General features: G+C 68.0%; 56 protein-coding genes, 1 tRNA gene, 2 pseudogenes and 2 riboswitches. Of the genes and pseudogenes, 33 read left to right on the top strand and 26 right to left on the bottom strand.

Annotated elements, in window-relative coordinates; all coding sequences use genetic code 11:
* The first annotated feature begins 31 nt into the window (after positions 1-31).
* The 3 genes and pseudogenes from MMF96_RS12165 (at position 32) to MMF96_RS12160 (ending at position 4,621) form a co-directional block, all read left to right on the top strand.
* Entirely contained in the window at positions 32-3,469 is a 3,438-nt protein-coding gene (locus MMF96_RS12165; protein ID WP_256883682.1) for a DEAD/DEAH box helicase, read from the top strand.
* A gap of 161 nt (positions 3,470-3,630) precedes the next feature.
* Positions 3,631-3,780, top strand: a pseudogene (locus tag MMF96_RS19890) (type IV toxin-antitoxin system AbiEi family antitoxin domain-containing protein); the annotation flags it as partial.
* Positions 3,781-4,117: 337 nt separating this feature from the next.
* Entirely contained in the window at positions 4,118-4,621 is a 504-nt protein-coding gene (locus MMF96_RS12160) for a hypothetical protein (protein WP_256883681.1), read from the top strand.
* A 62-nt stretch (positions 4,622-4,683) separates the two neighbouring features.
* Here MMF96_RS12160 and MMF96_RS12155 read toward each other — a convergent pair whose 3' ends face one another.
* The 4 genes from MMF96_RS12155 to dnaK form a co-directional block, all read right to left on the bottom strand.
* Complete coding sequence (locus MMF96_RS12155) at positions 4,684-5,124, bottom strand: heat shock protein transcriptional repressor HspR (protein WP_176616712.1); 441 nt, start codon at positions 5,122-5,124, stop codon at positions 4,684-4,686.
* 69 nt (positions 5,125-5,193) lie between these two features.
* On the bottom strand, positions 5,194-6,174 hold the full coding sequence (locus tag MMF96_RS12150; RefSeq protein ID WP_176616713.1) for a DnaJ C-terminal domain-containing protein: 981 nt from the start codon (positions 6,172-6,174) through the stop codon (positions 5,194-5,196).
* 69 nt (positions 6,175-6,243) lie between these two features.
* On the bottom strand, positions 6,244-6,834 hold the full coding sequence (locus tag MMF96_RS12145; RefSeq protein WP_176616714.1) for a nucleotide exchange factor GrpE: 591 nt from the start codon (positions 6,832-6,834) through the stop codon (positions 6,244-6,246).
* 2 nt (positions 6,835-6,836) lie between these two features.
* Complete coding sequence (dnaK, locus tag MMF96_RS12140) at positions 6,837-8,705, bottom strand: molecular chaperone DnaK (protein WP_176616715.1); 1,869 nt, start codon at positions 8,703-8,705, stop codon at positions 6,837-6,839.
* Between the two features lie 240 nt (positions 8,706-8,945).
* On the opposite strand from dnaK, the gene MMF96_RS12135 reads away from it, so the two are divergent.
* Positions 8,946-9,770, top strand: a complete 825-nt coding sequence (locus tag MMF96_RS12135; protein WP_256883680.1) for a class I SAM-dependent methyltransferase — start codon at positions 8,946-8,948, stop codon at positions 9,768-9,770.
* Between the two features lie 26 nt (positions 9,771-9,796).
* Positions 9,797-10,381, top strand: a complete 585-nt coding sequence (locus MMF96_RS12130) for a TMEM175 family protein (RefSeq protein WP_256883679.1) — start codon at positions 9,797-9,799, stop codon at positions 10,379-10,381.
* On the opposite strand, the gene MMF96_RS12125 is transcribed toward MMF96_RS12130, so the two are convergent.
* Genes MMF96_RS12125 through arsB form a run of 4 tightly spaced genes read right to left on the bottom strand, consistent with a single transcriptional unit; the run spans position 10,378 to position 12,766 of the window.
* A complete protein-coding gene (locus MMF96_RS12125) occupies positions 10,378-10,905 on the bottom strand; it encodes a DinB family protein (protein WP_176616718.1) in 528 nt (175 codons plus the stop codon). The genes MMF96_RS12130 and MMF96_RS12125 overlap by 4 nt on opposite strands.
* A gap of 8 nt (positions 10,906-10,913) precedes the next feature.
* Entirely contained in the window at positions 10,914-11,243 is a 330-nt protein-coding gene (locus MMF96_RS12120) for a hypothetical protein (RefSeq protein WP_176616719.1), read from the bottom strand.
* Between the two features lie 27 nt (positions 11,244-11,270).
* Complete coding sequence (locus tag MMF96_RS12115) at positions 11,271-11,678, bottom strand: arsenate reductase ArsC (RefSeq protein ID WP_176616720.1); 408 nt, start codon at positions 11,676-11,678, stop codon at positions 11,271-11,273.
* 8 nt (positions 11,679-11,686) lie between these two features.
* The gene (gene arsB, locus MMF96_RS12110) at positions 11,687-12,766 is read right to left on the bottom strand and encodes an ACR3 family arsenite efflux transporter (RefSeq protein ID WP_256883678.1); all 1,080 of its coding nucleotides are present in this window, start codon (positions 12,764-12,766) and stop codon (positions 11,687-11,689) included.
* Positions 12,767-12,878: 112 nt separating this feature from the next.
* On the opposite strand from arsB, the gene MMF96_RS12105 reads away from it, so the two are divergent.
* The 8 genes from MMF96_RS12105 to pabB all read left to right on the top strand — a co-directional run bounded on the left by MMF96_RS12105 (position 12,879) and on the right by pabB (position 19,177).
* Positions 12,879-13,229 carry a helix-turn-helix transcriptional regulator gene (locus MMF96_RS12105; RefSeq protein WP_176616722.1) on the top strand — a complete coding sequence of 117 codons (351 nt, stop codon included), beginning with the start codon at positions 12,879-12,881 and terminating at the stop codon, positions 13,227-13,229.
* Positions 13,229-13,723: a GNAT family N-acetyltransferase gene (locus MMF96_RS12100; protein WP_256883702.1), complete on the top strand. Its 495-nt coding sequence runs from the start codon at positions 13,229-13,231 to the stop codon at positions 13,721-13,723. Before MMF96_RS12105 ends, MMF96_RS12100 begins: the two co-directional genes overlap by 1 nt.
* Positions 13,724-13,748: 25 nt before the next feature.
* A complete protein-coding gene (locus MMF96_RS12095) occupies positions 13,749-14,369 on the top strand; it encodes a LysE family transporter (protein ID WP_176616723.1) in 621 nt (206 codons plus the stop codon).
* A 94-nt stretch (positions 14,370-14,463) separates the two neighbouring features.
* A complete protein-coding gene (locus tag MMF96_RS12090) occupies positions 14,464-15,471 on the top strand; it encodes a WXG100 family type VII secretion target (RefSeq protein WP_256883677.1) in 1,008 nt (335 codons plus the stop codon).
* A 45-nt stretch (positions 15,472-15,516) separates the two neighbouring features.
* Positions 15,517-16,191 carry a hypothetical protein gene (locus MMF96_RS12085; RefSeq protein ID WP_176616725.1) on the top strand — a complete coding sequence of 225 codons (675 nt, stop codon included), beginning with the start codon at positions 15,517-15,519 and terminating at the stop codon, positions 16,189-16,191.
* Positions 16,188-16,520: a hypothetical protein gene (locus MMF96_RS12080; RefSeq protein WP_176616726.1), complete on the top strand. Its 333-nt coding sequence runs from the start codon at positions 16,188-16,190 to the stop codon at positions 16,518-16,520. The genes MMF96_RS12085 and MMF96_RS12080 overlap by 4 nt, the downstream gene beginning before the upstream one ends.
* Before the next feature lie 43 nt (positions 16,521-16,563).
* Entirely contained in the window at positions 16,564-17,067 is a 504-nt protein-coding gene (locus MMF96_RS12075; protein WP_176616727.1) for a low molecular weight protein-tyrosine-phosphatase, read from the top strand.
* The gene (gene pabB / locus MMF96_RS12070) at positions 17,060-19,177 is read left to right on the top strand and encodes an aminodeoxychorismate synthase component I (RefSeq protein ID WP_256883676.1); all 2,118 of its coding nucleotides are present in this window, start codon (positions 17,060-17,062) and stop codon (positions 19,175-19,177) included. Before MMF96_RS12075 ends, pabB begins: the two co-directional genes overlap by 8 nt.
* Positions 19,178-19,679: 502 nt before the next feature.
* On the opposite strand, the gene cls is transcribed toward pabB, so the two are convergent.
* Complete coding sequence (cls, locus tag MMF96_RS12065) at positions 19,680-21,101, bottom strand: cardiolipin synthase (RefSeq protein ID WP_176616762.1); 1,422 nt, start codon at positions 21,099-21,101, stop codon at positions 19,680-19,682.
* Between the two features lie 167 nt (positions 21,102-21,268).
* Between cls and MMF96_RS12060 the strand changes: the two genes are divergently transcribed.
* The 4 genes from MMF96_RS12060 (at position 21,269) to MMF96_RS12045 (ending at position 24,395) form a co-directional block, all read left to right on the top strand.
* Entirely contained in the window at positions 21,269-22,186 is a 918-nt protein-coding gene (locus MMF96_RS12060; protein WP_256883675.1) for an aminodeoxychorismate lyase, read from the top strand.
* Between the two features lie 89 nt (positions 22,187-22,275).
* Positions 22,276-22,397: riboswitch (SAM riboswitch) on the top strand.
* 83 nt (positions 22,398-22,480) lie between these two features.
* Entirely contained in the window at positions 22,481-22,741 is a 261-nt protein-coding gene (locus MMF96_RS12055) for a DUF1737 domain-containing protein (RefSeq protein WP_176616730.1), read from the top strand.
* Complete coding sequence (locus tag MMF96_RS12050; RefSeq protein ID WP_176616731.1) at positions 22,738-23,130, top strand: rhodanese-like domain-containing protein; 393 nt, start codon at positions 22,738-22,740, stop codon at positions 23,128-23,130. The genes MMF96_RS12055 and MMF96_RS12050 overlap by 4 nt, the downstream gene beginning before the upstream one ends.
* A 53-nt stretch (positions 23,131-23,183) precedes the next feature.
* Positions 23,184-24,395, top strand: coding sequence for an O-succinylhomoserine sulfhydrylase (locus MMF96_RS12045; RefSeq protein WP_256883674.1), 1,212 nt, complete (start codon positions 23,184-23,186; stop codon positions 24,393-24,395).
* Positions 24,396-24,420: 25 nt separating this feature from the next.
* On the opposite strand, the gene MMF96_RS12040 is transcribed toward MMF96_RS12045, so the two are convergent.
* The 5 genes from MMF96_RS12040 to MMF96_RS12020 all read right to left on the bottom strand — a co-directional run bounded on the left by MMF96_RS12040 (position 24,421) and on the right by MMF96_RS12020 (position 30,389).
* Positions 24,421-25,953, bottom strand: a complete 1,533-nt coding sequence (locus tag MMF96_RS12040) for a UDP-N-acetylglucosamine 1-carboxyvinyltransferase (protein ID WP_176616733.1) — start codon at positions 25,951-25,953, stop codon at positions 24,421-24,423.
* A gap of 136 nt (positions 25,954-26,089) precedes the next feature.
* Positions 26,090-26,887 carry an energy-coupling factor transporter transmembrane protein EcfT gene (locus MMF96_RS12035; RefSeq protein ID WP_256883673.1) on the bottom strand — a complete coding sequence of 266 codons (798 nt, stop codon included), beginning with the start codon at positions 26,885-26,887 and terminating at the stop codon, positions 26,090-26,092.
* Positions 26,884-28,524 carry an ATP-binding cassette domain-containing protein gene (locus tag MMF96_RS12030; RefSeq protein WP_256883672.1) on the bottom strand — a complete coding sequence of 547 codons (1,641 nt, stop codon included), beginning with the start codon at positions 28,522-28,524 and terminating at the stop codon, positions 26,884-26,886. The genes MMF96_RS12035 and MMF96_RS12030 overlap by 4 nt, the downstream gene beginning before the upstream one ends.
* A 2-nt stretch (positions 28,525-28,526) precedes the next feature.
* The gene (locus MMF96_RS12025; RefSeq protein ID WP_176616736.1) at positions 28,527-29,153 is read right to left on the bottom strand and encodes an ECF transporter S component; all 627 of its coding nucleotides are present in this window, start codon (positions 29,151-29,153) and stop codon (positions 28,527-28,529) included.
* A gap of 44 nt (positions 29,154-29,197) precedes the next feature.
* Positions 29,198-29,319, bottom strand: a riboswitch (TPP riboswitch).
* 122 nt (positions 29,320-29,441) lie between these two features.
* A complete protein-coding gene (locus tag MMF96_RS12020; protein ID WP_256883671.1) occupies positions 29,442-30,389 on the bottom strand; it encodes a plastocyanin/azurin family copper-binding protein in 948 nt (315 codons plus the stop codon).
* A gap of 436 nt (positions 30,390-30,825) precedes the next feature.
* Between MMF96_RS12020 and MMF96_RS12015 the strand changes: the two genes are divergently transcribed.
* On the top strand, positions 30,826-31,086 hold the full coding sequence (locus tag MMF96_RS12015) for a DUF4235 domain-containing protein (protein WP_176616738.1): 261 nt from the start codon (positions 30,826-30,828) through the stop codon (positions 31,084-31,086).
* A gap of 24 nt (positions 31,087-31,110) precedes the next feature.
* Here MMF96_RS12015 and mnhG read toward each other — a convergent pair whose 3' ends face one another.
* Genes mnhG through MMF96_RS11985 form a run of 6 tightly spaced genes read right to left on the bottom strand, consistent with a single transcriptional unit; the run spans position 31,111 to position 37,480 of the window.
* Positions 31,111-31,470 (bottom strand): monovalent cation/H(+) antiporter subunit G, encoded by a 360-nt coding sequence (mnhG, locus tag MMF96_RS12010; RefSeq protein WP_375141431.1) that lies wholly within the window; start codon positions 31,468-31,470, stop codon positions 31,111-31,113.
* A complete protein-coding gene (locus MMF96_RS12005; protein ID WP_176616764.1) occupies positions 31,467-31,733 on the bottom strand; it encodes a monovalent cation/H+ antiporter complex subunit F in 267 nt (88 codons plus the stop codon). The genes mnhG and MMF96_RS12005 overlap by 4 nt, the downstream gene beginning before the upstream one ends.
* Positions 31,734-31,738: 5 nt before the next feature.
* A complete protein-coding gene (locus MMF96_RS12000) occupies positions 31,739-32,341 on the bottom strand; it encodes a Na+/H+ antiporter subunit E (protein ID WP_176616739.1) in 603 nt (200 codons plus the stop codon).
* Positions 32,338-33,966 carry a Na+/H+ antiporter subunit D gene (locus MMF96_RS11995; protein WP_176616740.1) on the bottom strand — a complete coding sequence of 543 codons (1,629 nt, stop codon included), beginning with the start codon at positions 33,964-33,966 and terminating at the stop codon, positions 32,338-32,340. Before MMF96_RS11995 ends, MMF96_RS12000 begins: the two co-directional genes overlap by 4 nt.
* The gene (locus MMF96_RS11990; protein WP_256883670.1) at positions 33,963-34,502 is read right to left on the bottom strand and encodes a Na(+)/H(+) antiporter subunit C; all 540 of its coding nucleotides are present in this window, start codon (positions 34,500-34,502) and stop codon (positions 33,963-33,965) included. The genes MMF96_RS11995 and MMF96_RS11990 overlap by 4 nt, the downstream gene beginning before the upstream one ends.
* Entirely contained in the window at positions 34,499-37,480 is a 2,982-nt protein-coding gene (locus tag MMF96_RS11985) for a Na+/H+ antiporter subunit A (RefSeq protein ID WP_256883669.1), read from the bottom strand. Before MMF96_RS11985 ends, MMF96_RS11990 begins: the two co-directional genes overlap by 4 nt.
* A 199-nt stretch (positions 37,481-37,679) precedes the next feature.
* Between MMF96_RS11985 and MMF96_RS11980 the strand changes: the two genes are divergently transcribed.
* Positions 37,680-39,008, top strand: coding sequence for an MFS transporter (locus tag MMF96_RS11980; protein ID WP_256883668.1), 1,329 nt, complete (start codon positions 37,680-37,682; stop codon positions 39,006-39,008).
* On the opposite strand, the gene dcd is transcribed toward MMF96_RS11980, so the two are convergent.
* Positions 39,005-39,580 (bottom strand): dCTP deaminase, encoded by a 576-nt coding sequence (gene dcd / locus MMF96_RS11975; RefSeq protein ID WP_176616744.1) that lies wholly within the window; start codon positions 39,578-39,580, stop codon positions 39,005-39,007. The genes MMF96_RS11980 and dcd overlap by 4 nt on opposite strands.
* A gap of 112 nt (positions 39,581-39,692) precedes the next feature.
* Here dcd and MMF96_RS11970 point away from each other — a divergent pair, with 112 nt between their 5' ends.
* The 5 genes from MMF96_RS11970 to MMF96_RS11950 all read left to right on the top strand — a co-directional run bounded on the left by MMF96_RS11970 (position 39,693) and on the right by MMF96_RS11950 (position 43,084).
* Complete coding sequence (locus tag MMF96_RS11970; RefSeq protein ID WP_176616745.1) at positions 39,693-40,178, top strand: cation:proton antiporter regulatory subunit; 486 nt, start codon at positions 39,693-39,695, stop codon at positions 40,176-40,178.
* A 7-nt stretch (positions 40,179-40,185) separates the two neighbouring features.
* Positions 40,186-41,376, top strand: coding sequence for a cation:proton antiporter (locus MMF96_RS11965; protein ID WP_176616746.1), 1,191 nt, complete (start codon positions 40,186-40,188; stop codon positions 41,374-41,376).
* Between the two features lie 152 nt (positions 41,377-41,528).
* A tRNA-Gly gene (locus MMF96_RS11960) sits at positions 41,529-41,599 on the top strand.
* 175 nt (positions 41,600-41,774) lie between these two features.
* Complete coding sequence (locus MMF96_RS11955) at positions 41,775-41,909, top strand: hypothetical protein (protein ID WP_256127856.1); 135 nt, start codon at positions 41,775-41,777, stop codon at positions 41,907-41,909.
* Positions 41,906-43,084, top strand: a complete 1,179-nt coding sequence (locus tag MMF96_RS11950; protein ID WP_256883667.1) for a N(5)-(carboxyethyl)ornithine synthase — start codon at positions 41,906-41,908, stop codon at positions 43,082-43,084. Before MMF96_RS11955 ends, MMF96_RS11950 begins: the two co-directional genes overlap by 4 nt.
* Before the next feature lie 7 nt (positions 43,085-43,091).
* On the opposite strand, the gene MMF96_RS11945 is transcribed toward MMF96_RS11950, so the two are convergent.
* Positions 43,092-43,529: a VOC family protein gene (locus MMF96_RS11945; protein WP_256883666.1), complete on the bottom strand. Its 438-nt coding sequence runs from the start codon at positions 43,527-43,529 to the stop codon at positions 43,092-43,094.
* A gap of 31 nt (positions 43,530-43,560) precedes the next feature.
* Entirely contained in the window at positions 43,561-43,686 is a 126-nt protein-coding gene (locus MMF96_RS11940) for a ribbon-helix-helix protein, CopG family (RefSeq protein ID WP_256883665.1), read from the bottom strand.
* Between the two features lie 80 nt (positions 43,687-43,766).
* Between MMF96_RS11940 and MMF96_RS11935 the strand changes: the two genes are divergently transcribed.
* A complete protein-coding gene (locus MMF96_RS11935; RefSeq protein WP_306295863.1) occupies positions 43,767-44,360 on the top strand; it encodes a very short patch repair endonuclease in 594 nt (197 codons plus the stop codon).
* Positions 44,361-44,523: 163 nt separating this feature from the next.
* Here MMF96_RS11935 and MMF96_RS11930 read toward each other — a convergent pair whose 3' ends face one another.
* Both MMF96_RS11930 and MMF96_RS11925 read right to left on the bottom strand, forming a co-directional pair.
* Positions 44,524-45,570 carry an acyl-CoA desaturase gene (locus MMF96_RS11930; protein ID WP_256883664.1) on the bottom strand — a complete coding sequence of 349 codons (1,047 nt, stop codon included), beginning with the start codon at positions 45,568-45,570 and terminating at the stop codon, positions 44,524-44,526.
* A 97-nt stretch (positions 45,571-45,667) separates the two neighbouring features.
* Complete coding sequence (locus MMF96_RS11925; protein WP_256883663.1) at positions 45,668-47,017, bottom strand: MFS transporter; 1,350 nt, start codon at positions 47,015-47,017, stop codon at positions 45,668-45,670.
* Between the two features lie 130 nt (positions 47,018-47,147).
* On the opposite strand from MMF96_RS11925, the gene MMF96_RS11920 reads away from it, so the two are divergent.
* Together MMF96_RS11920 and panD are read left to right on the top strand one after the other, a co-directional pair.
* Complete coding sequence (locus tag MMF96_RS11920) at positions 47,148-48,023, top strand: LysR substrate-binding domain-containing protein (RefSeq protein WP_176616753.1); 876 nt, start codon at positions 47,148-47,150, stop codon at positions 48,021-48,023.
* A gap of 57 nt (positions 48,024-48,080) precedes the next feature.
* On the top strand, positions 48,081-48,491 hold the full coding sequence (gene panD, locus MMF96_RS11915) for an aspartate 1-decarboxylase (RefSeq protein ID WP_176616754.1): 411 nt from the start codon (positions 48,081-48,083) through the stop codon (positions 48,489-48,491).
* Positions 48,492-48,612: 121 nt separating this feature from the next.
* On the opposite strand, the gene MMF96_RS11910 is transcribed toward panD, so the two are convergent.
* Positions 48,613-49,479 carry an NAD(P)-dependent oxidoreductase gene (locus tag MMF96_RS11910; protein WP_176616755.1) on the bottom strand — a complete coding sequence of 289 codons (867 nt, stop codon included), beginning with the start codon at positions 49,477-49,479 and terminating at the stop codon, positions 48,613-48,615.
* 96 nt (positions 49,480-49,575) lie between these two features.
* Here MMF96_RS11910 and MMF96_RS11905 point away from each other — a divergent pair, with 96 nt between their 5' ends.
* From MMF96_RS11905 to MMF96_RS11880, 6 genes and pseudogenes are all read left to right on the top strand, one after another.
* The gene (locus MMF96_RS11905) at positions 49,576-50,502 is read left to right on the top strand and encodes an AEC family transporter (RefSeq protein WP_256883662.1); all 927 of its coding nucleotides are present in this window, start codon (positions 49,576-49,578) and stop codon (positions 50,500-50,502) included.
* 97 nt (positions 50,503-50,599) lie between these two features.
* Positions 50,600-52,180, top strand: coding sequence for a helicase HerA-like domain-containing protein (locus MMF96_RS11900; RefSeq protein ID WP_256883661.1), 1,581 nt, complete (start codon positions 50,600-50,602; stop codon positions 52,178-52,180).
* A gap of 89 nt (positions 52,181-52,269) precedes the next feature.
* A complete protein-coding gene (locus MMF96_RS11895) occupies positions 52,270-53,256 on the top strand; it encodes a hypothetical protein (RefSeq protein WP_256883660.1) in 987 nt (328 codons plus the stop codon).
* Between the two features lie 98 nt (positions 53,257-53,354).
* Positions 53,355-54,125, top strand: coding sequence for an EfeM/EfeO family lipoprotein (locus MMF96_RS11890; protein WP_256883659.1), 771 nt, complete (start codon positions 53,355-53,357; stop codon positions 54,123-54,125).
* Positions 54,118-55,416, top strand: coding sequence for a Dyp-type peroxidase (locus tag MMF96_RS11885; RefSeq protein ID WP_256883658.1), 1,299 nt, complete (start codon positions 54,118-54,120; stop codon positions 55,414-55,416). The genes MMF96_RS11890 and MMF96_RS11885 overlap by 8 nt, the downstream gene beginning before the upstream one ends.
* A 224-nt stretch (positions 55,417-55,640) precedes the next feature.
* A pseudogene (locus tag MMF96_RS11880) lies at positions 55,641-55,885 on the top strand (hypothetical protein); the annotation flags it as partial.

The following is a 55,885-nucleotide window of genomic DNA, read 5'->3' as shown; positions in this document are numbered from 1 at the left end:
GCCGCGCAAATCCGCCAGGAAGACTCCATACGTGTCGTATCCCACCGCCGGCTCGCGCCTGTTGACGCGGATCGCCGAGTTTACCGAAAATTCCATTGCGGCCGGCCGCGCCTACGCCGCGGACGGCCGGGTCCAGGACATCACGCTGGAACCGGCGACGGGCCTGCTGTCCGGGAAGGTCATGGGCACGGCGCCCTACCGTTCAACGGCCAAGCTGGTCCGGGAGCACGACGGCGTGGTGGCCTGCCGGGTGGGCATCTGCAACTGCCCCGTCCGGCAGAACTGCAAGCACGTGGTGGCGCTGATTGCGGCCGCCGAGTCCGACCCCAATTTCCAGGACTTTTTTGTCCCCGAGGAAACCGTCCACGAACCGACCTACCTGGAAACGCTGCTCGCCAACGCCAAGGGCGGCAAGGCCGGGGCTGCCGGGAAGGCCCCCGGCGCGGCAGGTGCGCAAACAGCCGACTGGGAAGCCTCGCTGGCGGAGCTGCTGCCGCCGGCCGTGCACGCACCGTCATCCGACACCCCCGCACTGGGGCTGCAGTTTGAGCTGCAGCTGCCGCCCCCGCGCTTCTCCTACCGCGGCCACGGCGGCAAGGTGGCCGCGGCGCCCATCCTCAATGTCCGGCCCGTGGTGATGGGCAGCCGGGGCAAATGGGTCAAGACGGGCGTCAGCTGGAACACGCTGGGCTACCTGAGCTACGGCCGCCAGCACGATCCCTCCCAGCTGGAGTGGCTCAGCGAGTTTCTCGCCGCCCACAGCCCGCGGCAGTACAGCCACAGCAACGCCTCCTCCTGGCTGGCCGTCAATGACTTTGCCGGCCGCAACCTGTGGCAGCTGCTGGCCGAGGCCCCCAAGCACGGCGTGGCCCTGGTCCAGTCCGGCACCGGGGACCCCGTGCGGATTTCCTCCGACGAGGCTACCGTCCAGCTGGACGTTTCCCGCGCCGAATCAGGCGGGCTGGACGTGGGCCCGCTGATCGAGGTGGGCGGCACCCCCGTCAACGAGGACGTTGTGGGCACCATCGGAAACCCTGTCCACGGCCTGTTTTTCAGCGAGCAGACGGACACCCTGCCCAACGTGGCCAGCGGCACCTCGGGGAGAAACGCCGTCGTACGTGGCACCATCACGCTGGCGCCGCTGGCGGCGGGGACGCCCGCGCAGATGCTCGAGTTCGCCCTGCGCAGGCAGGCCGTGCATGTGCCGGAGGACGGCGAGGAAAAGTTCCTCACGCAGTTTTACCCCCAGTTGAAGCAGTCGGCGGCGGTGGTCTCCGCGGACCAGTCGGTGGAGCTGCCCGAATATGTGGAGCCGGAGCTGTCGCTGCTGGCCGCCTATGGCGACGACCACACACTGCGGCTGCACTGGGAATGGCACTACCGGGTGGGCAACCGGGTGAATTCGCGCCCGCTGTGGCCCGAACCGGGGGAATCGGCCGTGCGTGACGCCGGCGCCGAGGAACGCATCGTCAAGAGTGTGGGCCAGCCGTGGCTGGAGGTCCCCGCGATGGGGGTGGCCGCGAACAGTGCCTGGGGCGAGCCGAAGCTGGCCGGCTCGGCCACGCTGACGGGCCTGGACACCATGGCGTTCACCGAGACCGTGCTGCCGCGGCTGCGCGAACTGCCCGGAGTCACGGTGGAAACCAGCGGCGACATTGCCAGCTACCGCGAGGTCACCGAGGCGCCGATCGTGAAGATCTCCACGCATGCCACGGATGAGCGCGACTGGTTCGACCTGGGCATCGTGATCACGGTGGAGGGACAATTCGTCTCCTTCGCCGCCGTATTCTCCGCCCTGGCCGCGGGGCAAAGCCGGATGCTGCTGCCCAGCGGCGCCTACTTCTCGTTGGACCGCCCGGAATTGCACGAGCTGCGCGCCCTCATCGACGAAGCCCGCGGGCTGAACGACCTCAAGGACGGCGAACTGCGGATCAGCCGCTTCCAGGCAGGGCTGTGGGATGAGCTGGCCCAGCTGGGGATTGTGGACGAGCAGGCGGAGGCGTGGCGGAAGTCGGTGTCCGGGCTGCTCGACGGCGGCCCGGCGGAACCGCTGCCCACTCCCCCCGCGCTGAACGCCACCCTGCGGCCGTACCAGGGCGAGGGCTTCAACTGGCTGAACTTCCTGTACACGCATGGGCTGGGCGGAGTGCTGGCCGACGACATGGGCCTGGGCAAGACCGTGCAAACCCTGGCGCTGGTCACACAGGTCAGGGCCTCCGGTTCGAACGGGCTGCCGTTCCTGGTGGTGGCGCCGACGTCCGTGGTGGGCAACTGGGCCAGTGAAAGCGAGAAGTTTGCGCCGGGGCTGAAGGTGGCGACGGTCTCGGAGACGTTTGCCAAGAGCGGGCTCGACTCCGCCGCGTTCTTCGCGGGTGCTGACATTGTCATCACCTCCTACGCGCTGTTCCGGATCGACTTTGCCGAATACGGCAGGCAGGACTTTGCCGGGCTGATCCTGGACGAGGCCCAGTTCGTCAAGAACCACCAGTCGAAGGCCTACCAGTGCGCCCGCAAGCTCAAGGCGCCGTTCAAGCTGGCCGTGACCGGCACGCCGCTGGAAAACAACCTGATGGAGCTGTGGACGCTGCTGTCCATCGTGGCCCCCGGCCTGTTCCCGAGCCCCAAACGCTTCGCCGAGTTCTATCAGCGCCCCATTGAGCGCAACGGGAACGCCAAGCTGCTGGCCAGGCTGCGCACGCGCGTGAAGCCGCTGATGCTCCGGCGCACCAAGGAACAGGTCATCAAGGACCTGCCGGCCAAGCAGGAGCAGATCCTGGAGGTGGAGCTCAACGCCCGGCACCAGAAGGTCTACCAGACGCACCTGCAAAGGGAGCGGGCGAAGATCCTGGGCCTCTTGGAGGATGTCAACAAGAACCGTTTCACCATCTTCCAGTCGCTGACCCTGCTGCGCCAGCTCAGCCTTGACGTCTCCCTCGTGGACGAGGGCCAGGCGGGCGTACGTTCCTCCAAGCTCGACGTGCTGTTTGAGCAGCTGGAGGACGTGGTGAAGGAAGGCCACCGGGCGCTGATCTTCAGCCAGTTCACGGGCTTCCTGGGCAAGGTGCGCGACAGGCTGGTGGCGGAGGGCATCGACTTCACCTACCTTGACGGCTCCACCCGGAACCGGGCCGCCGTCGTCGAGGAGTTCAAGAACGGCACGGCGCCGCTGTTCCTGATCAGCCTCAAGGCCGGCGGCTTCGGCCTGAACCTGACCGAGGCGGACTACGTGTTCATCCTGGACCCCTGGTGGAACCCGGCCTCCGAGGCGCAGGCCGTGGACCGCACGCACCGCATTGGGCAAAAGAAGAACGTGATGGTGTACCGGCTCGTGGCCAAGGACACCATCGAGGAAAAGGTCATGGCGCTCAAGGCCAAGAAGTCCCAGCTGTTCTCCGACGTCATGAGCGGGGATGCCCTCTCCGGCGGGGCCCTCACGGCCACGGACCTGGCGGGGCTGTTCAGCGAATAGCAGCGGTTCCCCGCCGACGGCGTGCCAGGCTGCCGGGGGCGTGGTAAATTTCACACGCCCCGGACAGCTTGGCACGCCGCCGGTTTTACGGCCCCCGGGCCTTATCCACAATCCGGGCGGCGGCCGTTGAAGTCGGCCCCGCGCGCGGCAAGGCTTGGGGCATGGAAACATCGGAATTGGCCGCAAAGATTGCCCGGGACTGGCCCGCCGGAACTGAAATCGGCACCACGGCAGATCTGGGACGGGCAGGCCTCGGCCCACGGCTGCTGACCTCGGCCGTGCGGCACGGGCTCCTGGTACGGGTCCGGCACGGCGCGTACGTCAGGATGGCCGTGTGGCAAGGCAAACATCCGTCGGAAAAGGACATGCTTCGAATCACGGCACACTTGCGGGCCACCCGCGGCCGTGCCCTCTACAGCCATGTGAGCGCTGCGCGGCTTCTTGGACTGTACATCTGGAATGCGGGGCCGGCCGTACACGTCACCACGCCGTCGTCGGTGTCCGCAAAAAGTGCCGTGCCGGGGGTCAAGGTGCACCGCCGCAGCCTGCCTGCCTCAGCGCAAACGCGGATCAGCCACCGCTGGCTTGGCCCGGTCAGGACCACCACCCTGGAGCAAACCATCCTTGACTGTGCGCGAACGGAGCCGTTTGTCACGGCCGTCATCATCGGCCGACGCCGGCCTGCACCGGGGTGCCAGCCTGCCGGCGCTGGGCGAACTCCTCGAGGCCATCCCGGGCAGGCGCGGGGTGTGCGCCGCCCGCCGCGTCATCGATTCCCTCAACAAAAGTTCAGAATCCGCCGGCGAGACCCGGCTGCGGCTCATGGTCGGCGACATGGACATCCCGCAGCCGGAATACCAGGTACCCCTGCACGCTGCGGGCAACAACTACCGGGTGGACGGTGCCTGGCGGGACATCAAGCTGGCCCTGGAATTCGATGGAAAGTCCAAGTACTTCGCGTACAAGCGCACCGACGAGGCGATCTACGAGGAACGCCGGCGGGAACGCGAGCTCATGGAGGACGGCCGGAGCTTCATTCGAATTGAGTGGAAGGACCTGGGCAATCCGGCACTGTTGCAGCGGCGGATCGTGGCGGCCATGCAGGCTGCGCGCAGGCGCACGGCGGCACTCCCGCCGAACCCCAGGCAGTGACGACGTGCCAAGCCGGCGGCGGCGTAGCAAATTTCACACGTCACCGGCAGCCTGGCACGCCGTCAGCGCTGGGGGCGCCAGACGACGACGGCCTGGCTACGGGCGCGGGGACGCTGGCCGCGCGCCAGGGCCACAATGTCCCCGCCGGAGAGGCCCGCGGCAAAGACGCGGCCCGTGGGACGTGCCGGGCGCGAGTCCACTTCCGCGGCAGCGGCTGCAAGCTGCGTGCCCAGCTCCTGGACCTGGGCCCGCAGTGCCTCCACCTGCTGTTCCAACTGCATGATCCGCCGGATTCCCTCCAGGGACACGCCTTCCTGGGACAGCCGCTGCACCTCGCGGAGCATGTCGACGTCGTGCGGGGAGTACCGCCGCGACCGGCCCGGGGCCCTGCTGGGCTTCACGATGCCCAGGCGGTCATACTGGCGCAGGGTCTGTGGGTGCATGTCCGCGAGTTCGGCCGCCACGGAGATCACAAAGATGGGAGCGTAGGGGTCAAGATTCATGGTGATCTCCTTTCATGCGGTGGCCGGCTTTGTCGGAATCCCGGATCCAGTCTGTCTGGATGGCCGGGGTCAGAGTTTGGCCTTGTCCTTCAAGGTTGCGCGGGGATCGCCGTCGGCGGTGGCGTCGGCGAAGGCCTGCACGGCCTCCTGGGCCTCCTTGCTCAGCTTTTGCGGGACGGAGACATCGATGGTGACCAGCAGGTCGCCGGTGGCCTTGGACGTCTTGACGCCGGCACCCTTCACGCGCAGGGTGCGTCCGGACGGGGTTCCGGCCGGGACACGCACGCGCACGGACTCGCCACTCAGGGTCGGGACGCTGATGTTCGCCCCCAGCGCGGCTTCCGGGAAGGTCACGGGCACGTGGACGCGGATGTTGTTGCCGTCGCGGTGGAAAAATTCGTGCGGCTTGACGTGGACGGTGACCATGAGGTCGCCCGGTCCGGCCGCGCCTGACTGGCCCTTGCCCTTGACCCGGACCTTCTGGCCGTCCTTGATGCCGGCCGGGATGCGCACGTCGATGACGTCGCCGTTGGGCTCGCGCAGGCCGATCTTGGTGCCGTGGATGGAGCCCCCAAAGGAAATGCTGGTCGACGCCGTCCGGTCCGCACCCTTGGTGGGTGTGGGCTGGAAGCCGCCAAACCCGCCGTTGCCGAAGAGGTCGGCGAACTCGGGCGGAAGGCCGGAAGCGCCGCCGAATCCAGGCGATCCGCGGCGCGCGCCGCCACGGGCGCCGCCGAACAGGTCGCCGAACACGTCCTCAAATCCGGCGGGGCCGCCCTGGCCGCCGGCTCCGCCGGCACTGAACCGGGCGCCGCCGCCCATGGCCCGGATGGCGTCATATTGTTCGCGGTCTTCCTTGTCGGAGAGCACGGAATACGCTTCGGAGACGTCCTTGAAAGTCTTTTCCGCCTTGGCATCACCGGGATTGGTGTCCGGGTGGTACTTGCGTGCCAGCTTGCGGTAGGCCTTCTTGATGTCAGCGTCCGACGCATCCTTGGCGACACCAAGAATCTTGTAGAAGTCCTTTTCGACCCAGTCTTGACTTGCCAAGACGCCTCCTTCTTTACGCTTAGTTGTGTTTCATGTGGTGGTTTCGGCAAGCTCAACCGCCGGATGCGGTTATTCAGGTACGGAAACAACCACCTGGGCGGCGCGCAGCACGCGTTCGCCGGACCTGTAGCCGTTGCGCAGCACCTGGCTGACGGTGTCAACTTCAACATCGCTGCCCGGCTGCTGGATGAGCGCCTCATGGACGGTCGGGTCAAACGGGACGCCGGTGGCGTCGATCCGTTCCAGCCCGTACGTCTGGAGCGCGGCTTCCAGCTTGCCCGCGATCGCGGCAAACGGCCCGTCCACGATGTCGCCGTGGGCCCGGCCCGCGTCGATGTCGTCAAGCACCGGAAGCAGCGAGTTCAGCACGCCGATGACCGCCATCTGGCCGGCCACCGCCCGGTCGCGCTCGACGCGCTTGCGGTAGTTGACGTACTCGGCCTGGAGGCGAAGGAGGTCATTCTTCAACTCCGCGGCCTCCGCCTTGTCGGTGCCCTGCGCCACGGAGCCCTCGGCCGGGACCTCAACGTCGTTGAGGATATCCTCGGCCTGGGAGAGCGCGTCGCCGTGGGTCTCGACAGGCCCGACCTCCGGAGTGGCACGCTCAACCGACGGATCGTTCTCCGGCTTGCCCTCTTCGGGGTTTACGGATTCAGACATGGCTACTTCTTCTCGTCTGCTTCTTCGTCAACGATTTCGGCGTCAACGATGTCCTCGTCGGCGGAACCGTCCGATGCGGCACCCTCGGATGCACCGGCGTCGGACGCGGCACCCTCCTTGGAAGCGTTGGCGTAGATGGCCTCGCCGAGCTTGGACTGGGAAGCCTGCAGCTTCTCAAACGCGGTCTTGACGGCGTCGTCGTCCTCGCCGGCCAGGGCCGTCTTGAGCGCCTCGACGTCGGCCTTGACCTCGGTCTTGACCTCTTCGGGCAGCTTGTCGTCGTTGTCGGCCAGGATCTTGTCCACCGAGTAGTGCAGCTGCTCGGCGGAGTTGCGGAGGTCGGCTGCCTCGCGGCGGGCCTTGTCCTCGGCAGCGTGCTCCTCGGCCTCGTGGACCATGCGCTCGATGTCTTCCTTGGACAGCGCCGTGCCGCCGGTGATGGTCATCGACTGCTCGGTGCCGGTGCCCTTGTCCTTGGCGGAAACGTGCACGATGCCGTTGGCGTCGATGTCGAAGGTGACCTCAACCTGCGGGACGCCGCGCGGGGCCGGGGCGATGCCGGTCAGCTCGAACGTGCCCAGCGGCTTGTTGTCGCGGGTGAACTGACGCTCGCCCTGGAAGACCTGGATGGCCACGGACGGCTGGTTGTCGTCGGCCGTGGTGAAGGTCTCCGAACGCTTGGTCGGGATGGCCGTGTTGCGCTCGATCAGGTTGGTCATGACACCGCCCTTGGTTTCAATGCCCAGGGACAGCGGGGTGACGTCGATGAGCAGGACGTCCTTGCGCTCGCCCTTCAGCACGCCGGCCTGGAGTGCGGCACCAACGGCCACGACCTCGTCCGGGTTGACACCCTTGTTCGGTTCCTTGCCGCCGGCCAGTTCCTTGACCAGGTCAACCACGGCGGGCATGCGGGTGGAACCGCCAACCAGCACGATGTGGTCGATGTCGGAAACCTTGATGTTGGCTTCCTTGATGACGTCGTGGAACGGCTTCTTGGTGCGCTCGAGCAGGTCCTTGGTCAGGTCCTGGAACTTGGCGCGGGTCAGCTGCTCGTCCAGGTGCACCGGGCCGTCGGGGGTGACGGAGAGGTACTGCAGGGAGATGTTGGTGCTGGTCGAGGAGGAGAGTTCCTTCTTGGCCTGCTCGGCAGCTTCCTTCAGGCGCTGGAGGGCGATCTTGTCCTTGGAGAGGTCGATCCCCTTGACCTTGAGCTGGTTCAGCAGCCAGTCAACAACGCGCTGGTCCCAGTCGTCGCCGCCGAGGCGGTTGTCACCGTAGGTGGCGCGGACCTGGATGGTGGAGAACTCGTCCTCGTCCTTGCCAACTTCGAGCAGGGAGACGTCAAACGTTCCGCCGCCGAGGTCGAAGACCAGGATGAGCTCGTCTTCCTTGCCCTTGTCCAGGCCGTAGGCGAGGGCGGCGGCGGTGGGCTCGTTGACAATGCGCAGCACGTTCAGGCCGGCAATTTCGCCGGCTTCCTTCGTGGCCTGGCGCTCGGCGTCGTTGAAGTAGGCCGGGACGGTCACAACGGCGTCGGTGACCTTCTCGCCCAGGTACGCTTCGGCGTCGTTCTTGAGCTTCATCAGGATGCGGGCCGAGATTTCCTGCGGCGTGTACTTCTTGTCGTCGATCGACTTGGTCCAGTCGGTGCCCATGTGGCGCTTGACGGAGGCGATGGTGCGGTCGATGTTGTTGACGGCCTGGCGCTTGGCGATCTCGCCGACCAGGACGTCGCCGTTCTTGGCGAAGGCAACAACGGACGGGGTGGTGCGGCCGCCCTCGGCGTTCGCGATGACGGTGGGCTCGCCGCCTTCGAGCACGGAGACGACAGAGTTGGTGGTTCCGAGGTCAATACCTACGGCACGTGACATAAGTGATTCCTTTCATGGACCGCTGCCTGAACAAGTCGGCCACCGTGGCGGTGTCCGGGTCGCCCAACCAGCGGGTATTGAGCGTTCTGGACTCAACTTTACTCAGCCTCGCTTCCATGTCAAATGAAGTTGAGTGTAGTTGACTCAACTTTCACTCAGGGCGTACCGGCACGACGCCGGCCGGGTCCGCGCTCCGGGCAGCTCTGGCCTGTGGGGCCCAGCGGGCGTAGGCTCCCGACCATGAACGCTCAAAACGCCGGCGGTTCCGGCGACGTCTACACGCACGGCCACCACGAAAGCGTGCTGCGCTCGCATGCCTCCCGGACGGCGGCAAATTCGGCCGCCTACCTGATTCCGCACCTGACCCATGGCCTCCGCGTCCTGGACGTGGGGTCCGGGCCGGGCACCATCACGGCCGACTTTGCCCTGCTGGTGGCCCCCGGGGAGGTGCTGGGCCTGGACCGCTCCCCCGAGGTGGTGGCGGCCGCCACGGCCCTGGCCGCCGAGCGGCGCCTGGCGAACCTGACCTTTGACACGGGGGACGTCTACAGCCTCGACTTCCCCGATGACACCTTCGACGTGGTGCACGCCCACCAGGTCCTCCAACACCTGACCGACCCGGTGGAGGCGCTGCGTGAGATGCGCCGGGTGGCTAAGCCAGGGGGGATCGTGGCGGTGCGCGACGCCGATTTCCACGGCATGTCCTGGTACCCGCAGCTGCCGGAACTGGACGAGTGGATGGACGTATACCAGCGGGTGGCGCGGCACAACAATGCCGAGCCCGACGCCGGGCGGCGCCTGGTCCACTGGGCCCGGGCCGCGGGGCTGGCCGACATTGCCCCGTCGTCGGCCAACTGGCTCTACGCCACCGACGACCAGCGCGCCTGGCTGTCCGGGGTGTGGGCGGACCGGGTGGAAAAGTCCGCGTTTGCCGACCAGGCCCTCGCGTACGGGATGGCCGACGCCGCCGGGCTGGCACGGCTCGCCGCCGGCTGGCGCCGCTGGGGTGCCGCCCCGGACGGCTGGTTCCTCATGCCCAACGGCGAGATCATCGCCCGCGCCTGACAGCCCGACCAAACATCGGGGCCCGCATGGAGAAGAACCGGCTCGAGGCGCTCAGCGACGGCGTTCTGGCGATCATCATCACCATCATGGTGCTGGAGTTCAAGACCCCGGGGACGGCCGACTGGGCGGGGCTGGCCAGCATCCTGCCGTCGCTGCTGAGCTACCTGCTGAGCTTCATTTACATCGGCATCTACTGGAACAACCACCACCACATGATCAAGCTGGCGGACGGGGTGAGCGGCGGCATCCTGTGGGCGAACCTGCACCTGCTGTTTTGGCTGTCCCTGGTGCCGTTCATGACGCGCTGGATGGATGAGTCCGGGTTTGCCGTGGTGCCGGTCTTCATTTACGGCGTCAACCTGCTGCTGGCGGCCGTCGCCTACGCCATCCTGCAGGCGGGCTTCATCCGCCAGCAGGGCCCGGGCGGGCGCCTGGCCGGTGCCCTGGGGCGGAACGTCAAGGCGCGCATCTCCCCCGCCATCTACATTGCGGGGTGCGCCCTGTCCTTCGTTTCGCCCGCCTTCGGGCTGGCCGCCTACGCCGTGGTGGCGGCCATTTGGCTGGTGCCGGACCGGGGGATGGAGCGCATGCTGCAAAGCGGCGGGGACTAGCCGTCCGCGCCCAGGGACAGCTGCTTCGCGTGGAAGTCGAAGTGCAGTGTCGGGTAGGCGTACACGTCCGCCAGGGTCATGGACGGCCGGAAGAAGGGGTCCCAGCGGCCGGGGAAGTCCATGGTCCTGGCCAATGACGCCGGCGACTCACGTTCCAGCGCGGCCGCCAGGTGGCGCGTGGTGGCGTGCATCTTCCGTGCCATCCGCCGGCGGTTGAACACGAGTGCGGCGGCGCGCGAGCCCCAAAAATTGACCGTGTCAAAGGGCCCCGTGGAGGCGTCCAGGGCGCGGGCGAACGCCCTGCCCCAGGGCCGCGGGAGGCGGCTGACGGCCTTGACGAGCGGCACCAGCGTCCGCACCACCAGGTACCCGAAGACCATGTGAAACAGCAGTTCCTCATTGCTCCAGCGGGTCCCGGCACTGCGCGCCTTCAATTGGGCGGGGGTTGCCCCGGCCAGGTAGGCGTCCAGTTCGCGGCAGGCGCGCCGGTAATCCGCAGTGGTCCGCTCCCCCCGCACGTCCATGGGATGCCTTAGCCTGCGCTGCCGGCGGATCCAGCCACCGCGGCGCGGATGGCGCCGCGCAGCGTTTCCAGCCCGGGCTGCCCCGCCAGGCCGTCCGGGGTTGCGTAAACGCGGCACGTCACGGCCGGCTCGGTGTCCACCGGGAAAAGGTCCTTCCCGTCAATGGTGAACGTCGGCGAGCCGTGGAAGCGGAGGGCGGCGGCGTCCTCGTCGGTGTCAATCTCGCGTACGGCCGGCGCTGCCGGGCCCAGGCCTTCCAGCGTCAGGGCGTCGGCAAACAGCACGCGGGCGGAGGCGCCGTGCGGGCAACCGGGGATGGCGCGCACTTCAAATTCCATGTTTTCATTGTCCCGCTTAAACGCCGCTTAAGGCAGCAATTCGGCAACCAGGGCCTGGATGCGGGACTTGATGTCGTCGCGGATGGGCCGGACGGCGTCCACGCCCTGCCCGGCTGGGTCCGGCAGGTCCCAGTCCTCGTAGCGTTTGCCGGGGAACACGGGGCAGGTGTCGCCGCAGCCCATGGTGATGACGACGTCGGACGCCTTCACGGCATCGGCGGTCAGCACCTTGGGGGTCCCGGCGGACAGGTCGATGCCGTCCTCGGCCATGGCAGCCACGGCGGCCGGGTTGACCGAACCAGCGGGTTCCGAACCGGCCGAGCGGACCTCAATGGCGCCGCCGGAGAGGGCGGTGAGGTAGGCGGCGGCCATCTGGGAACGCCCGGCGTTGTGCACGCAGACGAACAGGACGGAGGGTTTCTTGGCGGTGTCCATGGTTCTCCTTAGTGGGTGAAGAAGCGCTTGCGGGCCCACAGGGCGGCGTAGACCAGTGCGACCAGGGCCGGCACCTCGATCAGGGGGCCGACGACGCCGGCCAGGGCCTGCCCGGAGGTGACGCCGAAGGTGCCTATCGCGACGGCGATGGCGAGCTCGAAGTTGTTCCCGGCTGCCGTAAACGCGAGGGTGGTGGTCTTGGCGTAGCCCAGCTTCAGGGCCCGGCCGGCAACCATGCCGGCGCCAAAAACCACCGCGAAGTAGACCAGCAGCGGCAGCGCGATCCGGGCGACGTCCAGCGGCCGGGAGGTGATGGCGCCGCCCTGGAGGGCAAAGAGCAGCACAATCGTGAACAGCAGCCCGTACAGCGCCCATGGGCCCAGTTTCGGCAGGAACGTCCCCTCGTACCAGTCGCGGCCCCGGACCTTTTCGCCAATGGTGCGGGTCAGAAAACCTGCCAACAGCGGAATTCCGAGGAAGACCAGCACCGAGGCCGTGATGGCCAGGAAGGAAAAGTCGGCGGCCGTCGTCGGAAGCCCCAACCAGGCGGGCAGCACCTGCAGGTAGAACCAGCCCAGGGTGCCGAAGGCGGCGACCTGGAAGACGGAGTTGATGAGCACCAGCACGGTGGCGGCCTCCCGGTCCCCGCAGGCGAGGTCGTTCCAGACCATGACCATGGCGATGCACCGGGCCAGGCCCACAATGACCAGGCCCGTGCGGTACTCGGGCAGGTCGGGGAGGAAGATCCAGGCCAGGGCGAACATGAACGCCGGCGCCAGCACCCAATTCAGCACCAAGGAGGTGGCCATCAGCCGGCGGTCCGCCGCCACCCGCCCGGTCTCGTTGTAGCGGACCTTCGCCAGCACCGGATACATCATGACCAGCAGGCCCACGGCGATCGGCAGGGACACCGACCCGAGCTTGGCCGCATCCAGGACGGCTCCCAGGCCCGGAAAGAACCTGCCCAGCAGCAGCCCCGCGGCCATGGCCGCCACGATCCAGGCCGGCAGCAGCCTGTCCAGGGTGGAGAGCCTGCCTGCGACGGCGGAGCCGCCGTCGGGCGGGCGGGTGGCGGTTGGTATGGTCACGGGTCTCCTGGTGCCGGCACTGCACTTCCCTGCACTGCACTCATTGATGGTTGTCGATACACAGTATCGGCCGCCATATCGACAACTGTCAATGTAGCGGCATAATGGACGCATGAACACTGCGCCCCTGTCGGCCCCCGCCACGGACTCCCACTGTTGTGTGCCGAGCGGCCGGCCCGCCCTCGACGCAGCGGAAGCGCAGCGTCGCGCCCGGGTCCTGAAGGCATTGTCCGATCCCGGCCGGCTGCGACTGCTCTCGATTGTCAAGGCGGCCGACGGCGGCGGGGCCTGCGTCTGCGACCTCACCGAGCCGCTGGAGCTGGGCCAGCCCACCGTGTCCCACCACCTGAAGGTCCTGCTGGACGCCGGGCTGCTGCACCGCGAGAAGCGCGGCACGTGGGCCTACTACTCCCTGGTGCCCGGAGCCCTCGAGGCAGCGTCCGAAAGCATCACGGGCCTGTGATCACCGCACTTCGGGACATGGCGGCGGGCGACTGGGACGCCGTCGAACGCATCTACGCTGCGGGGATCGCCGGCGGCAGCGCCACCTTTGCCGAGTCCCCGCCGCCGTGGGAGGAGTTCCTGGCCACCCGGATCCCCGGACTCAGCCTGGTCGCGGTGGACGGCAGCGGTGCGGTGCTGGGCTGGGCCGCGGCGACGCCCACGTCGACGCGGGACGTCTACCGGGGCGTCATTGAGCATTCCGTCTACGTCGATCCCGCCGCGGCCGGACGGGGCGTGGGCGGGGCGTTGCTGCGGGGCCTCGCCGGGCGGGCCCGCGCGCTGGGATATTGGACCATCCAGTCATCCATCCTGGCCGAAAACCCGGCCAGCCTGGCCCTGCACGGGAAGGCAGGGTTCCGCACAGTGGGCCGCCGCGAGCGCATCGGCCTTATGAGCTACGGGCCGTACGCGGGTTCGTGGCGGGACACGATCCTGGTGGAGCTGCGGCTGTAGGCGCCGCAGACCGTAGGATTGGCTGGTGCAATTCTCCTTGTGGCTGGCCCTTGCCGGTGCCGGCGCCATGATCAGCCTGACGCCCGGCGCGGGCGCCATCAACACCATGTCCAACGCCCTGGTCTCGGGATTCCGCCGGTCCTTCTGGGGCATCCTGGGCCAGCAGCTGGCACTCGTGGTCCACGTGGTCATCGTCGCCGCCGGGGTGGGCCTGATAGTCTCCAACTCGCCGTTCCTGTTCCACCTGATCCGGTATGCGGGCGCCGCCTACCTGGTCTATTTGGGTGTGCGGAAGATTCTGGCCAAGGCGGAGCAGCCGCAGGCCGGCGGCGCACCGGCCATTTTCGAGCCCGGGTTCTCGATGTTCCGCCGCGGGCTGTGGGTCAACCTGCTCAACCCCAAGGCCATTGTGTTCTTCCTGGCGTTCATGCCCCAGTTCATCCGGCCGGACCGGGCGCTGCTGCCGCAGTACGTGATCCTCACCGCAACCGTGGTGGCCATTGACATCATCGTCATGTGGTTCATTTTCGCGGCGGGCGCCAAACAGCTCAAACACCTGACCACCAGCGAACGCGGGCAGTTGACCTTGAACCGGATCTTTGGCGTCCTGTTCATCGGCGTCGGCGTGCTGCTGGCGTTGGTGTAGCCGCGATGGGCAGTGCTGCCCATTGGCTCCCGCAGCCGGACATGCTTGGCTGGAAGCCGACACGACAGACACACAGGCAGGGAAGGCGCCTTCGGTGAACGACACGATGCTCGGTGCAGACCCGCAACAACTGCGCGACCTGGCCAAGGACTTTTCCCGCGCCGCCCAACAGCTCACGTTGCTCAGCACCTCGCTGACCCAGCGCGTCAACCGGCCCGGCGGCTGGAACGGCCCCGACGCGGACCGCTTCCGCAACGAGTGGAACACCAGCCTCCGCCAGAAGATCATGGCCGCGAACAAGTGCTTCGACGCCACGGCGGCGGCCCTGTTGCGCAACGCCACGGAGCAGGACCAGGCCAGCGCCGTGGACGGCCCCGGCGGCATGCCAGGCATCCCCGGCCTGCCGGGCCTGCCGGGCCTCCCCGGCCTGCCGGGCTTCCCCGGCGGCACCACTCCACCGGGCCTGCTGGAGGCGCTGCTGACGAACGGGGTGCTGGGCCAAGGCGAAACGCTGGCCACCTGGTACACGGCACTGGCCGGCGGCACCAATGCACTGAACCTGGCCGGCAGCCTCCGGCTGGCCGGCAGTTTCGACTCCCTCGAGCAGGCCATGAAGGTTTCCCGCATGGCCGGGGCCTTCGCCACCTTGGACGACTTTGCGGCCGGCAGCAACTGGGGCGCGCTGACGCAGCGGGCCAGCCAGCTGATGGGCGACAGCGCCCTGGCCGGAAAGGTCGGTTCCCTGGCCGCCCCGCTCGAAACGGTCGGCAAGGCCCTGGGTCCTGCCGGTGCAGTCCTGGGCGTACTGACCGTCGGCACGGACATCGCCAACGGCGACTACGGCCGCGCCGGCTATGACAGCGTGGTGACCGGCCTGGGCATCGCGGCGCTGTGCACGCCGCCGCCCGCCGACCTTGCCCTGGGGGCCGCGGCCGGCGCCATGGCCGTGGGGCAGCTGGCCTACGACCACATCCCCTTCGTGCACGACGCCGTTGACACCACCGTGGCCGCCGTGGGGGACGCGGCCGGCGCGGTCGGGGACGCAGCCTCCGACCTTGGCCACGGGGTGGCCGAAGTGGCCAAGGACCTGTGGCCCTTTTGATCCGGCACCGGGAACATTCATTTTCAATTGCAGGGAGAGAACACGATGCCTGAGACGAACACCGCCCCGGCCGCAGCGGACGCTGCCCAGACAACGGCCGTGGCCGGCTACGGGGCCGCGGAAATCGTTTACCTCATTTCCCAGGGTTCCGGCGCCCTGCGGGACAGGAACGCGGCGGCCCTCCAGGTCCGCCCCGAGGCCATGACGGAGCAAATTGCCGCCTTGGGGGCCTCCAGCCTGCTGGCCCGCGGCGAAATCACGGCCGACGGCGGCACCATGGAACTGCGCGGCGGCGCCCGGATCCTCAACCAGGCCCTCAACGCCGCCGTGCGGTGGACCGAGGTGGCCATGGTCAACGGAACCGGCGTGGAGGCGGCACTCTATGTGCAGTCCCGTGATGTGTCCGTGTTCCTGCAGCCGGCAGCCCTGGGCACGTGGTTCATGGTGGTCACGGATCCGCAGGCCGGCGACGCCCGGATGCTCAAGCAGGTCATGGACAGCAACCTGGCACGCCACCCCGAAGCGGCCATGTACTTTGGCTCCCAGCTTGCCGGCCTGCCCAAGGACCACTTCTTCGTCCGGGCCTCCGGCGACGGGCTGTGGGATGTTGCCCATGTGGAGAAGCCGGGGGAACAAGACCGGACCGACGGTGTGGGCACCCAGGAGCTCCTGGCCCGGCTTGCCGGGCTGCTGGCCCTGCCGGCGGAGGCTGCCCAGTGAGCACCAACGGCTTTGGCCATCCGCCCGTCTCCTCCAACGACGCAGCGAGCCTGCGCGAACCCATGCCGTGGATGAGCCGGCGCCGCACCGGCGGGGCCTACCGGCTCCCCGGCCTGCAATACCCGCTCGGCTCCCTCAGCTACGGCGTGGTGCTCATTGCCCTGGGCATCGTGGCGCTCGTGGCCACCGCGGATGCCGGCGCCTTGGCCGCCGGCATCCCGATTTTCCTGATCGCAGCCGGCCTGGGCCTCTGGCTGGCCGTCGTTGGCGCCGTCCGCTGGCCCTGGTACCGCAAGTACGTCCGGCAGCACGGGCACCCGCCGTTCTGACCGCCCGGGTCATCGGGGCGCCGCGGCTGGATAGACTGGCCGCATGAGCAATCCCTACCGGATCATGACCGTTTGCACGGGCAACATTTGCCGCTCCCCCATGGCGGAATTCATGTTGGCCGGGGCTGCCGCCGAAGCCGGCCTGGACGTGGTGGTCGATTCTGCGGGGACCACTGCCTGGGAGGCCGGGAATCCCATGGATCCGCGCGCCGTGGCCACCCTGGCCCGTCACGGCGTCGCCGCCGCGTCCCATGAGGCGCGCATGTTCATCCCCGCCTGGTTCGCCGAACGGGATCTCATCCTGGCCCTGGACACCGACCATTTCAAGGCGCTGCAGGCACTTGCCCCCAGTCCCGAAGCCGCCGCCAAGGTGCGGATGTTGCGCTCCTTTGACCCTGCCGTGGCCGGTGCGCCCCTCGACGCCCAGGGCATTTACGATCCCTGGTACGGGGACGGCAGCGACTTTGAAGCCAGCTGGGAGCTGATCTCCGCCGCCATCCCCGGCATCCTGGCCCACGCCACCGCACACGGCACCACCCGTGGCTGATGCCCGGCACCCCCGGCCGGTGATCATTGCCGTCGACGGCCGCTCCGGTGCGGGGAAGACCACAATCGCGCTGGAACTGGCCGCCCTGCTGCGCCGCCACCGCACCGTGTCCCTGTTCCACCTCGAGGACATCTACCCCGGCTGGGACGGCCTCGCCGACGGCGTGGACCGCTATGTCTCCACGGTGCTGGCCCCTCTGGCCCAGGGCCGTCCGGCCCATTGGACCCCCTGGAACTGGACGGCGGGCACCTGGGCCGCGGGCGCCGGGGCGTCCGGGGACCGGGACACCGCGGACGACGCCGGCTCCCGCACCACCGCCGCGGCCGACGTCGTGCTGGTGGAAGGGGTGGGTGCCGCCCACGCCGCGGCCCGGGAATTCCTGGACGTGGTGGTCTGGGTGGAGGCCCCGGCCCCGCAGCGCAAGCGCCGGGCCCTGGCCCGCGACGGCGACAGCTACGCGCCCTTTTGGGACCGGTGGGCCGCGCAGGAGGACCTCCTTTTTGCGGCCGGGGACACGGCCGCCGCGGCGGACGTTGTGGTGGACGGCTCACCCGGCGTGGCCGGCGTGCCGGAGCAGGTGCTCCAGGCCCTGTGCGGGTTTCCGGCCCTGGAACCCCTGATGGCGCCGGAACTGGCGCGACGCCGGGGGCTCGAATTCTCCGCCGCCCGCGTGGACGCCTTCCCGTCCGGGCCCGCGCTGTTCGCGGCCCTGTACGGCGGCTCCGCGGACGCCGTGTGGCTGGACAGTTCCATCGCGGAGCAGCCCGTCCACGGCCCCCAGGCAGGCCGCGCCCGGTTTTCCATCCTGGCGGACGCGTCCGGCAGTTATGGCTGCACCGCCAGCCACGCCGCCGGCACCACCACCGTGTCCGCCGGGCAGGTCAGCGCCCGGATCCACGGCCCGTTCTTCCGCTGGCTGGACACCGTGTGGGGCCGCCGCGCGGTGCGCGCCCCCAGACACTACCCGGGTGATTTCACGCTGGGCTGGCTGGGCTGGCTGGGCTACGGGCTGAAGGCTGAAACCGGCGGCGCCGTGCCGCCTCCCGGCCCGGCCCCCCTGCCAGCGGCCGCGCTCCTGTTCGCCGGCCGCGCCGTCGTGGTCGACCACCAGGAAAAGTGCCTGTTCCTGCTCACCCTGGCCGAAGCCGGCCACCCGGCGTCCCGGGAAGAGGCCGCGGAGTGGGCCCGCGGCGTCCGTGCCGTCATCGCCGCACTCCCGCAGGTGCCGGAGGATCCCACGGCCCCGCTGCCCGCCCCGGACTTCACGCTGCGCGACGGCGAGGCCCGGTACAAGGCCATGATCGCCGCCAGCCTGGCCGAGATCCGCGAGGGAAACTCCTACGAGATCTGCCTGACCACGCAACTGGAGGCGCGCACCCCGTTGCCCGTGGACGCGTGGGACTGCTACCGGGCGCTGCGCCGCCGCAGCCCGGCCCCGTTCGCCGCCTTCCTGCGGTTTGGTGGCACGGCCGTCTGCAGCACCTCGCCGGAACGGTTCCTGCGCATCGACGCGGCCGGGCTGATGCGCGCCGAACCGATCAAGGGCACGCGCCGCCGCGACCCGGACCCCGCCGTGGACGCTGCGCTCAAGGCGGACCTGTCCCTTTCGCGCAAGGACCGGGCCGAAAACGTGATGATCGTGGACCTGCTGCGCAACGACCTCTCGCACAACGCCGTGCCCGGCACCGTGACCGTGCCGCGCCTGTGTGCCATTGAAAGCTACGCCACCGTGCACCAGCTGGTCAGCACGATCGAGGCGCAGCTGGCCCCGGGCAGTTCCCGCGCCGAGGCCCTGGCCGCTGCCTTTCCTGCCGGATCGATGACGGGGGCGCCGAAAATCAGCACCATGGCGATCCTGGATTCCCTGGAGGCGGGCCCGCGCGGCATTTATTCCGGCGGGATCGGCTATTTTTCGCTGAACGCCGCCATGGACCTGTCCGTCACGATCCGTACCCTGGTCCTCCAGGACACGGACGACGGCGGCACGCACCTGTCGCTGGGCGTCGGCGGCGCCATCACGGCCGACTCCGACGACGACGCCGAATGGCAGGAGCTCCAGGCCAAGGCCTACGGCGTGCTGTCCACCCTGGGATCGGAGTTCCCGGGCTGACGGCCCGCCGCGAGAACCGCCCGGGAGACGGCGGGTCCGGTGTTCCCGCAGGCTGCGTAAAGGAGACCGAAAGGCCGCCCGCGGCCGCCGGTCGGATAGCAGCCAAGGGAATGCCGGCCCGCCGCGAGAACCGTCCCGGAGACGGCGGGTCCGGTGTTTCCGCAGGCTGCGTAAAGGAGACCGAAAGGCCGCCCGCGGCCGCCGGTCGGATAGCAGCCAAGGGAATGCCGGCCCGCCGCCAGTACCGCCCGGGAGACGGCGGGTCCGGTGTTCCCGCAGGCTGCGTAAAGGAGACCGAAAGGCCGCCCGCGGCCGCCGGTCGGATAGCAGCCAAGGGAATGCCGGCCCGCCGCCAGTACCGCCCGGGAGACGGCGGGTCCGGTGTTTCCGCAGGCTGCGTAAAGGAGACCGAAAGGCCGCCCGCGGCCGCCGGTCGGATAGCAGCCAAGGGAATGCCGGCCCGCCGCGAGAACCGTCCCGAACCCGCCGTCCGGACCCGAAGCTACTGCAGCGTGGCCGTCAGGCGGGCCACGTTGTCCACGTAGCGGGCCAGGACGGGCCGGGTGACCCATTCGTGGAGCTGCAGCTCGCGGGAAACGGCCCGGTATTGTTCCTCGACGGCGTGCATTTCCTGCACCAGTTCCTGGTCGATCATCATGACGGACACTTCCAGGTTCAGGGAGAAGCTGCGCATGTCCATGTTGGAGGAGCCGATCACGGCCACATCGGCGTCGACCGTGAAGTGCTTGGCGTGGAGCACGAGGGGCTTGGGGTAGAGGAAGATCCGCACCCCGGCCTTCAGGAGGGCCTCGTAGTAGGACCGCTGGGCGTGGTGGACCAGGAACTGGTCGCCCTTCTCGGAGACGAACAGTTCCACCACCACCCCGCGCTGGGCGGCCGTGGTGATGGCGTAGAGCAGGGAATCGTCCGGGACAAAATAGGGGCTGGAGATGGTGATGCGTTCCTCGGCCGAATACAGCAGCGTGTTGAACAGGCGCAGGTTGTTTTCCGTAACAAAGCCCGGGCCGCTGGGCACCACCTGGCACAACACCCGGCCGTCGAAGGAGTCCCAGTGGTGGACGGCCAGCTGGGTTTCCAGGCTTTCCTCGGTCTCGCTGGACCAGTCGGTGGCGAACATGACGTTCAAGGTACCCACGATGGGCCCCTCGAGCCGGGCCATGAGCTCCACCCACTTGCGCCCCACCTTGGCGTTGCGCTTGCTGCGGTAGGACGGTTCAATGACATTTTGGGAACCCGTGAAGGCGACGCGGCCGTCCACCACCAGGATCTTGCGGTGGTTGCGCAGGTCCGGGCGGCGCCACTGGCCCTTCACCGGCATCAGGGGAAGCATGCGCCGCCACTGGATTTCGCTGGCCTTCAGCCGCCGGATCATGTCCCGGTAGCCCGGCACGCGCAGCGAGCCGATGTGGTCAAACAGCACCCGCACCCGGACGCCGCGGGCCGCCGCGGCCTCCAGTTCCCGGAACAGCCGTTCGGTGCAGGAGTCGGAGCTCATGATGTAAAACTCGGCGTTGACGAAGTCGTGGGCCTCGCTTACGGCGTCGGCCATGGCGTCCAGGGACTCCTGGTACCCCTCGATCAGGTGCACCGAATTGGCGCCCAGGGCCGGGAAGGAACCCAGGTTCCGGTTCAGCTCCACGGCCAGGTTGATCCACGACGGCCCGTCATAGGGTTTCACCTGCGCGGCAATCCCCCGCGTCCCTTCCACCACGCGGACGTTGACGGCCTCCTGCATCTCCCGCCGGCGCCGCGAGAGCCGGAAGTTGCCGAACATCAAAAACAGCGCCAGCCCGATGTAGGGCAGGAAAAAGATGCACAGCAGCCAGGCCATGGCGGTGGTGGGGCGGCGGTTGCCGGGGATGATGCCCAGCACCGCGATGCGGATCCCCAGGTCCACGACCATCAGCAGCACCGAAAGCCAGGCAGGGCCGGCGGGAAGGCTGAAGGCTGTCCAGATCAAGCAGTGCCTCCTCGTTGGGCGCCCATGACGCGTCAGGTGACCTTAGCCTACCGGCTCGCGGCGCCCCGGCCGGGCAGGAAAGCACCGGTGCCGGGCACTAAGCTCGAGCCATGACTGTTTTGGTGTTCCTGGACCCCTCCCATCCCGACGGCCGGCTCGCCGACGCCGAGGCCCCCGCCCTCCTGGCCACGGACCAGGGCGCCACCCGCGGCGACGGCATCTTTGAAACCCTGCTGGCCGTCAACGGCGCGCCCCGCAAGGTCCAGGCGCACCTGCACCGCCTCGCCACGTCGGCACAGTCCCTGGCGCTGGAGGTGCCCGACGCCGACGCCTGGCTGCGCGCCATCACGACGGCGGTCGACGCCTTCGCGGCCGCCTCGCTCCAGGTGCCCGACGAGCACGGCAACACCAACATCGTCATCAAGCTGTTCGCCACCCGCGGCCCGGAGGGGGCCGACACCCCCACGGCCTGGGTGCAGGCCGCCGCCGTCCCGCCCGCCCTGGCCGGGCAGCGCGCCAAGGGCCTGGACGTGATCCTGCTGGACCGCGGCTACGACAGCACCGTGGCCCACCGGGCACCGTGGCTGCTGTTGGGCGCCAAGACGCTTTCCTACGCCGTCAACATGGCCGCCCTGCGCCATGCGCACGCCCAGGGCGCCGACGACGTGATTTTCACGAGCAGTGACGGACACGTGTTGGAGGGGCCGACGTCGTCCGTCCTCTTGGCGCACGTGCAGGACGACGGCGGCGCGCCCGTCAAGCGGCTTGTCACACCCAACCTGGACAGCGGCATTTTGCCCGGCACCACCCAGGGCGCCTTGTTTGCGGCGGCGAGGGACGCCGGCTGGGAGCTTGGCTACGGCCCGCTGGTGCCGGCGGACCTGCTCGACGCCGACGCCGTCTGGCTGGTTTCCAGCATCCGGCTGCTGGCGCCCGTCAACACCATTGACGGCACGGAGATCGGGACGGCGGACGTCCGGGCCCGGCTGACGGCCGAGCTCAGCGCGCTGCTGGCGCAGGTGCACTGACGCCCCGAAGGCCGCCGGGACGTCATGTTGCGCCACATTTCCCCGGCGGTTCGACCCGCAGCCAGGGGCGGTATGTTAGTTTTCAAGTGAGTAACGAGTTCCAGCGCCAAGCCCTGACTTGCTGGACGGCAACCCTCTGTCTCGGCGGGGTGCCTCAGGTGACTACTCGGCAAACCCGGCCACCCACGGCTGCGGCTTGCAAGCGCGAACTGCCCGCGGCGTGCCCGGCCCCTCCGGCCCTCCCACCGCCCGGTACCCGCTTGCAGGCGCGGCCACCTGCTTTGAGGAGTACCCATGAGCGTTGACGCACCCCCGCTGGCCTACCGGCTGATCACCGGCCCGGATGACAGCTCCTTTTGCGAGCGGATCTCCGCCGCCCTGGCCGAGGGCTACATCCTGCACGGAAGCCCTGCAGTGACCTTCAACGGCACGTCCGTGATTTGCGCCCAGGCCGTGGTCCTCCCCCACGCCGTGGCCGCCTCCGACGCCGCCATCGCCAACGCCGTCTCGCAGCTGGAGGACCCCGAGGAGTTCGACGGCGAGGGCATCGCATGAGCTACGCCGGCGACCTGGCACCCGCCCAGGCCTGGGACAAGGTGGCCGCCGGGGCCGTCCTGGTCGACGTGCGCACCGACGGCGAATGGGCGCACATCGGCGTGCCGGACCTGTCCGCACTCGACGCCGAGCCGGTCTTCATCCAGTGGAGCCATGCGACGGGCCGGCCCAACCCGGACTTCCTGGCCGAACTGCAGCAGGCAGTCCCCGCCGGCAGGGAACTGGTGATCCTGTGCCGCTCCGGCGCCCGCTCCATTGCCGCCGCAGAGGCAGCCACGGCCGCCGGATACACGGCCTTCAACGTGCTTGAGGGCTTTGAGGGCGTGCCGGACGGCTACGGGGACAGGATTGTCAACGGCTGGAAGAACCGCCGCCTGCCCTGGAAGTAACCGCCCCGCACCCTCAGAACCCGGCCCCACCAGCGAAAGCTAAGGACACACACTTGAGCAACTTTAATAAGCACGCCGCCACGTGGGCGGAAGACACCCAGGCGGTCCGGGGAGGGCTGGACCGGACCAACTTCCAGGAGACGTCCGAGGCCATCTTCCTGAACTCCGGCTTTGTCTACGAATCTGCCGAACACGCCGAGGCCTCCTTCACCGGCGGGGTGGACCGGTTTGTGTATTCACGCTATGGCAACCCGTCGGTGGCCACGTTCCAGGAGCGGCTGCGCCTGCTGGAGGGCAAGGAGGCCTGCTTTGCCACGGCGTCGGGCATGTCCGCCGTCTTTACCGCCCTGGGCGCGCTGCTGGGTGCCGGGGACCGGGTGGTGGCTTCCCGGTCCCTCTTCGGTTCCTGCTTCGTGATACTCAATGAACTGCTGCCCCGCTGGGGCGTGGAAACGGTGTTTGTGGACGGCCCGGACCTGGACCAGTGGCGCGAAGCCCTGGCCGTGCCGACCACTGCCGTGTTCTTTGAGTCGCCATCCAACCCCATGCAGGAGATCGTGGACATCGCCGCCGTCTGCGAGCTGGCCCATGCCGCGGGCGCCCAGGTGGTGGCGGACAACGTGTTCGCCACGCCCCTGCTCCAGCGCTGTGGCGACTTTGGCGCGGACGTCGTGGTGTACTCGGGCACCAAGCACATCGACGGCCAGGGCCGGGTCCTCGGCGGAGCCATCCTGGGCACGAAGGACTTCATTGACGGCCCCGTGAAAAACCTGATGCGCCACACCGGCCCGGCCCTGTCCGCGTTCAACGCCTGGGTGCTGACCAAGGGCCTGGAGACCATGGGCCTGCGTGTCAGCGCCTCCTGCGCCAGCGCCCTGGCCCTGGGTGAATTCCTGGAAGCGGCGCCGCAGATCAGCTGGGTCAAGTACCCGCTGCTGCCCTCCCACCCGCAGTACGAGCTGGCCCGGAAGCAGATGAAGGCCGGCGGGACGGTGCTGACGTTTGAACTGGCCGAGCCGGCGTCCGGCACCCGCAAGGACGCCGCCTTCAAGCTCCTGAACGCCCTGCGGATCGTGGACATCTCCAACAACCTGGGCGACACGAAGTCCCTGATCACGCACCCGGCCACCACCACGCACCGGGCCATGGGCCCCGAGGGCCGCGCCGCCATCGGCCTGTCCGACGGCGTGCTGCGCCTCTCCGTGGGCCTGGAGGACCTGGGCGACCTGAAGCAGGACCTGGCGCAGGCCCTCGCCGCGATCTAGTTCGAACGCCGCCGTCCCCGGCGGGTTAGTCCTGGAAGTATTCGATCTCCGCGCCGATGGTGTTCAGGCGCTCCGCCAGGTCCTCGTAGCCGCGCTCGATGACGTAGATGTTGCGCAGCTCGCTGGTGCCCTTGGCGGCAAGCATCGCCAGCAGGATGCAGGCGGCCGGGCGCAGCGCCGGCGGGCAGCCGATCTCGGCCGCGCGCCACGCCGTCGGGCCCTTGATGTCGATGCGGTGCGGGTCCAGGAGGCGCACGCCGGCGCCCAGGCGGTTCAGTTCGGTCAGGTAGATGGCGCGGTTCTCGTAGACCCAGTCGTGGATCAGCGTGGTGCCCTCGGCGCAGGAGGCGATGACGGCGAAGAAGGGCAGGTTGTCAATGTTCAGCCCCGGGAACGGCATGGGGTGGATCTTGTCCGGCGCCGCGTGCAGTTCGGAGGGGAGCGTGGTGACGTCCACGAGGCGGGTCTTGCCGTTGCGGGCCACGTATTCCGCCGACTTCCGGTAGCGGAAGCCCATCTGCTCAAGGACCTTGAGCTCAATTTCCATGAACTCGATGGGCACGCGCGTGACGGTGACCTCGGACTTCGTCACGATGCCGGCGGTGATCAGGCTCATGGCCTCGATCGGGTCCTCGGACGGCGCGTATTCAATGTCAACGTCGATTCGTGACTTGCCGCGGATGGTCAGCGTTGTGGAGCCGATGCCCTCCACCTCCACGCCCAGGCCCTGCAGGTAAAAGCAAAGGTCCTGGACCATGTAGTTGGGGCTGGCGTTGCGGATGACGGTGGTGCCCACCCGGTGCGCGGCGGCCATGATGGCGTTTTCCGTCACCGTGTCCCCGCGCTCGGTCAGCACAAAGGTCCTGTCCTCGCCGTCGCTGAAGGGTGCCTGCACCTGGTAGAAGCCGTTGTGGGCCGTGACGGCCAGGCCGAACTCGCGCAGGGCCTGCATGTGCGGCTCCACGGTCCGGGTGCCGAGGTCGCAGCCGCCGGCGTAGGGGATGCGGTAGACGTCCTCCTGGTCCAGCAGCGGACCCAGCAGCATGATGACCGAGCGCGTGCGCTTGGCCGCCTCAACGTCCATGGACGCCAGGTCCAGGACGGCGGGACGGCGGATCTGGAGGTCGTTGGCGTTCAGCCAGCGGCATTCAACGCCGATGCTCGTCAGCAGCTCCACAATCCGGTTGACCTCTTCAATGCGGGCCAGGCGGCGCAGCGTGGTGGTGCCGCGGTTGATGAGGCTGGCGCACAGCAGGGCCACACCGGCGTTCTTGCTGGAGTTGACCTCCACGCTGCCGGAGAGTTCGCGGCCGCCGTGCACGCGCAGGTGCGTCACCACGTTTTTGGGCGAATTGCCGACGTTCACGATCCGCCGGCCCAGCAGCGACTCCATGCGCTGGATCATCTTCAGGCTCAGGTTTTGCTTGCCCTGTTCCATGCGTGCCACGGCACTCTGGCTGGTGCCCAATTGCGCTGCGAGTTCCAGCTGGGTCCAGCCCTTGTCGTTGCGGGCATCCCGGACCATTACACCTACGGTTTCTGCAGCCACTTGAGTCATGAAACTTTTATATCATGGGACGCATATTTGCCTGGTATTTAGTGACGCATTCGCTGTGAATGTCGAATTATCCGTGCCCTTAATCACTGTGTGCGATAAATGGTTCAACAGGGTCATGGCCCCGGCCACGCCAAGGCTACCCCAGCACGGGGTTCCAGGTGCCCAGCACGACGGCGGCGAGCGCCGCGGCCGCGGCAATCACCACTCCGGCGGCGGCCACCCAGGCGTCCCGCTGGCTGAAGGTGGACCCCCGCGCCCAGGTGCGGGGCCCGGCGCCAAAGCCCTTCGCCTCCATCGTCACGGCCAGCCGGGATGCGCGGCGGATGGCCTGGACCAGCAGTGCCATGGCCTGTCCCAGCGAGGCCTTGAGCCCGCTGAAGAAGCCCGGCTCCCCACCGACGCCCCGGGCCCGCCGGGCCATGCCCAGCGTCTGCCACTCCGCCACCAGCAGGCCCACCAGGCGCATCGCGGCCAGGGCCCCGAGCACAAAGCGGTGCGGCAGGTGCAGCTTCTGCGCCAGTGCGTCGGCCAGGTCCGTCGGGTCGGTGCTGGCGAGCACGATGACGCCGGGCAGGGCGATGGCGAGGCTGCGCAACGCGATCGCCACACCGGATTCCACCGAGCCGGTGGTGAAGACCAGCGGGCCCGCCGCCAGCAGCAGTTCCCCCGTCTTCGGGGCCAACAGGGCCGTGCCATAGCCGCCCACCAGGGCGGCAAACAGGATGGGCCAGCCACGCCGCAGCAGCATGCCGGCACCCAGGCCGGCCAGCGGCAGCACGGCACACTCGAGCACCAGCGCCGTCGTGGCGGACGCCCAGTCGATGGTGACCAGCAGGACCAGGGTGATGGCCAGTCCGGCGCCGAGCTTGGCCAGGGGATTCGCGCCCGCCAGCCAGGCGCGGGACCGGGGCTGGGCCAGGATGTCCACGCTCATCGCCGCACCGCCTTGCCGGCCGCCCCGGCCGGCGGCGCAGCGACCGCCGGATCCGCCGAGCGGTCCGCGGGGCCGTCATGGTCCCGGGCCTCAACGGGGGCAGCCCCCCCGGCCGGGGCGCCGAGGACCAGCCGGTCCCCGCCCAGGACCTGGGAGAACGTGGCGTCGTGGGTTACGGAGACCACGGCCGTGCCCGCGTCGAGCAGTTCGGTCAGCAGCGAGGCCAGCTCCGCCCAGGTGTTGGCGTCCTGCCCAAAGGTGGGCTCGTCCAGGACCAGCACCTGCGGGCTGGCGGCCAGCACCGTGGCCACGGACAGCCTGCGCTTTTCGCCGCCGGAGAGGGTGAAGGGGTTGGCGCCCGCCACGTGGGCCAGCCGCAGCCGCTCCAGCAGGCCGTCCACGCCGTCTTCGCCGTGTCCCAGCAGCCGTGGGGCGAACAGCAGTTCCTCGCGCACGCTGCCCGTCACAAACTGGTGCTCCGGTTCCTGGAACACGGTGCCGATCCGGCTGATCAGCTCCCGGCCGCGCCACTTCAGCGGCGCGCTGCCGGCGCCCCGCGCCAGCGGCTCAAGGGCTTCGAGCCGTCCGCCCGCCGCAGGCAGCAGCCCGGCAAGGGTCAGTGCCAACGTGGATTTCCCGGCCCCATTGGGCCCCGTCACGCTGAGCGCCCGCCCGGCGGAAATCCGCACGGACGGCACCACGGCGGCCGGCACGGCCGGGTGCCGCCGGCGGCCCTTGGCCCGGGACACCGCCAGGGACTCCGCCGCAAGCAAAAGGTCCGTGCTGTCGTCGTGCGGGGGAAAGCCGGTGCGCGGACGGACGGCGGGCACGTGCCCGGGCACCCACACGCCCGCGGCGGACAGCATGCCCGCCGCCTGGGCCAGGACCGCGGCGGGCGGGCCGTCCAGCAGCACGCCGCCGGGCTCCCCCGCCGCTTCGGGAGCCAGCACCACGATCCGGTCCACGACGTCGAGCCACACGGACACGCGGTGTTCCACCACCACCAGGGTGGCGCCGGTTTCATCCAGGCTGTTCCGGACGGCGTCGCGCACGTCCACCACCCCGGCCGGGTCCAGGTTTGCCGTGGGCTCGTCCAGGAGCAGCAGGCCGGGGCGCATGGCCAGCATGCCGGCCAGTCCGAGGCGCTGCTTTTGGCCACCGGACAGCGCGGAGCTCGGGTGGTCCAACGGCAGCCGAAGGCCCACGGCCTCGAGCGCCGCGGGCACGCGGCGCCAGATCTCCTCCCGCGGCACGGCCAGGTTTTCGGCACCAAAGGCCACGTCGTCGCCGATGCGGGAGAGCACCACCTGGGAATCGGGGTCCTGCTGCATCAGGCCGGTGCGTCCGCGAGACTCCGCCACGGGTGCGCCGTCGATCAGCAGGGACCCAAACTCGTCCGCGTCCTCATCGACGCCAAGCACGCCGGCGAGCGCGTGCAGCAGCGTGGACTTTCCGGCGCCCGAAGGCCCCAGCAGCAGCACGCGTTCGCCCGGCGCGATCTCCAGGTCGAGGTCGTGGACGGCCTTGGCGGCGCGGCCCGAATGCTGCCAGCCCCACCCCTTGGCGCTGATCCGGGCGGGTGCCACGCCAAGCCCGGCGGCCCGGCCCGGACCGCCGGCCGGGGCCGTTGCCCCCACGGCTACACCACCGGTTCGGTGGCGGCGCCGCGGGAGGTCAGGTTGGCCAGGACACCTGTGCGTGCCAGCCCGCGGACGGCGAGCCAGGACAGCAGCCCGGCGATGACGGCGCCGGAGATGGCACCGAAGACGGTGTAGACCAGCTTCCAGACAAACGCCCACTCCACGTTCCAGACCAGGGAGTCGTTGATGCCCATCGCCACACCGGACAGGGCGCCGGCCAGCAGCGCCACCGGCAGCGAAAAGCGTCGGTAGCGGACCACGGCGAAAATGAGCTCCGCGCCGATGCCCTGGACCAGGCCGGAGAGCAGGACGGTGAAGCCAAAGGAACTGCCCAGCAGCGCCTCCACAATGGCCGCCACGATTTCGCAGAACAACGCCGCGCCGGGTTTGCGGATCACCAGGCCGCCGATGACGCCGGCGATCAGCCAGCCGCCGCCGTAGAGTCCGCCGAGAGGCGGGAATGCGGCGGTGGCAGCCGCGATCACGCCGTAGGCGGCAGACCACAGCCAGAAGATGACGCCCACGGCGACGGACAGGACGGCGGCCACCACGATGTCCACCACGCGCCACGTGGTTTTGGGTGCTGCCTTGGGGTTTGCGGAATTGCCCGCGACTGACTCGCTCATGTTTCCTCCTTTGCAGGAGGGGCGGTGCGGCGGTATCTCCGCGCACCGAAGAGAACTCGACTCCCTTCGCCGGTACTAGCCGGAGCAGGTTCGAGGGTCTGCGGCGGACCGCACTCTCAGCGCCCTGTTCCGGGATCCGGGACGGGACGCTCCCCTGTCGTGTTGAATTGCGGCTTCAGTCTACCCGCGGCGGCGTGCCGCGGCCAACGTTCCTGGCGCACGACGGCGGGAGGCCGGCCCGGGTGGCCGGCCTCCCGCCGTCGTGCCTGGCTGGGCTGGGTTCCGGCGTTACCCCACCACCACCGTGCCCACCATGCCCATGTAGTCATGCAGGGCACAGATGTAGCTGAAGGTCCCTGCCTTCGTGAAGGTGACGGTGAACGTGGATCCCGGGAGCATGAGCCCGGAATTCAGGTCCCCACCGGCAAACGCCGCAGGATTGCCCACGGGCATGTTGAAGTCCGCCGGCTCCGTCCCAAAGGTGACCGTGTGCGGGGCCGCCATGCCGTTGTTGATGAACGTGACCGTTTCGCCCACATGGATGCGCACCGTGGGCTGGATGTAGCGCATCACCATGGCCACCCCGTCGTCGGCGCCGACGTAGACGTGGTGCGAATCAGCCTGCGCTGCCGTTGCATTCCAGAGCATGCGCCCGTCCAGCAGGATCCCTTGTGCCTGCTGCCGGCTCTGCCTGTTGTAGTCGTTTTGCGTGTAGGGGTATGGCGTGCCGGCCGCCGCCACGTGGACGGTGCCCTTCATCATGGCCCCGTGCACCAGGCAGTAGTACGTGAAGTCGCCGGCTGCGGGGAACTGCAGGCTGTAGCTCGCCACGGCAGGAAAGCCGCTGTCGGACACGTTGGTCAGGATGCCCGAGTTGTAGTAGGACGCCCCGTCGTAGGTGCTGCCGCCAATGGGGAACAGCTGCGTCGGGTCGCCGGGGTTGAAGGCCATCAACGGCGCGCCGGGCGGCAGGAAGGTGACGGTGTGCGGCTCGGCCGAGTTCGCCTGCCAGGTGACGGTGTCCCCCGCGTCGACATAGACGTCGGTGGGCAAAAACGCCATGCTCTGGATGGCCTGGTCCGGTGACTCATTTCCAGCCAGGACTGTCCAGGTGTGCGGGCCCTGCCCGCCTGCGCCGGGGTCGGCGACTGCCGGGCCCGAAAGTGCCAGCGGCACCAGCAGCGCCAAGAGTGCGGCAACCAGCACCGGCACCTTGCGCGAAGAAAGATGGTTCAAGCGAAGATTTTCCAAACGACGCCTCATGGGTCGTTCCCTTCTCGAAAGCTGCGGCCCCCTGGCCAGGCGGCCGCGCGAGATGGTCCCTCCCTCAAGGGGGCCCGCTCTGTCCGGCCGGCATGCCGGCGGGACCGGATGCGCATGGAACCCCCTGAGCTCCGGGTCCAATGCGCGCCGCCCGCCATGGCGGGCGGGGCGTTGATGATGGGGCATTGTGCTGCCACTGCCCGGCGCACCCGCAGCGCCGTCAAGGACAACTGACAGCCCGCGAACACGCACTTCCCATGGTGCACCCGGGCGGGAGGCTTGTCGACAAGTGGTCAGGGAATTCCGTCCAAGTACCGCCGCATCCTGCTTGCCCCGGCCCGCTGACCCGTTAGGCTGGCAGGGAACTTTCACAGCGCATCAAGCCCGCCGCACACCAAGGAGAGTCATTGTGAATATCGTCTTCAAGCTGCTGGGCACGGGCGTGAGCCTGGCCGCCGGGTTTGCCGCCGGCAAGATCGTGGACGTCGCCTGGGAGAAGGGCACCGGCAACAAGCCGCCCAAGGACGGCGCCGACCTGGAAAACAGCCTGCGCTCGGCCCTGGCCTTCGCCCTGGTGTCCTCCGCCGTGGCCGCCATCATCCAGGTCATTGCCGGGCGCACCACGCAAAAGGCCATCGCCCGGTTCAACAAGCACCCCGAAGAGGTCTAGCCCGAACGGTTGGCAGCCGCGGCGCTACTCTTCGTCCCGGTCGTCCACGACGGCGGCCACCACGTCGTTGAGCTCGTCCGTGCTGAGCAGTTCCGGGCGCCGGTGCTTGGTGCGGTACCCGGCACGGCCCACCATGTGCGCGGACACCGGGACCGTGAGCAGTTGGAACAGCCACGCCACAAGAAGCAGCGGCACCAGGGCCCAGGCCCGCATTTGCAGGCCCACGGCGGCCAGCATCAAAAACAGGCCCAGCACCTGCGGCTTGGTCGCGGCGTGCATGCGGCTCATCAAGTCCGGGAATCTCAACAGCCCGATCGCCGCGGCCAGGCTCATCAGCGCCCCGCCCAGCAGGCAGATGGCGGTCAGCACGTCAAGGATGCTCACGCCTCCCCCTTCCGGTGCGCCACGAACCTGGCCACCGTGACGGAGCCGATGAAGCCGATCACGCTGATCACCACCAGCAGCACCAGGTTCCCCGTGTCCCGGTTCACGGCCATCTCCATCGCCAGGCCCGCCCCAAAGATCGCCAGCAGGACGTCGGCGGCTATCACGCGGTCCAGCAGCGAGGGCCCCGCCGCGATGCGGTAGATGGTCCCGGCCGCTGCCAGGGAAAGTACGACGGCGGCAATCACCACCACAATGTGCAAGCCTGTCACTGTGCCTCCTTGGGCGGTGTTCCCTGGGCCGGGCGGCCAGGGGTCCGCGCCTCTTCGGAGAGGGCGGCGAGTTCCTGCCGGCTGCCCATGATGCGGATGATTTTTACCTCGATGTCCTGGATGCCCGTGCGCACCTTCTCCACGCTGTCCGGTGTAGGCGCGTTCATCGCATGCACGTACAAGGTGGAGGTGCCGCGGTCCACCTCCACCACGAGCGAGCCGGGTATCAGCGAGAGCACGTGCCCCACGGCCGTCATGACCAGGTCGGAACGGCTGCGCAGGGGCACGGCCACCACGGCATTGCGGATCCGGGGCCCCTTGGCCACCGCCCACAGAAAAACCTGGCAGCTGGCCACGATGATTTCCTTGAGGAACCACAACGCAAACCACAGGGCCCGGGGCAGGTTGAAGCGCCCGCTCAGCTCCACCGGCGGCAGGTACAGCGCCCGGGACACGCCCCAGGCTATCGCCAGCCCAAAGAGCAGGTTGCCGGGGCTGAAGTTTTGCCAGAGGGCGCCCCACACCACCACCAGCCACACCAGCAGCGGCAGCTTCTGCCAGAAGCGGTGCCATTTTCCCCCCGCGGCCGGCCGGCTCATGGCTGCACCGTCCCGGTGCCCAGCACTGCCTGGATGTAGGGAGTGCGGGCCACCATGCCCTCCGCCGCGTGTTGGCTGAGGGCAAACAGGGGTCCGGCAAAGACACTCAGGGCCACGCCCAGCGCCACCAGCCCCAGGGTGGAGTGGACCATCATCTTGGGCAGGATGGGAATCTCGTTGTCACCGGAGAAGCGGCCTTCCACGGCGTCCACGTGCAGGCTGGTGCGCAGCGCGCGCATGCTGCGTCCGCCGGCGGCATCCGGCGCGGTGGCCAGGAGCACGGGGTCAGGTTCCTCGGCGTCGGCGGTGCTGCGCCAAAACACCCGGTTCCACACGCGGGCCATGACCAGCAGGGTCAGCAGGCTGGCCACAACGCCGCCTACCACCAGCGTGTACGCCAGCGGCGAGCCGTCCGCCACGCCGGCCTGCAGCAGGCCCAGCTTGCCCAGGAAGCCGGAGAACGGGGGGATGCCGGCCAGGTTCATGGCGGGGATGAAGTACAGCACGGCCAGGACGGGTGAGAGTTTGGCCAGCCCGCCCAGCCGCGCGATGGCGGACGTCCCGCCGCGCCGCTCCACCAGGCCGGTGACCATGAACAGGCTGGTCTGGATGGTGATGTGGTGGATGACGTAGAAGATGGTCGCGGCCAGGCCCAGCACCGAGGAGAGCCCGACGCCGAAGATCATGTACCCGATGTGGCTCACCAGGGTGAAGGACAGCAGGCGCTTGATGTCGGTCTGGGCCAGGGCGCCCAGGATGCCCACGATCATCGTCAGCAGCGCCACCCAGAGCAGCACGGCATTGAAATGGTCGGTGGGAAACAGCAGCGTTTCGGTGCGGATGATGGCATAGACGCCCACCTTGGTCAGGAGCCCGGCGAACACCGCCGTCACGGGGGCCGGCGCCGTCGGGTAGGAGTCCGGCAGCCAGAAAGACAGGGGGAACACGGCGGCCTTGATGCCGAAGGCCACCAGGAGCAGCACATGCAGCAAGTGCTGGGTGCCGGGATCCAGCTGGCCCAGCTTCACGGCCAGGTCCGCCAGCGTCACGGTTCCGGTGGCCCCGTAAACCATCGCGATGGCAATCAGGAACAGCAGTGAGGAGACCACGCTGACCACCACGTAGGTGATGCCGGCGCGGATGCGTGAGCCCGTCCCGCCCAACGTCATGAGCACATAGCTGGCGGTCAGCAGAATCTCAAAACCCACGTAGAGGTTAAACAGGTCCCCGGCCAGGAAGGCGTTCGACACACCGGCGACGAGGATCAGGTAGGTCGGGTGGAAAACGGAGACGGGCCCGCTTTCCTCACCGTCCGCCGCGCCCTGCCCGGAGGCATAGGCCAGCACGGCAAGGCTGACCGCGGAGGAAACCACCAGCAGCAGCGAGGAAAACTGGTCCGCCACCATGACGATGCCGAAGGGCGGCGCCCAGCCGCCGAGATGCACCGCGACGGGGCCGGAGGTCCAGACCACGGCAAGCACCAGCACTTCCAGGCCGAGCGTCACCGCCAGGATGCCCAGGCTGACGCGGCGCTGCGCCCGGGGGTGGCGGATGAGCACAAAGGCCAGGGCCGCACCGAGCATGGGCAGGGCGACGGCGAGCGGGGCCAGGGATGCGATGCTCATGCGCCGGCCCCCGCGTCCGGTCCCTCGCGCGGGCCTTCCATGCCGGTTGCCGCATTCTTCCGTGCCGTAGTTTTCAAGGTCACTTTCCGGATCATCTCGCGGCTGGCCGCGGGCTGGTGGTTTTCATGGAAGTCGGAGACCTCCACGGCAATCTCGGAGTCTTCCTCGGCGTCGAAGGCGTCCTGCGCTGCGACGCGGCGGTCCTCACGGTCGTCCTGGATGTGGTCGGCGCGGCTGAGCAGCCACGAGCTGTAGATCAGGCTGAGAATGAATGCCGTCACCGCGAAGGAAATGACGATCGAGGTCAGGATGAACGCCTGCGGCAGGGGGTCGTTATATTCCGTTGCGGGAATATCCTTGCTGAAGATGGGCGCCAGCCCGGCATAGCCGCCGGTGGCCAGCAGCAGCAGGTTGGTGGCGTTGGTCAGCAGCATCAACCCGAGCAGCACCCGGGTCAGGCTGCGTTCGAGCAGCAGGTAAATGCCGATGGCGTACAGCACCCCCATGACCAGCAGCAGGGTCAGGTTGACGCTCACCGGACCACCTCCAACGGTTCGTCGTCCTCGATGAGCGTGATGGCACCCATCCCGTCCTCCTCATGCTGGTCAATTTCGGAACCGAGGCTGCGCAGCACGTCGATGACCAGCCCCACCACCACCAGGTACACGCCAATGTCGAACAGCGTGGAGGTGACGAACTTGACATGGCCGAAGACGGGCAGCCCAAAGCTGAGGATGGCGCTTTGAAAGACCTGTCCGCCCAGGAACAGCGGCACGATCCCGGTCAGTGCCGCCGCGGCCAGGCCCAGCCCCAGCAGCGTCCCGGCAGAGACGCGCGTCGCCTCGGCCAGTTCAAAGCGGCCGCCGGCCAAGTACCGGATGGCCAGGGCCAGCCCCGCCACGAGGCCGCCGGCGAAGCCGCCGCCGGTGCCGTTGTGGCCCGCCAGCAACAGGTAGATGGACAGCACGATGATGCTGTGGAACACCAGCCGCGTGACCACCTCAAAAATGATGGACCGCTGCTCCGGGGCCAACGTGCGTCCCGCCACCAGCCAGGGGTTGGCGGGCACCACGGCAAATCGCTTGGCCAGCCTGGCGACGGGACTGGGGACCCTGCCCGGCCCGCCAATGCGGCCGATGCTGCCGGTGGCCACCGTTTCGGCCCGGGCCAGGCGCTGTCCGCGCCCCCGCACAAAGATCAGGCTGGCCACGCCCGTCGCGGCGACGGCCAACACCGAAATCTCCCCGAAGGTGTCCCAGGCGCGGATGTCCACCAGGGTCACATTCACCACGTTCAGGCCCCCGCCGCCCTCATAGGCCAGCTTGGGCAGGGCCAGGCTGACGGGCGTGGCGATGCGCGAGCCCATCGCGACGATGCCCACCACCACCATGACGGCGCCGAATCCCACCCCGAGGAGGATGCGCACCACCTTGCGCCCGCCGCCCGTGCGTTCCCGCAGTCCGGCCGGCAGCGAGCGCATGGCCAGCACGAACGCCACCAGGACAATGGTTTCCACCAGCATCTGGGTCAGGGCAAGGTCCGGGGCCCCCTGCAGCGCAAAGATCATCGCCACGCCATATCCGGTGACCGAAACCATCAGCACGGCCATGAAGCGCTTGTCCGCCCGGGCGGCGGCGACGGCGCCGGCCACGATGGCGGCACCGGCCACGACCTGGAACGGCGAACCGGCGTCCACCACGTAGGAGTGTGCCGCCCAGTTTGGCCCCGTCAGCACCAGCACGGCCCCCACCGAGGCAATGGCGGTTGCCAGGATGACGGAGAGGTAGAAGAACAGCGAACCGCGCTGGGTGCGGCCGGTCACCCAGATGGCCACCATGTCCAGGGCCACCACGGACTGCCGGTAGCCGCGTTCCAGGTCAAGGACCGGCGGCACCTTGGCCTGCAGTGCCTCGAAGCGGCCGCGCGCCAGGAACAGGCCCACGCCGCCGGCCACCACCACGGCGCTGAGGGCCAGCGGCAGCGTGAAACCGTGCCAGAGCGCCAGGTGCAGCCCGTGCGGGCCGTCCGCGGGGAAGCGGGCACTGTAGGGGGAAATCCACGCTTCCATCAGCGCGGGGAACAGGCCCAGGACCACGGTCAGGAAGCTGAGCAGGGCCGGGGCGCCGAGGAACAGCCAGCCCACGGGATGGAAGGCGGTCACGGGAAGGCCGGGCTTGCGTGCGAAGCCGCCCCACAGGAACCGTGCGCTGTAGGCAAACGTCAAAATGGAGCCCAACACCATGACACCGAGCACCAGGGCGCCAATCGCCGGACCGGCAGGCCCGTAGCGGGCATTCGCCTCGAAGGCGGAAAACACCGATTCCTTGGCCACAAAGCCCGCCAGCGGCGGCAGCCCGGCCATGGAGGCGGCACCGGCCAGGGCCACCACCCCCAGCTTCGGCGCGGAACGGAACACGCCGGACAGCTCGCGGATGTCGCGGGTGCCGGACTGGTGGTCGATGATGCCCACCACCAGGAACAGGGCCGCCTTGAACAGGGCGTGGGCCAGCACCATGGACATCCCCGCCATGGCGGCTTCCCGGCTTCCCAGGCCCACAACGACAGTCAGGAAGCCCAGCTGGCTCACCGTGCCGTAGGCCAGGATGAGCTTGAGGTCGTGCTGGCGCAGGGCCCGCCAGCCGCCCAACACCATCGTGGCCAGGCCCAGGACGGTGAGCAGAACCTGCCAGTACGCCGTGTCGGAAAAGCCCGGTGCCAGGCGGGCCACCAGGTAGATGCCGGCCTTCACCATGGCAGCGGCGTGCAGATAGGCGCTGACGGGGGTGGGCGCCGCCATGGCCCCCGGGAGCCAGAAGTGGAACGGCAGCAGCGCCGACTTGGTCACGGCGCCCACCAGGACCAGGGCCACCCCGATGTCCAGCACCACCCCCGGCGTACCCCCGGCGGCGACCAGCTCGGGGGCCTTCGCCAGGATGCCGGAAAGGCTGTATGTACCGGCACCTTCGCCGACCATGATCAGCCCCACCAGCATGGCCAGCCCGCCAAGGGTGGTGACGACCAGGGCCTGCAGTGCCGCGCGGCGGGCAGCGATGCGGGTCCGCGCATAACCGATGAGGAGGTACGACAACACGGTGGTCAGTTCCCAGAACACAAAGAGCAGGATCAGGTTGTCGGCCGTGACCAGGCCAAACATGACCCCGGCGAACGCCAGCAGCTGCGCACCGAAGCCGCCCAGTCCGGCGTCGTCCGATTTGAAGTAACGGGCGCAGTACGCCAGCACCAGCGCGCCGATGCCCAGGACCAGCAGGGACATCAGCCAGGACAGCTGGTCCATGCGAAAGGTCAGGTCCAGGCCCAGGGCAGGGATCCAGGCGATGTCCAGCGTTGGGCCGGGCGCAGAGTCCGAATAGACGGCCCCGTACTGGGCCAGGAGCCAGGCAAAGCTGGCGCCGGGGACGGCGGCGAGGAGGTAAAAGGCGGCGCGCCCAAACCGCGAAAACAAGGCAGGCGCGAAAATGGCCACGATGAAATGTGCACAAAGGACAATCAACAAAGTGGGCTCCGCAGGGTTCGGGCTGGACGTCTGACTTGCAGGAGTAAGGTCGGTTCCCGACCGTTCAACCCTATCAAGGCCCGCAGCGTCCGTGGCCGGCGCCGCACAGGGACAGGCCCGCGGAGTGGGCATCATCACGCGAAAAAGTCGATTCTTAACGTCCGCCCGTGGGACGTCATTGAGCTATAGCATGTGCCCTATGACTGAGTTCCCTCCGGCCGCTGCCGTACCGCCCGCCACCGCGGCCAAGCCACCGGGCACCTTGTGGCAGATCACGGCGTGGTCACTGTGGGACTGGGGCGGGGCTGCCTTCAACGCCGTCATGACCACCTTCATCTTCACTGCCCTGTACCTGACCGGCGATTCCTTTGGCGGCGCCAACCATGCCTCGGCCGTGCTGGGCCTCATGGTGTCGCTGGCCGGGGTGGCCATTGCCCTGCTGGCCCCCGTCACGGGGCAGCGCACCGACCACAGCGGGCGGCGGAAACTGTGGCTGGGCGTGAACACGGTGGTCGTGGCACTGTTGACGGGCGCCTGCTTTTTTGTCCAGCCGCACGAGTCCTACCTGGTGCTCGGCTGCCTGCTCATTGCCGCCGGGCACGTGTTCTTTGAAATTGCGGGCGTGAACTACAACGCCATGCTGCTGCAGATCTCCACCCGGTCCACCATCGGCAAGATCAGCGGCTTTGGCTGGGCGGCCGGCTACCTGGGCGGCATTGTGGCCTTGCTGCTGGTCTACTATGGGCTGATCAAGCCCGACGTCGGCGCCTTCGGCATCACCAGCGCCGACGGCATGAAATACCGGGCCGTCGCCGTGTTTTCGGCCGTGTGGATCCTGGTCTTCGCCCTCCCGGTCATGTTTGCCATCCCCGAATCGCCCCGCAACCCCCTGATGCCCCGTCTCGGCTTTTTCCAGGCTTACCGGGAATTGTGGAGGACCATCGTCCGGCTGGCCCGCACGTCCCGCCACACCCTGTTCTTCCTGATCGCCAGCGCCGTGTTCCGCGACGGGCTCGCCGCGATCTTCACCTTCGGGGCAGTCATAGCCGTGGGGTCCTTCGGGTTCAAGACCGGCGATGTGCTCATCTTCGCCATTGCCGGGAACGTGGTGGCCGCCCTGGGGGCGATGTCCGCCGGCTTCTTCGACGACGTGGTGGGGCCCAAGGCCGTCATCGTGACGTCGCTGGCCGGACTCGTTGTCTGCGGCGGCGCCCTGTTCTTCCTGCACGGCAAGACGGCGTTCTGGATCTTCGGGCTGCTGCTGACCCTGTTTGTGGGACCCGCCCAGTCATCGGCACGCACCTTCATCGGCAGGCTCGCGCCGGAGGGGCAGGAGGGCGAGTTGTTTGGCCTCTACGCCACCACCGGGCGCGCCGTGTCCTTCCTGGCCCCGGCCATGTTCACGGTGTTCATCGCCGTGTTCGGCACCCAGCGCTGGGGCATCCTGGGGATCGTGCTGGTGCTGGTGCTCGGCCTGGCCCTCCTGCTGCCGGTCAAAAGGCCCGAACTTCACACCGCCGGGCGTTAGATCGAGGTGCGGTGGAAGTTCTTGAAGGACCGCGACGCCGTGGGGCCGCGCTGGCCCTGGTAGCGGTTGCCGTACTGGCCGCTGCCGTAGGGATGTTGGGCCGGTGAGGAGAGCTGGAAGAAGCACAGCTGGCCAATCTTCATGCCGGGCCACAGCTTGATCGGCAAGGTGGCCACGTTGGAGAGCTCCAGGGTGATGTGCCCGGAAAAGCCGGGGTCGATGAAACCTGCGGTGGAGTGGGTCAACAGGCCCAGGCGGCCCAGCGACGACTTTCCTTCCAGCCGGGCGGCGACGTCGTCGGGCAGCGTGACGGTTTCATAGGTGGAGGCGAGGGCAAATTCGCCAGGGTGCAGGATGAACGCGTCTTCCGGGTCCACCTCGACGAGGCGGGTCAGCTCGGGCTGCTCCTCGGCCGGGTCGATGTGGGCATAGCGGTGGTTGTCGAAAAGCCGGAAATACCTGTCAATGCGCACGTCGACACTGGAGGGCTGCACCATGGACGGGTCATAGGGGTCCAGGACTATCCGGTCAGCGTCAATTTGGGCTCGGATGTCGCGGTCTGAGATCAGCACCCTCTAAAAATAGCGCATGCCCGCCCACCCGAAGCGCCGTGGACTAATTGCTGCGCCCCGGACGTTGAATTCTTTACGGCAATCGGCAGCCCACCACGACTAAGGTAAGAGCATGAATATTGAAGAGACCCCTCTTCCGGGCATCGGCGTCCGCCGCGAAGTTCGCCTCGCCACCGGCCGCAGGGTGGGTGTGGTGACCCACCGCGACGGCCACACCGAACTGATCCTCTCCCGCGTGGACGACCCCGACGCCTGTGCAGCGTCCATCCCGCTCACCGCCGAGGAAGCCTCGGCGCTGGGGACGCTTCTTGGATCGACCCAGCTCATCGCCCAGCTTGCGAACGAACAAAAGGACGTCACGGGCGTCACGACCCACCAAATTCTGTTGCGCGAAGGAACCGCCTATGCCGGCCGTCCCCTCGGCGACACCCAAATGCGCACCCTGACCGGCACGTCCATCGTGGCCCTGCTGCGCGGCGACGAGGTCATCGGGTCCCCGCGCCCGGACCAGATCCTGGAAGTGGGCGACCTGGTGGTCATCGTGGGCACGGAGACAGGCCTGGCAAAGGCAGCCCAAATCCTGCAGTCCAGGTTGTAGATCGCTATTGGATCCAATCACCCTCTCCCTCATCCAGCTCGGCATCGTATTTTTTGCGCTGGGCTTTTTGGGGAGGCTTGCCGGCCGGATTGGCATGTCCCCCGTGCCGCTGTACCTGCTGGGCGGGCTGGCGTTCGGCCATGGCGGTCTCGTCGACTTTGGCAGCATCAACGACTTTGCCCACATCGGCAGTGAGATTGGTGTCATCCTGCTCCTGCTCATGTTGGGGCTGGAATATGCGGCGCGCGAGCTCGTCACGGGGCTGCGACAATCCTGGATGGCGGGCCTGCTGGACCTGCTGCTGAACATGGCACCAGGCGTGGCCGTGGCGTTTTTGCTTGGCTGGGGGCCGGTGGGCGCCCTGGTCATGGCCGGCATCACCTACAGCTCGTCCTCGGGCATCATCGCCAAGGTGTTGGGTGACCTGGGCCGGCTCGGCAACCGGGAAACCCCCGTGGTCCTGGCCATCCTGGTCATCGAGGACCTGGCCATGGCCGCCTACCTGCCCATCCTGACAGCGGTCCTGGCCGGGGTGTCGCTCCTGGGCGGGCTGACCGCCCTCGGAATTTCCCTTGCCGTCATCACGGTGGTCCTGCTGGGCGCCCTGCGGTACGGGCACATTGTCTCCAACATGCTCGAAAGCCCCGACCGGGAGTCGTTCCTGTTGAAGCTGTTGGGTGCCGCGCTGCTCGTGGCCGGTGTGGCCTCCGCCCTGCAGGTTTCAGCCGCCGTGGGCGCGTTCCTGCTGGGGATCGCCATTTCCGGGGGCACGGCGGAGAACGCAACCCGCGTGCTGGAACCCCTGCGTGACCTGTTCGCCGCCATGTTCTTTGTGCTGTTCGGCCTGAACACGGATCCCCGCAGCATCCCGCCGGTGCTCGGCGTCGCGCTGCTCCTGGCCGTGGCCTCCGCCGCAACCAAGGTGGTCACGGGCTGGTGGGCGGCCCGCCGCCAGGGCATCGCCCTCCTGGGCCGGGCCCGTGCCGGCGCCGCGCTCATTGCCCGCGGCGAGTTCTCCATTGTCATTGCCGGGCTGGCCGTGGCCTCCGGCGCCGTGCCGAAGGAACTTGCCGCCCTTGCCACCACCTACGTGTTGATCATGGCCGTGTTTGGCCCCGTGGCGGCCCGGTATGTGGAACCGCTCATGCGCCTGTTCCAGGGCAAGTCCCCCGGCCGGGAACCTGAAGTCATCATGTAAGCCGGCCGGGACGGCCCGGGCCGGATACCCTCCCGCCGCGCTGGTGCCCGGCCGCACCGTGTGGCGGTGTCCTGAGGCGGTGCAAACATCCGCTAGACTTTTCATCGAAGCACCCCGCAGGGACCTCGGTTCACGGCGGGGAATGCTTTTGTGCGGGCGTAGCTCAATGGTAGAGCGCTAGCTTCCCAAGCTCGATACGCGGGTTCGATTCCCGTCGCCCGCTCCCCTCCGACCAGTGCCCCTGTTGCTCAGAACAGGGGCACTGCTTTTATGTGGAGCTTCCTTCCTTGGGCTGTACACTTGTTCGCCGCTCTCTGCCCGAGGCGGCCGGGTCCCGGCGGGTGCGTGTAGGGTCAGGGCTACGGGACCATCTTCGGTCCCAACTTCAGGGAGCTGACATGGGCGACAAATCACCACGGCAAACCGCATCAAAAAAGTCCAGCAAGTCAATCAAGGAAAAGCGTGCCGACAAGAGGGCAGGCGAAGCAGGTGCCGGGATCGCAGACAAGCCCACTGCCGCAAAGAAGAAATGAGCGCCGCAGGAACCGGGCTGCGGCTCGGCGTTCTGGGGGCCTCGCGCAAGCCGGATGAACGCCGCGCACCCATCCACCCCGAACATTTTTCCCGCATTGAGCCGGACGTTCTCGCGAGCATGGTGGTCGAGGAAGGTTATGGCGCCCAGTTCGGGGTTCCGGACCCAGCACTCGCCGCCCTGGTGGGCTCCGTGGCGCCGCGCGAAGAGGTGATCGCGGGGGCTGACGTGGTCCTTTTGCCCAAGCCGCAGGCCTCCGACCTGGCGGAGCTCAGGGATGGCCAGGTGCTCTGGGGATGGCCGCACTGCGTCCAGGACCGGGCCATCACGCAACTGGCAATTGATAAGAAGCTGACACTGATCGCCTTTGAAGTCATGAACCACTGGGCGCCCGACGGTGGCCTGGGCCTGCATGTTTTCCACAAGAACAATGAACTGGCCGGTTATTCCTCCGTCCTGCATTCGCTCTCGCTCATCGGCTCCACGGGAGATTATGGGCGCCGGCTCAAGGCAGTGGTGATCGGTTTTGGCGCCACCGCCCGCGGCGCCGTGACAGCGTTGAATGCACTGGGCATCCACGATGTGCAGGTGCTGACCAGCCGCAGCGTGGCCGCCGTCGCCTCCCCCATCCACTCCGCCGAGATGGTGCAGTTCGACTTTGCCCCGGACCCGCCGCACACCGGATTCGTCATGCTCGACGACGGCGACGCACCCCTGGCCGCGTTCCTCGCCGAGGCGGACATCGTAGTCAACTGCACGCTGCAGGACCCCAATGCGCCCATGACGTACCTGGTGGAGGCAGACCTGGCCGGTTTCCGCCCGGGCAGCCTGATTGTGGATGTGTCCTGCGACGAGGGCATGGGGTTCAGCTGGGCCCGCAACACCAGCTTTGCCGACCCCATGTTTACCGTGGGTGTCAACGTCAATTACTACGCGGTGGACCACTCCCCCTCTTACCTGTGGAATTCATCCACGTGGGAGATCAGTGAGGCCCTGCTGCCGTTCATTGAGCCCGTTTTGGCTGGCCCCTCCGCATGGCAGGAAAGCGAGACCATCCGGCGCGCCATTGAAATTCAGGATGGCGTGGTCAAAAACCCTGCCATCCTGCAATTCCAGAAGCGCCAGGACAGTTATCCGTACCTTCCCTTGGCCGGAGTGCAGCCCGGCGCCTGTTAATCGGCGCCTACACGTCCCCGTTTTGGATGACGTGCTGCGCTGCTTCCGGCAGGAGCGGTTCAAACAGTTCCACCGGGTTGCCGGAGGGGTCTTCCACCACCACCTGGACCACGCCAATCCCCGGCATCACCTCGCTGCGGAAGCGCACCCCGGCGGCCCGCAGCCGGGCCACCTCCGCAGTGAGGTCCCGCACTTGGAGGGAAAATCTGTTCCAGCCGCCGGGGGCCGGCATGGTGCCGTCCGCCATGGCCCGGCCGCCGCCGCCCGGGGCCCCCTTGGCGTCCAGCGCGCCCGGCGCGCTGAGCAGCAGCCGCAGGGCGCCGCGGGTGAGCATGGCAAATCCCGGGGCGGGGTGCATCACCTCGGTGAACCCCAGGGACTGGACGTAAAAGCCTATGGCGGCATCGACGTCGTGCACTATATAGCGCACGCTGACTTGTTCCATGGTTGCCTTCTTCGAGTGTGTGGCTGTGGCGTCAATCCGCGGACGGGGTGCTGCGGGAGCGCTGCGTGCGCTCCACCAAGGAATCCAGCCGCGCATGCAGTTCCGCCGGGAGCCGCACGGAGACCACTTCCTGCGGTTGTCTCGGCGTGGACGGCATGGTTCCCACTTTCGGATGAGGACGGGTTCTGATCCAAGCTGCGTTGTCCTGCGACGCGTGTAAACAATGTTTACCACTCCATGCAGCCGTTGGCCATGGCCAGATTTTCTCGTCCCGGCATCGGTGCAGTGGCCGCGCGTAGCATGGACGCCATGGTTGACTCGTTGACGCGCGACCAGCGCCACAAGGTCATGGCGAACATCAAGGGCAAGGATACCAAGCCGGAAATGACGGTCCGCCGCCTGCTGTTTGCGCAGGGCTACCGCTACCGGCTCCACGCGGCGGGGCTGCCCGGCAGGCCCGACATCGTGTTTGGTGCCCGCCACAAGGCCATCTTTGTCAACGGTTGCTTTTGGCACTCGCACTCCTGCCCGAGCGGCACGCACAAGCCGCAAACCAATCCCGAATTTTGGGAGGCCAAGCGCAGCCGCACCGTGGAGCGGGACGCGCGGGTTCTGGCACTCCTCCACGAACTGGGCTGGGAGGCTTTCACTGTGTGGGAATGCGAGCTGAAGTCCCTCGATGCGGTGTCCGCCGCGCTGGGCGCCTTTCTGGGACCGCCGCGGCAGTCCGGCACCGGCACTGGGAACAGCACCAGCCAAGGTGTCAATAACCATTTACCCCTGGCCCCCAGGATGCGTCCGCCCTATGCTCAAGGGAATCGACCTATTTAGTCAACGAAAAAGGTGATTTCATTGGGGATGTCAAAGGTGGAAATGGTTCCGGACGAGACTGGGCAGCCGGGCAGGCTGCCCGCCACACGCAAACCATGGACACCATCGGGGTTCTGGCCCCATCAGCCCCTCCGGCAGGCGCCGCTGCCCGACGATGTGGCGGTCACTGGAACTGGCGCAGCAGCGGGCATTCAAACGGATCCACTGCCGTGAGGCCCACCCGGTTAAGGTAGGCCACCACGATGGCGTAGGACTCCACCAGCGAGGTTTCGGTCAGTTCGATGCCGTTTCTTTCACACGCCGCGCGGACCAGTTCAGTGCTGCGCCGCAACTCGGGGCGGGCCATGTCCGGGAACAGGTGGTGCTCCACCTGGCGGTTCAGCCCGCCCAGCAGCGTGTCCATGAAGAATCCTCCGCGAATGTTCCGGCTGGTCAGCACTTGCCGGCTCAGAAAGTCCACTCGGCTGCCGGATTCCAGAATCGGCATGCCCTTGTGGTTTGGCGCGAACGACGCCCCCATGTAGAAACCGAACACTGCCATCTGTACGCCAACGAACGCCAGCGCCATGCCCCACGGCAACACGAGCAACAGCGCCGTGAGCAGGGCCCCGAAGCGCAGCACCAGCAGGCCGATCTCCACATAGCGGTAGCGCACACCGCGGCGGCCCAGCAGGGTCTTGAACGAGTCCAGCACCAGGCTGTAGCCCAGGAACAAGATGATGGGGAACAGCAGAGTGCCCTGGTGCCGCGTAAACACCGCGGCCACGCCGTGTTTGGTGGCCGCGCCCTCCTCGTGGAACACCATCACGCCGGTGTGGATGTCCGGATCCTTGCCCCTCGTGTTGGGGTTTTGGTGGTGGGCCGTATGCTTCCTGACCCACATCGCATAGCTCATGCCCACCAAAAGCGGCCCCAAAATCCGGGCGGACCAGTCGTTCATGCGCCCGGAGGCAAAGATCTGGTGGTGCGCGGCCTCATGGGCCAGGAACGCGAACTGGGTGAACAGGATGCCCAGCCCCGCCGCGATCAGCAGCTGGTACCAGGTCTGGCCCAGCACGACGAATCCGGTGCCGGCCGCCCCCAGGGCCAGCAGCAGTACGGCGAACACCGTCAGGTAGAACATACGGCGGCGGCGCATGAGTCCCGCGGCCCGCACCGTTCGCAGCAGGGTTGAGTAGCTTTCGACAACTCGGTTTGAAGATGTGGGCATGGTGTCACCGGCAGGGTCAGGGTCGACCGTTCAAGCCGGCAATGAAAACGCGAACTAGCGCTTCTTCCATGGTAGGTCGGCCGGCTGGGAAAGTCGCCTACGCACTTTTCGGCGTGATGGCCGTTTTGGGCACGATGAACACCGGCTGCCTGAGGCTGCGGAGGTTGACCCTGAGCATCAGCTGTCCACGCCGCGCCAGGACCAGGCCAATGCCGGCGGCCGCCAGGGCCGGCACGCCGCCGGCAATGAGCATGGCCCATTGCACGCCGAGGTTTTCCGCCAGCCAGCCCATCAGCGGGCCGCCCAGCGCCTGCCCGCCAATGAGCACCATGATGTACAGGCTCATGACGCGGCCGCGGACCAGGACGTTCGTAGACATCTGCACCAGCTGGTTGGAGTTGGTCAGGAACATCAGCGAGGCAAATCCGGCCACCACCATCACCGCCCCAAAGGTGACCATGTTCGGCGACAGTGAGGCCACCATGAGCACCACGCCGTAGGCGCCGGCGGCCGTCATGACGGTCCGCAGCCGCAAGGTGGCGATGCGGGTGGAAGCCAGCGCGCCGCCCAGTGCCCCGAGCGCCACGAGCGTGTTGAGCAGTCCGTAGCCGCCGGCACCGGCGTCGAACACCTTGTTGGCGTAGGCCGCCATGAGCACGGCCAGGCTGAGGCCGAAGACCGCGAAGAACGCCGCCATGACCGCCGGCCAGAAAATGGTGGGCTTGGCCAGGGCATAGCGGACGCCTTCCCTGAGCTGGCCCTTGGACCGCTTGACCGGGGCGGATTTGACCAGCTCGCCCGGGCGGATGAACAGGAGCGAGGTGACGGTGATGCTGCAGGCCAGGGCGTTGGCTGCGAAGGCCCAGCCCCCACCCACGGCGGTGATGAGGATCCCGCTGATGGCAGGGCCGATCATGCCGCCCATCTGAAAAATGGAGGAGTTCAGGCTGATGGCGTTGCGCAGCTGCCGCGGCCCGACGAGTTCGTTGACGAAGACCTGGCGGGCCGGCTGGTCGGCCACCACCACCAGTCCCAGCACAAAGGCAATGACGTAAATGTGCCACACCTGCAGGTGCCCTGTCAGGGCCAGGGCAGCCATGATGGCGGCCAGGACGCCGGCCGAGCCCTGGCTAAGCATGAGGATCAGGCGCTTGGAGCACCTGTCGGCCAGGATTCCGCCCAGCGGCATGAGCACCAGGGACGGGATGAACTGCATGAAGACCGTGATGCCCACTGCCGTGACGGAGCCGGACAGCTCCAGGACCAGCCAGTCCTGGGCCACACGCTGCATCCACACGGCGATGACGGCGAGCAGGTTGGCTGAGGCAAAGATGCGGTAGTTGCGGATCTTGAGCGAAGAAAACGTCTGGCTCCACGGCGGACGCGTGGTGACGACGTTGATGGGCGCGGTCAGGGCAGGATGCTGTGTTGCTGGAGGGGGCGTCAAGGCGAAGGTCCATCGGCTCGAAGGGGTGTGTTTTTGCTTCCCTTTAAGCCTAGGCAGCACCAGTTCATGCCAAAAGAGTATGGTGGCTATAAGTAGCATTAGGGAACGTAATAGTAAGGCGGACCGGCGCATGCATGACACACCCACCTTTGACCCCGTGCAGCTCAAGAGTTTCCTCGCCGTCGCCGAAACCCGCAACTTCACCCGCGCCGCCGAACGGCTCGGCATCAGCCAGCCCACCGTCAGCCAGCACGTGCGCAAGCTGGAGCAGGCCGCCGGGCGGGTGCTGGTGGCCCGGGACACCCGGGATGTGCGCCTGACGGACAACGGCGACGCCATGGCCGGCTTTGCGCGCACCATCCTGGCCGCGAACGACGCCGCCACGCGCTACTTTTCCGGCGCCGCCATGCGCGGACGGCTGCGCTTTGGCACGGCGGACGATCTGGCCATCACGGGCCTGCCCCGCATCCTGCGCGAATTCCGCCAGCTCTATCCGCAGATCAACCTGGAACTGACGGTCAGCCAAAGCGACCAGCTGCACCGGCGGCTAAAGGCCGGGGCGCTGGACCTGGTGTTCGTCAAGTGGGTGTCCGGTGCCCAGGAAGGGGAAGTGGTCAAGCAGGACACCTTTGCCTGGGTGGGGCTGGAACAGACAGTCCTTGAGCCCGGCGCGCCGGTCCCCGTCATCGTGTACCCGGCGCCGAGCCTGAGCCGCAAACTGGCACTGGATGCCCTGGAGCAGGCCGGGCGCACCTGGCGCATCACCTGCTCCACGAAGCAGATCAGCGGGGTGCTGGCTGCCCTGCGCGCCGGGATCGGCATCGCCGTCATGCCGACGTCGCTGGTCCCCGACGACCTTAAGGTCATCACCCGGCGCTTCGAGCTGCCGCCCGTGGGTGACGTGGACTTCACCCTGATCCGCAACCCGCTCGCCAACACCGAGGTGGTGGACGCGTTGACGCAGGCCATCATGGGCCGCAAGCTCACCCCGCTGAGCCGGCGGTAGCCGCCGTAAGCGAACTCACAAATCGGCCATCCGCGGTCGCGGTAGACTGGTGGGGTTATGAACCGAACCATGTTTAAGTCCAAGATCCACCGCGCCACGGTGACCCACGCCGACCTGCACTACGTCGGCTCCGTCACGGTTGACCAAGATCTGCTGGACGCCGCGGACATTTTGCCCGGCGAGCTGGTCTCCATTGTCGACATCACCAACGGTGCCCGCCTGGAAACGTACACCATTGCCGGCGAGCGCGGCTCGGGCGTGATCGGCATCAACGGTGCCGCCGCACACCTGGTCAATGTGGGCGATCTGGTCATTATGATCACCTACGCCCAAATGTCCGACGCCGAGGCCCGCGACTATGTGCCCACCGTCGTCCACGTGGATGCGCAAAACAAGATCGTGAAGCTGGGCACCGACCCGGCCGAGGCCGTCACCGAAGGCCTGCTGCGCCCCGCCCTGGCCCTCTAGTTTTCGCCGGCCGGGCCTGCCGGTGGTCGGGCTTGTCGAGACCTGGATCTCGACAAGCTCAATCACCGGGCGCCTGCTCAATCACCTGACACCTTGCCCAATCACCGGACGCGGTGCCCAATCACTGGTTGTCCCGCCAGGAATGCGCTGGCGCATAGCCGATGACCCTGCGTGCCGCGTCGATCGCGAGCAGCGTCTCATGCCCCGAGACGTCGCGGCGCCGCTCCAGCCCCGGGAAAAACTCATCCAGCAGCTCCGCCGACGGTCGGTCCATGACCGTGTCCGCCGCCGCAATGATCAGGTTTTCGCTCCCCGTGCTCGCGGCTTCGACGGCGTTGCGGCAGGCGGCGCCGACGTCCCGGGCGTCCACATAACCCCACAGGTTCCAGGCCCGCGAGAGGGGATCGGCCCAGAACCCCGGGACCTGCGCATATTCGTCCGCGCTGAAGATGTTGGTCAGCCGCAGGCCCACAAACGGGATCCCCGACCAGGCGGCAAACTGGGCCGCGGCCGCCTCGCCCAGCACCTTCGAAAGCGCATACGTCGAGGAAGGGTGGGGGAAATGGGCCTCGTCGACGGGCGCATAGCGCAAGGTCCCGCCGTCGCCCGCGAAGGGCAGGCCCAGCGTGGTCTCGCTCGACGCCCACACCACGCGGGCCAGCCCCAGCGCCTGCGCGGCCAGGAACACATTGTGGTTCATCGCCGTGTTGCGGTTGAGGGTCTCGGCGGGCGGGAACATGCCCGGCTCCGGGATGTTGGCCAGATGGACCACGGCGTCCGCCCCGGTGAGCGCCTGCAGCGCCTGCCCGTAGTCGGTCAGGTCCACGCGCATGGTGGGAGTGCCCAGGTCCGAGTTGCGGCCAACGGGCCCGGCCAGGTCACAGGCCAGGACCTGGTACCCATGGGCCAGGAACTCGGCCACCGCGGCGCGGCCGGCCTTGCCATGGGCACCGGTGACGGCGACGGTCTTGACGGGAAGGACGCTCATGCTGACTCCTGGTGGCTGGGCAATGCACAGTGAAAGGGTGTTCCCCGATTAAGCTTAGGGGGTGCCCGCCACCCCGACCTCCCGACCGTTGCAGCCGTGCTAGCCGTCGTCGAGGGTTTCTCGGTGGTGTGGCTCATAATCCTGGTGGGCTGGTTCGTGGGCCGCCGTAACGTGCTGGGCGACAACGCCGCGCAGGTGCTCAGCCGGCTCTCGTTCTTCGTGGCAAGCCCGGCGCTGCTGCTGGAGACCCTCGCCAAGGCGGACCTGAAACAGGTGTTTTCCGAACCGCTGCTCGTGGCTGCCGCGAGCGCCGTGTTCACCGGCCTGCTGTTCCTGCTGGTTTCCCGGTTTTGGTTCAAACGGAGCCTGAGCGAGGCACTGGTCGGGGCCATGTCTTCCTCGATTGTCAACGCCGCCAACCTGGGCATCCCCATTGCCGCCTACGTGCTGGGCGACGCGGCGCTCATCGCGCCCGTGCTGATTTTCCAGCTGGCGTTTTACACACCCTGCTATTTACTGCTGCTCGACGCCACCACGAGCGGGCACCGGGCCACACCGGGGCGCGTCTTTTTGCAGATCTTCCGCAACCCCATGATCCTGGGCACCGTGGTGGGGCTGGTCCTGGCCGCGACCGGCTGGCGGCTGCCGTCGCTGGTGGCCGAGCCCGTCCACCTCATCGGCGGTGCCGCGATCCCCGCCATCCTCATTGCCTTTGGGATGTCGCTGGGCAGCAGCAAGCCGCTTGCGGCAGTTGACGGACGGCGGACCGACACCTTGTTGGCCACCGGCTTCAAGCTGGTGCTGCACCCCGCGGTGGCATTCCTGCTGGGTCATCTGGTCCTGGGCATGGACGGGGCGGCGTTGTTCGCCGTCGTGGTGGCCGCGTCCCTGCCCTCGGCCCAAAATGTGTACGTGGCGGCCCAACGCTACCTGGTGGGGCTCATCGTGGCGAAGGACACCGTGCTGCTGACCACCGTACTGGCCATCCCGGCGATGTTCGCGGTGGCGCTGCTGTTCGGTTGACGCGCGCCACGGCGCGGGGGCCACGGCACTTGGTCCACGGCAAAGCCCTGCGGCGCCCTTGCCGCACCAAAAATGTGACGCAGGGTACGCTTTTGCCATGGCTACCAACTCACCTGCAGAGACCGTCGCAACCTTCAAGGCCGGCTACACCTTCAGCGGTTCGTCCATTGCCCTGGGCGCAGCGCTCGTGGACGGGCAGGTCCACCCCGAAGCCCAAATCAGCCTGCCGCTGGCCATGATGAACCGCCACGGCCTGGTGGCCGGCGCCACGGGCACGGGCAAGACCGTGACGCTCCACATGATTGCCGAGCAGCTTTCCACAGCCGGCGTCCCCGTATTCATGGCTGACATCAAGGGCGACCTCACGGGCCTGGCCACGGCGGCGGAGGGCAGCGGCAAACTGACCGCGCGCACGCAGGCCATCGGCCAGCAGTGGGAATCGAAGGCGTTCCCGGTGGAGTTTCTGGCACTGGGCGGCGCCGGCAACGGCGTGCCGGTGCGGGCCACCATCACCAGTTTCGGCCCGGTGTTGCTTTCGCGCGTCCTGGGCCTGAATGAAACGCAGGAATCAAGCCTCCAGCTGGTGTTCCACTACGCGGACACCAAAAGCCTGGAACTGTACGACCTCAAGGACCTGCGCGCCGTCATCCAGTTCCTCACCTCGGACGAGGGCAAGGCGGACCTGGAGGAGCTGGGCGGGCTGTCCAAGGCGACGGCCGGCGTCATCCTGCGCAACCTCATCACCCTCGACGCGCAGGGCATGAGCGATTTCTTTGGCATGCCGGAGTTCGACACCGCCGAGCTGCTGCGCACGGCCCCCGACGGCCGCGGCGTCATCACCTGCCTGGAACTGCCCAGCGTGCAGGACAAGCCGCTGCTGTTCTCCACCTTCCTGATGTGGCTGCTGGCGGACCTGTTCCGCGAGCTGCCCGAGGTGGGCGACGCCGACAAGCCCAAGCTGGTGTTCTTCTTCGACGAGGCGCACCTGCTCTTCAACGGCGCCAGCAAGGCCTTCCTGAATGCCATCACCCAGACGGTGCGGCTGATCCGATCCAAGGGCGTGGGCATCTTCTTCGTCACGCAGACCCCCAAGGACGTCCCCGGCGAGGTCCTCGCCCAGCTGGCCAACCGCGTCCAGCACGCCCTGCGCGCCTTCACCCCCGACGACGCGAAGGCACTCAAGGCCACCGTGTCCACCTTCCCGGTCAGCAGCTACGACCTCGAAGAAGTCCTCACCTCGGCCGGCATTGGCGAGGCCGTGGTCACCGTCATGAATGAAAACGGCGCCCCCACCCCCGTGGCACTGACCCGCATGCGCGCACCCGGCTCCGTCATGGGGCCCAGCACCGACGCCGCCGTCAAGGCAGTGGTAGCCGCCTCGGCCCTGCTTCCCACCTACGGCACTGCCGAGGACCCGGTGTCCGCCTACGAGAAGCTCGAATCCCAGGCCGCGGCCCCCGCAACCGGCCCCGCCGTGGGCACCCCGGCGCCCCCTCCCCCGCCCACCAATCTCCCCGCCCCCAAGAACGACGGCGGCGGCGTGGGCGCCGAGGTCATGGGCGCCTTGGGCGGCGTGCTGGGAACCGGCGTGAAAAGCATGATCCGCTCCATGGGATCGCAGCTGGGCCGCAGCCTGATGCGCGACATGTTTGGCACGGCACCGCGCCGGAGGCGGTAATCGGTCCGGCCCCGCCCACAGGTCACAATGCCGTCCCCGCCCTGGGGCGGATTCCACTGCCCCCTGCCCCAGACGGTACAGTGGACGGCGTGAAGAACGGGGCCCCACTCATCAAGGTTGCCGCTACGTGGCTGCTGATACTGATGCTGGCCATCGCTGCGGCCATCATCACCATCACGGTGGTGAACACCAATTCCTTCGGGCCTGCGCGGACAGTGGAAAACTACCTGGATGCGCTTCGCGCCGGCAACGGCGCCAAGGCGCTGGGCCTCCTGCATGGCAGGGTCCCCTCGGCCAACGCCGCCGTCCTGGACGGCCCTGGCCTGGCCAGGTCGCAGCAGGATTTGAAGGACGTCAAGGTTGGCGATCCCGTCGCCGGCCCGGACCACAGCCAAAAGGTGACCGTCAGCTACACGATTGGCGGCCAGGCACTGTCCACCGACTTCAAGCTGGCGCAGGGCCCCAAGCGCTGGCTGTTCTTTGACACCTGGAGCATCGTCCCCACCACGCTGCCCGTCCTTGACGTGTCCGTGGTCAATGCCAACCAGGCGTCCGTCAACGGCGTCGATGTCAACATGCCCAACGGCAAGAATTCCTTCGCGGTGTTTTACCCCGGCAGCTACTCTGCCGACTACAAGTCGCCGCTTTTTGCCGCCCCCGCCGTCCAGCGCAGCGTGACGGACCCGCTGGTGTCCGTTCCCGCCGTCACACTGGCCACCGGGCCCACTGGCGAGCTGCTGTCCCAGGTCGGCTCCACCATTCACAAGTACCTCGACGCGTGTGCCAAGCAGACAGTGCTTATGCCCGCCAACTGCCCGATGAGCGCGGCCACCAACAACCGCGTCGTTTCGGCGGTCAAGTGGAGCATCGTGGACTATCCCCAGGTGTCCATCACCCCCTATGGCGGCAAGTGGATCATGGCACCGCTGACGGTCCGGGCACAGGTGCAGTACCAGGAACAGGACCTTTTCACCGGGGCCGTGGCACCCTTCATGCATGCCGAGGACTTTGGCTTCACGGCCAAACTCTCGATCGCGGGCAATACGGTGGGTGTGACACCGGTGGTCAGCTACTAATTCCGGCATCCGGTACGTAATTAGAGAACAGAACAATGCCCTTATTGGGGTATCCTAAGTAAGCCCTGCCTTACTTCCGCGTCACGCCAAGGATCCCCATGACCGATTCCCTCCCTGCCCCTGCCCCAAACATGGCAGCGGCCGTCACGGCCTACCGCAGCTACGTCGCAGGGAAGCTCGCCACGCTCGCAGGCCAGGTGCTGTCCGTCAAGGCATCGGTCGGCAACAACGACCTCGATGCCGCCCGCAGCCAGTGGCTGGAGGCGCAGCTGACCTGGCAGCGCGTAGGCGCGGCCTACGGCAGCTTCGGCGACCACGGCGTCGCAATCAACGGGCTCCCGGCCGGGCTCCCCAAGGGCGCTGCGGATCCCGGCTTCACGGGCCTGCACCGGCTGGAATACGGGCTGTTCCACGGACAGGGGCCCGGCGAGCTGGCACCAGTCGCGGCCAGGCTGCACGCCGACGTTGCCGAGCTGCTGGGCCGGCTGCCGACGCTTGAGCTGGCCGGCTCGGACATGCCGCTGCGCTGCCACGAAATCCTCGAAGACTCCTTGCGGGACAACCTGTCCGGCAACAACGACCAGGGAAGCGGCATGGCCTTGGCCCTGACGGCTGCGGACCTCGACGGCACCCGCGTGGTGCTGGCCCTCCTGGGCACCCTCATTGACAACCTGGCGCACGGATACACGACGCGGGTTTCCGCTTCCCTCGACAAACTGGGCACTGCGCTGGAGCGTACCAAGACGGGCCGCGAATGGCCGGCGTGGAAGGCACTCCCCCTGGCCGCGCGCCAACCCGTTACCGCCTCCCTGGGCGCCGCCCTCGAGTCCCTCGCCTATGTCCCCGCCCTGTTCTCCACTGATGACTGACCCGGAGCCCGTCATGCACAATTCCGCATCTGAAACGCCAACCGCACGCCCGGGACGCCGCTCTTTCCTGATCGGGGCGGGCACCGGCGCCGCCGCCACGGCCCTGGCCGCCACAGCTGCCAACGCCGCCATCCACCCAACACGGATCACGACGCCGGACTCCCCCTCCGCGCCTGCCGTCCCCTTTCACGGAACGAACCAGGCGGGCGTGTACCGCCCTGCCACCCAGCAGCGCCAGGCCTGCTTTGCGGCGTTCCGGGTGCTGGCTGCCGACCAGGCGGAGCTGAAGACGCTCCTGCAGGTGCTCACCAGCCAAGGCGCCCGGCTTGCCAAGGGCGTGCAGGCGTCCGAACCTGTCCCGGCCGAGGACCTGCCCGCCATAGCCGGCGGGCCGCCGTCGAACTCCGGGGTTCTGGGCGAGGACGTGCCGCCGGGCTCCTTTACCATGACGGTCGGACTGGGCGCGAGCCTCTTCGACAACCTCGCCTACGGCCTGGCGGGCAAGAAACCAAAGGGCCTCACCGGCATGCGGGTCTTCCCGAACGACACCCCAGACCCGACGTGGACGGGCGGGGACCTGCTGCTGCAGCTGTGCGCAGATTCCGCGGACATGATCCACTACGCGCTCCGTGAGATCACCAAGGCCACCCGCGGCCTTCTGGCACTGTCCTGGAAGATCAACGGCTTCCACTCCGCACCACGTCCCGCCGGGAACCCGCGGAACCTGTTTGGCTACAAGGACGGGATCGTCAACCCCCGCCAGGACGACCATCTGGTCTGGATCACGCCGGAATCCGGCCAGCCGGACTGGGCCGTGGGCGGCACGTTCATCGTGGTGCGGCTGATTCGGATGCTCGTGGAGTTCTGGGACCGGGTGGGGCTGGGAGAACAGGATGGCATGATCGGCCGGCACCGGGCCAGCGGGGCGCCGCTGGGTGCCGTGCATGAGACTGACACGCCGGACTACGCAAACGATCCCGAAGGGCAGAACATTCCGCTGGACGCCCACATCCGCCTGGCCAACCCGCGCACCAAGTCCACCGACGCCTCACGGCTGCTGCGCCGCGGCTACAACTACGACCTCGGAGTGGACCTCAACGGCAACCTGCAGGCCGGGTTGATCTTCACCAGCTTCCAGCGGAACATCCAGTCCCAGTTCGAGGCGACGCAACTTCGGCTGGTGGATGAGCCCATGACCGACTACATCGAGCCATTTGGCGGAGGCTATTTCATTGGGCTGCCTGGGGTCCAGGCGGCTGACGGCTTCCTCGGCGAGGGCTTGTTTAATTAAACCGGCGACCGGGGCCCGGTGGTCGGGGCCCGTCGAGGCCCGGTGGTCGAGACGCGGTGGGGCCCGGTTGCCGAGCCCGTCGAGGCCCACCGAGGCCGTGGTTGCGGGCGTTTTGCAGGCCTGCACCGGCGTTGTTTCCTCCACAGGGCGGGCCGCGCCTTGAATAGTACACACGTTCGGATAACTACCTGTTTTTGTCAGTGGTCCCGGATAGTCTTATGGGTATGGAAGCAATGGCAGGGACGCCGGGACAGCCCGGTTACACACAGGAGCGCAGCAACGCCGACGGGCACGTCCGCCGGCTGATCGCCCTGGCCGCGGCCCTGGCCCGCTCCGCAACGCCAGCCGCCCCGGCCACACCCGGCCCCGGCCCCGGCCCCGGCCCGGGGCCGCATGCCGCGGCCCCGCTGGGCTTGGACGTCGACGCCCTCAGCGATGCCCAGGCCGTCTCCTGGGCCCAGGAACTGGA

Origin of the sequence: Arthrobacter sp. STN4 (assembly GCF_024539665.1) — a bacterium.
Taxonomy (GTDB): Bacteria; Actinomycetota; Actinomycetes; order Actinomycetales; family Micrococcaceae; genus Specibacter.
The sequence above is the reverse complement of the archived record's forward strand: the minus strand, read 5'-3'. Positions and strand labels throughout refer to the sequence as shown.

Bases quoted from the DNA above. Each gene is read 5' to 3' on its own strand.
- MMF96_RS12000 (WP_176616739.1), bottom strand. From the start codon at position 32,341: ATGAGCCGGCCGGCCGCGGGGGGAAAATGGCACCGCTTCTGGCAGAAG.
- MMF96_RS11945 (WP_256883666.1), bottom strand. From the start codon at position 43,529: ATGGAACAAGTCAGCGTGCGCTATATAGTGCACGACGTCGATGCCGCC.
- MMF96_RS12025 (WP_176616736.1), bottom strand. From the start codon at position 29,153: ATGAGCGAGTCAGTCGCGGGCAATTCCGCAAACCCCAAGGCAGCACCC.
- MMF96_RS11950 (WP_256883667.1), top strand. From the start codon at position 41,906: ATGAGCGCCGCAGGAACCGGGCTGCGGCTCGGCGTTCTGGGGGCCTCG.
- MMF96_RS12035 (WP_256883673.1), bottom strand. From the start codon at position 26,887: ATGAGCGTGGACATCCTGGCCCAGCCCCGGTCCCGCGCCTGGCTGGCG.
- cls (WP_176616762.1), bottom strand. From the start codon at position 21,101: ATGGTCGTGGACCTGGGGATCCGCATCGCGGTGCTGGGCATCATCCCC.
- MMF96_RS12135 (WP_256883680.1), top strand. From the start codon at position 8,946: ATGAACGCTCAAAACGCCGGCGGTTCCGGCGACGTCTACACGCACGGC.
- dnaK (WP_176616715.1), bottom strand. From the start codon at position 8,705: ATGTCACGTGCCGTAGGTATTGACCTCGGAACCACCAACTCTGTCGTC.
- MMF96_RS11935 (WP_306295863.1), top strand. From the start codon at position 43,767: ATGCAGCCGTTGGCCATGGCCAGATTTTCTCGTCCCGGCATCGGTGCA.
- MMF96_RS12055 (WP_176616730.1), top strand. From the start codon at position 22,481: ATGAGCGTTGACGCACCCCCGCTGGCCTACCGGCTGATCACCGGCCCG.
- MMF96_RS12060 (WP_256883675.1), top strand. From the start codon at position 21,269: ATGACTGTTTTGGTGTTCCTGGACCCCTCCCATCCCGACGGCCGGCTC.
- MMF96_RS11890 (WP_256883659.1), top strand. From the start codon at position 53,355: ATGACCGATTCCCTCCCTGCCCCTGCCCCAAACATGGCAGCGGCCGTC.
- MMF96_RS11885 (WP_256883658.1), top strand. From the start codon at position 54,118: ATGACTGACCCGGAGCCCGTCATGCACAATTCCGCATCTGAAACGCCA.
- MMF96_RS11980 (WP_256883668.1), top strand. From the start codon at position 37,680: ATGACTGAGTTCCCTCCGGCCGCTGCCGTACCGCCCGCCACCGCGGCC.
- MMF96_RS11910 (WP_176616755.1), bottom strand. From the start codon at position 49,479: ATGAGCGTCCTTCCCGTCAAGACCGTCGCCGTCACCGGTGCCCATGGC.
- MMF96_RS12085 (WP_176616725.1), top strand. From the start codon at position 15,517: ATGCCTGAGACGAACACCGCCCCGGCCGCAGCGGACGCTGCCCAGACA.
- MMF96_RS11930 (WP_256883664.1), bottom strand. From the start codon at position 45,570: ATGCCCACATCTTCAAACCGAGTTGTCGAAAGCTACTCAACCCTGCTG.
- MMF96_RS12130 (WP_256883679.1), top strand. From the start codon at position 9,797: ATGGAGAAGAACCGGCTCGAGGCGCTCAGCGACGGCGTTCTGGCGATC.
- MMF96_RS12115 (WP_176616720.1), bottom strand. From the start codon at position 11,678: ATGGACACCGCCAAGAAACCCTCCGTCCTGTTCGTCTGCGTGCACAAC.
- MMF96_RS12040 (WP_176616733.1), bottom strand. From the start codon at position 25,953: ATGACTCAAGTGGCTGCAGAAACCGTAGGTGTAATGGTCCGGGATGCC.
- MMF96_RS11940 (WP_256883665.1), bottom strand. From the start codon at position 43,686: ATGCCGTCCACGCCGAGACAACCGCAGGAAGTGGTCTCCGTGCGGCTC.
- MMF96_RS12075 (WP_176616727.1), top strand. From the start codon at position 16,564: ATGAGCAATCCCTACCGGATCATGACCGTTTGCACGGGCAACATTTGC.
- MMF96_RS12105 (WP_176616722.1), top strand. From the start codon at position 12,879: ATGAACACTGCGCCCCTGTCGGCCCCCGCCACGGACTCCCACTGTTGT.
- MMF96_RS11970 (WP_176616745.1), top strand. From the start codon at position 39,693: ATGAATATTGAAGAGACCCCTCTTCCGGGCATCGGCGTCCGCCGCGAA.
- MMF96_RS11955 (WP_256127856.1), top strand. From the start codon at position 41,775: ATGGGCGACAAATCACCACGGCAAACCGCATCAAAAAAGTCCAGCAAG.
- MMF96_RS12155 (WP_176616712.1), bottom strand. From the start codon at position 5,124: ATGAATCTTGACCCCTACGCTCCCATCTTTGTGATCTCCGTGGCGGCC.
- MMF96_RS12145 (WP_176616714.1), bottom strand. From the start codon at position 6,834: ATGTCTGAATCCGTAAACCCCGAAGAGGGCAAGCCGGAGAACGATCCG.
- panD (WP_176616754.1), top strand. From the start codon at position 48,081: ATGAACCGAACCATGTTTAAGTCCAAGATCCACCGCGCCACGGTGACC.
- MMF96_RS11920 (WP_176616753.1), top strand. From the start codon at position 47,148: ATGCATGACACACCCACCTTTGACCCCGTGCAGCTCAAGAGTTTCCTC.
- MMF96_RS12125 (WP_176616718.1), bottom strand. From the start codon at position 10,905: ATGGACGTGCGGGGGGAGCGGACCACTGCGGATTACCGGCGCGCCTGC.
- MMF96_RS12050 (WP_176616731.1), top strand. From the start codon at position 22,738: ATGAGCTACGCCGGCGACCTGGCACCCGCCCAGGCCTGGGACAAGGTG.
- MMF96_RS11900 (WP_256883661.1), top strand. From the start codon at position 50,600: ATGGCTACCAACTCACCTGCAGAGACCGTCGCAACCTTCAAGGCCGGC.
- MMF96_RS11995 (WP_176616740.1), bottom strand. From the start codon at position 33,966: ATGAGCATCGCATCCCTGGCCCCGCTCGCCGTCGCCCTGCCCATGCTC.
- MMF96_RS12120 (WP_176616719.1), bottom strand. From the start codon at position 11,243: ATGGAATTTGAAGTGCGCGCCATCCCCGGTTGCCCGCACGGCGCCTCC.